The following is a 43,520-nucleotide window of genomic DNA, read 5'->3' as shown; positions in this document are numbered from 1 at the left end:
CACGCACGCTCGCCGCGTTGTCGGGCTCATCCCGGTACGCCCGGTACCGGGATGAGCCTCCGCCTTGCGATCGCACGCACCAGACGCCGCGAGGCGGCCCTCCGGGCGAACGACGCGAGTTTGACGACAGGGCCTAGGGAGCGGCGGTGCGCTGTCGGCCCACGCCCGCGCCTGCCGCGTCACCCGCCACGCTCGACTCGCGCACGACGAGCTCGGGTGCGAGCCGTATCGCGCGTTGCGGTCCGTCCTCGCCGGCCGCGAGGCGCCGGGCGAGGAGCCGTGCCGCCTCGGCGGCCAGCTCGGTCACCGGCTGGCGGACCGTGGTGACGCCCGGTGCGGAGAGCGCCGCCATCGGGATGTCGTCGAAACCGGTGACGGCGACCTCGCCGGGCACGTCGGCGCCGAGCTGCTGCAGGCGCTGCAGGGCCCCGATGGCGATCAAGTCGTTGGCGCAGACGAGGGCGTCGGGCCGGGCGGGCCACACCTCGTCGACGGCGGCCCGGCCCCACTCCACGGAGAAGTCGCCGAGGGCCACCCGGTCCGGCGCCCCGGGATCGAGCGCACCGGCCCCGGCCTCGTACGCCGCACGTCGTTCGGCGGCGGCGGACGCCGACCCCGTCGCGCCGAGGAAGCAGACGCGGCGGCGGCCCGTGGCGGCCAGATGATCGAGGACGAGGGCCATGCCCGCCGTGTTGTCGACCGCCACGGAGTCCGCGACGGCGGGCCCGCAGCCCCGGTCCATCAGGACGAGCGGCACCCGGGCGGCCGCCGCGCGCACCGCTTCCCTGCTGCGCTCCTCGTGCGCCGGGATCACCAGGAGCGCGTCGACCTGCCGGCTCAGCAGGTCGGCGATGTACTCCGCCTCGGCCGCCGGGTCGTCGTCGCAGTCGGCAAGGAGCACGGCCCGCCCCTCGGCGTGCAGGGCATGGGTCAACTCCCGCACCAGCGTGGGATAGAAGGGGTTCGTGATCTGCGGCAGGACGAGCCCGACCGTGCCGGTGGAGCGGCTGCGCAGGGCCCGGGCCGCGTGGTTGGGCCGGTAGCCGAGCGCGTCGGCGGCCTCGCGGACACGGCGGGCGGTCTCGGCGCCGACGGGGCGCGTGCCGGCCAGGACCCGGGAGACCGTGGCGACGGAGCAGCCGGAGGCCCGGGCCACATCTCTCAGCGTTACGTCGGCCACGCCGCGCCCACCCTTCGCTGTATTTCGGCAAACGTTATCAGCGGGCTTCCGGCGTCACCAGACCCAATGCCAGCCCCAATATTCGGGGTGAAATGTCCCTATTGGTGAGAGTCTGCATCGAATCGAAGCCGTCCCGAACTGTGTCCGTTCCGGGCGAATTTGCCGTGATGTGTCGTTGACCATTGACATAATTCGCGTCGGTGCACACAGTCTTCGGAGAACGTTTTCCCGAGCCGTCGCCGCGCAGCGTCAGCTCAGCCGAACAAAGAGGTTCCGCGATGCCCCGAAAGATCATCCTGGACTGCGACCCCGGGCACGACGACGCGATCGCCATGCTCCTGGCGCACGGCAACCCGGATGTCGAGCTGGTCGCCGTCACCACCGTGGTGGGCAACCAGACCCTGGAGAAGGTCACCCGCAACGCCCTTTCGGTGGCCCGCATCGCGAACATCACCGGCGTACCCTTCGCCGCGGGCTGCCCCCGCCCCCTCGTACGCGACGTCGAGAACGCCCCGGACATCCACGGCGAGAGCGGCATCGACGGTCCCGTCATGCCCGAGCCGACCCTGACCCTGGACGAGCGGCACGCCGTCGACCTCATCATCGACACGGTCATGGCGCACGAGCCCGGCGAGATCACCATCGTGCCCACCGCGGGCCTGACCAACATCGCCCTGGCCGCCCGCAAGGAGCCGCGCATCGTCGAGCGCGTCCGCGAGGTCGTCCTCATGGGCGGCGGCTACCACACGGGCAACTGGAGCCCCGTCGCCGAGTTCAACATCAAGATCGACCCCGAGGCCGCGCACATCGTCTTCAACGAGAGCTGGCCGGTCACCATGGTCGGCCTCGACCTGACGCACCAGGCCCTCGCCACCCCCGAGGTCATCGAGCGCATCGGCAAGGTCGGCACCGCCCCGGCCCTCTTCGTGAACGAGCTCCTCGACTTCTTCGGCGCCATGTACCTGGAGGCCCAGGGCTTCGACGCGCCGCCGGTCCACGACCCGTGCGCCGTCGCGTACGTCATCGACCCCAGCGTCATGACGGTCCGCAAGGCGCCCGTGGACATCGAGCTCACCGGCACGCTCACGCTCGGCATGACCGTGACGGACTTCCGGGCGCCCGCCCCCGACGACTGCCACACCCAGGTCGCCGTCGACCTGGACCACCAGCGCTTCTGGGACCTGATCGTGGACGCGCTCGAGCGGATCGGCGACGTGCGCGCATGAACGCCTCCCTCACCGAACCCGCCGCCGCTCCCGGCGGCGCCCGCGGCTCCCGCCCGGTGCGCGTCGGGGTCCTGGTCGCCGCGCTCCTCGCGGCCTGCTTCGCCTTCCAGCTCAACGCGAGCATGCTCAGCCCCGCCCTGAAGAACATCGAGGACTCCCTCGGGGCGACCTCGGCCGAGGTCGGCCTGACCCAGACGGCGTTCTTCACCTCGGCCGCGCTCTTCTCGCTCTTCCTGCCGCGCCTCGGCGACCTCGTCGGCCGCCGCAAGGTGCTCGCCGGAATGCTGGCGCTCATGGTCGTCGGCTGTGTGGTCGCCGCGCTCGCCGAGAGCGTGCCGATGCTCTTCGTGGGCCGCGTCATCCAGGGCATCTCCGGGCCCACCGTGCCGCTCTGCCTGATCATGCTGCGCAACGAGGTCCACGAGCCGAAGAAGTACGGCACCCTCCTCGGCGTCATCACCGCCGTCAACGGCGGCATCGCGGGTCTCGACTCCCTCGGTGGCGGCTTCCTCGCCGACCACTACGGCTTCCAGTCGGTGTTCTGGGCCATGGCCGGCGTGGCGGCGATCGCCGCACTCCTGGTCGCCACGCTCACCCCCGAGTCGAAGGCCGCCGACACCGCCGACACCCGCATGGACTGGCCGGGCGTGACCCTCCTTGTCATCTCGGTCGGCGCGGCCCTGATCGCCCTGAACGAGGCGGGCAAGCTCGGCGCCGCGAACTGGGTGCTCGTCGGCGCCCTGTTCGTCGTCACCGCCGTCGCCTTCGCCCTGTTCTGGCGCACCGAGGACCGCAGCAGCCACCCCCTGGTCGCCACCCGCCATCTGCGCCAGCGCTCCACCTGGGCGCTGTTGCTGACCACGGTCCTCACCATGACCGGCGTGTTCGCCGTGATGAACGGCATGATCCCCGCCTTCGCCCAGGACGCCCAGGCCGGCTTCGGCATGGGCGCGGAGCAGTCCGCCTGGTGGACCCTGACGCCGTACGCCCTCGCGGGCCTGGCCATGGGCCCTCTCGCGGGCCGCCTCGCCGCCACGTACGGCTACGGGCGCATCCTGCGCCTCGGCCTCATCGGCTCGGCCGTGACGGTCGCCCTGATGCTGTTGACGCTGCACGCCGACTCGCGGCTGCTGCTCCTGCTCGCCTCGGTCCTCATCGGCGTCACCTACGCGGGCGTGGGCAACATCGTCCTGAACGGCCTCGGCATCGTGCTCTCCCCTAAGGAGAACCCGGGCTTCCTGCCGGGCCTGAACGCGGGCGCCTTCAACCTCGGCGCGGGACTCAGCTTCGCCGTCCTGTACGCCGTGCAGACCGCCGCGGCACCGGCCGACGAGACGTCGCCCGCCGGCTACACGGCGGGCATGATCGCCGGAGTCGCGCTCATCGCGGCGGCCTTCGCGACGTCCTTCCTCATCCCCAAGCCGGTGGAGGCGGAAGCCACGGAGTGAGCGCGCGGCGCCGTGCAAAGACAGGCTCTCAAGCGCGCACGCGGGGCAGCCCCGTCACGGACATCACCAGGGAGTAGAGGGAGCTGGTGGCCGTGATGAAGAGCCGGTTGTTCTTCGGCCCGCCGAAGGCGATGTTGGACACCGGCTCCGGCACCCTGAGCCGTCCGATGAGGGTGCCGTCGGGGTCGTAGCAGTGCACCCCTCCCTCGATGGCGGCGGCCCACAAGCGGCCGCCGTCGTCGAACCGGATGTTGTCGAACCGGCTGACGTCGTCCTTCGCCTCGGCGAAGACCTCGCCGTCGGACAGCGTGCCGTCCTCGCGCACGTCGAAGACCCGGATGCATCCGCCCCGCGTGTCGGACACGTACAACTGCCGCTCGTCGGGCGAGAAGACGAGACCGTTCGGCGCCCCGAAGCCGTCCGCGACCAGGCGGACCTCGCCCGTCGACGGATCGATCCGGTACACGTTGAGACCGTCGATCTCCGGCTCCGCGCGATAGCCCTCGTAGTCGCTGGTGATGCCGAAGTCCGGGTCGGAGAACCACACCGATCCGTCGGAGCGGACCACCGCGTCGTTGGGGCTGTTCAGCCGCTTGCCCTCGTACCGGTCGGCGAGCACGGTGATCCGCCCGTCGGGCTCGGTGCGGGTGACCCGGCGATTGCCCTGCTCGCAGCTGACCAGCCGGCCCTCGCGGTCGATGGTGTTGCCGTTGATGTGCCCGGCGGGCGACCGGAAGACGGCGACGCCGCCGGTCGTCTCGTCCCAGCGCAGCAGGCGGTCGTTGGGGATGTCGCTCCAGACCAGCTGGCGCCAGGCGGGCAGGTAGAGCGGACCTTCGGCCCACCGGCATCCGCCGTACAACCGCTCCAGCCGGTCGTCCCCGTTGGCACACCGTCCGGTACGGAACCGCTCGTCCAGGATCTCGTACGGAGAGGTGCTGTCATTGCCGGACATGAATACTCCTTGGCGACTGATGGCTGAATGACATTCTGTCGATCATGACTATGTCAGAACGTTGTATGGTTGCGCCATGGTGACCGTGGATGACATCGACCGTCGGCTGATCGCCCTGCTCCAGGAGGACGCGACCATCTCGTACGCCGCGCTCGGCAAGGGGGCCGGACTCTCCGCGGGCGCCGCCCACGAGCGGGTGCGCAAGCTGCGCGAGCGCGGAGTCATCCGGCGTACGACCGTCGAGGTGGACCCCGCGACGCTCGACCGCGGGGTCCTTGCCTTCGTGATGGTCGACTCGACGGTGTGGATGGGGGAGTCCGCGGCCGCGTTCGAGGCGATACCGGAGATCCAGGAGGCGCACGTCATCGCGGGCAGTGCGTCGGTCCTGGTCAAGGTCCGCACCGCGACCACCGAGCAACTGCAGGACGTGCTGCGCCGGTTGTACGCGATCGACGGGGTCAGCGGCACGCAGGCGACCGTCTCCCTGGAGACGTTCTTCGAGCGGCCGGTGTCACCTCTTCCCCACTGACCCACCCTGTGCCCGACGTCTCAGACGCTGCCCCCGCCGTCGACACTCAGCACGGTGCCGGTGATGAAGTCGGCGTCGGGCCCGGCGAGGAAGGCCACCGCGGCGGCTATGTCCTCGGGCGTGCCGATCCTGCCCAGTGGCCGGTCGGCGGCCTCGGCGAGGAACTCGGCGTCGGACTGGCCGAGTTGACGCGCCTCCCGGGCGAGCATCGGCGTGCGGGTGTCGCCCGGGGCGACGCAGTTGACCCGGATGCCCGCGGGGCTGTGGTCCAGCGCCATGGCCTGCGTCAGCATCACCACGCCGGCCTTGGCCGCGCAGTACGCGGCGGCCTTCTCCCCGGCGCGCAGCCCCCAGCCGGAGGCCACGGTGATGATGCGGCCGTGCCCCGCCCGCTCCATGAGCGGCAGCACCGCCCGGCACACCAGGAAGACGGAATCCACGTTGTCCGCGAACGACCTGTGCCAGTCCGCCAGGGACAGCTCCGGCACCGTGCCGCGCCGGATGCTGCCCGCGACACAGCACACGTCAGTGATGGTGCCGAGCCGGTCGGCGACCTTCTTGACCAGGGCCGACACCTCGCCCTCCGCAGACACGTCGCACAGGAACGACTCGGCGCGCCCGCCCGCCACGCGGATGCGCCCGGCCACCGCCTCGGCCTCGTGGTCCCGGTCGACGACCGCGACGTGCGCGCCCTCGTCCGCGAGCCGCCGGGCGACGGCGCCGCCGATGCCCCCGCCGCCCCCGGTGACCAGCGCCACCCGCGCGCCGGACCCTGCCGCCGTCATCGCGGGCCCCCCTGGAGCGTGCCGTCGAACAACTGGGTGAGCAGGGCCTTCTGGGTGTGGAGTCGGTTCTCGGCCTGTTGGAAGATCTTCGACCACGGGCCGTCCTTCACCTCGGCGTCGACCTCCTCGCCCCGGTTGGTGGGCATGCAGTCGAGGAACACCGCCCCGTCACCGGCCCGCCGCATCAGCGGTGCGGTGATCCGCCACCGGTCCGCGAGCCGGGTCCTCGCCTGGATCTCCTCCTGGCCGACGAGCGTCGGGGACTTCCAGCTCACGGTGTACACCGCCGCGCAGTCCTGGACGGCCCCCTCCAGATCGTGCGTGAGCTCGATGCTCGCGCCGGTGCGGGCGGCGACGGACCGGGCGGCCCGGGTCACGCGCTCCTCCGGCGCGAAGCCCGGCGGATGCGCGACGGTGATGCGGTGCCCGAGCACGGCCGCGGCCATCATCGAGGAGTGCAGGACTCCGGGGGTCTTCTGCCGCGGCGAGTAGGACCAGGCGTACACGACCCGTTTGGCCGGCACCTGCGCCCCGTACAGCTCGCGCAGCGTCATGAGGTCGGCGAGCACCTGGCAGGGGTGCTCCTCGTCGTCCAGCGCGTTGATGACGGGGATCGTCGCGCGCTCGGCCATCGCGCGCAGGCGGCGGTGGCCCGCGCCGTACTCGTCCATGTCGTACCAGCGGACCACGAGCGCGTCGAGATAGCGGTTGAGTACGCCGATGGTGTCCTCGATCGACTCACGGTTGGCGAGTCGGAGCTCCTCCACCCCGTACGGGTAGCTGTCCGCGCCGAGCTGGGAGGCGGCGACCTGGAAGGAGACCCTGGTTCTGGTGGAGGGCACGTTGAAGAGCAGGCCGATGCAACGGCCCGCCAGGTGGGCACGTGTGTCGTCGCCGCGTTTCATCGCTTCGGCGAGGTCGAGCAGGGCGCACATTTCCTTGGCGGAGAGGTCCTGTATTCGCAGGATGTGTCGCGCGCTCACGTGAGGACTCCTGTCTCGGTGGGTGGGGTGACGCGCTTGCGCAGCCACCGCTCCGCGATGACGGAGAGCAGCAGCATCGCCAGCGCGATGACGAGACTGACGCCGAAGAACGGCAGCACGGCGAGGGTGGCCACGATGACCGCCAGATTCAGCCGGGCGGTGCCGCCCCTGGGCAGCAGTCTGGCCGCGGAGAGAAAGGCCATCAGGAAGATGAGCAGGTAGGTGGCCGACGACGCCTTGATGAGGGTGGTCTCACTGGAGTCGGTGACGAGCAGGAGCACGACCGACACCGCGTAGCCCGGCAGGAGCGCGAGAACGGCGCGCCCCGGGATCCTGCCCCGGGCGGAGAGCTTGCTCAGCCGGGCGGGCAGGAGGCCGTCGCGGGCGAGGGCGAAGACGACGCGCGAGGTGCCAAGGCACCAGGCGTTGGTGGTGAGCAGCAGCAGAATCCCGGCGACGAGAAATCCGCTGCTCTGCAGCCCGGCCCCGGTGGCCACTTCGAGGAGCCGCACGAACGCCGTCAGATCCGACTGTCCCGACCCGCCGGACTGTCCCGCGGCCGATTCGGGCAGCGCCACCGAGACGGTGAAAGCCATCGCGAAGTACAGGAGCCCCACACAGCTGACGGCATAGAGAATCCCTTGAGGAAAGGTGCGTTCGGGATCCCGCACCTCCTCGGCCACCGGCGCGGCGTTCTCCCAGCCGATGAATCCGAAGAAACAGATGAGCAGCGTACTGCCGAGAGCGCTCCAGCCGTGCGGCGCGAACGGCGTGAGGCGCGTGTAGTCCCCCTCGGGCAGCGCGAGGCAGATGACGACGGCCAGCAACAGCACCACGGCGCCGAGCACCACCATCTGGGCGCGCGTACTCACCTTGATTCCCCAGAGGTTGAGCGCCACGCAGAACACGATGACGGCGGCGCCCGCGAGCAGCGCCGCCCGGTTCGAGGCGCCGGGATCGACGGCCGAGAGCAGATAGCGGCCCGCGGCGAGTCCCAGCACGGGATTGCCGGCGAGCAGGGTGACGAGCAGGAACACGGCGGCGATTCGGCCCGCCCGGGCGCCGAAGGCCGCTTCCACGAACTGGGCGACGCCCTTGCTCGTGGGATGCCGTACGGACAACTTCGCGAAGATCAGGGCGAAGGGGTAGCTGTAGAGGATCAGCAGCCCCCACGCGACCAGGGACAGCGGTCCCGCCTCGGCCCAGGCGAGCGCGGGAATCAGCAGAACTCCCGCGCCCATCACGGAGGTGATGTAGTGGACGACGAGTCCCGATGTGGTCAACTGCCGCGGCAGTTGAGGGGGCTCGGAAGCCGTTGCGGGAGCCCCCTCGACAGACGTCATACGGTCTGTCCCGCCTGTTCTTCGCGCGAGCCGCGCCAGAGCCCGTCCATGGTCTCGTGGCTGATCTGTTTGTGCAGGTCGGCATGGGAGGCGTAGCCCATGTTGATGATGAGCCGACGGCCGCGGCTCAGTGGATAGACGCGGTGCAGGGTGGTATCGGTGCGCATCAAGTAGAGGTCGCCCGGGCGTAGTTCGAAGGAGTGGATGGGCTGCCTCAGGAACTGCCGGTGCACTTGAGGGTCCTGCTTGTTCCAGTACGTGCGGGGCACGCACTGGACAAAACCGCCGTGCTCCGCGGGCGGGCAGTCGACGACCCAGACGAGCGCGAAGCTGTAATCGTCCCAGTGCCAGCCGTGCGTGTCACCGGACCGCTCCAGCTCGGTGATCACGTACCGCTCCGGCTCATAGGGGCACAGGAGCACCGGCTCACCGGCGATCGTGCCCAGAGTTCTGAGGAGATCCGGGGAGGAATACACCTCCGGAATGACGGATCCGTGGTCGCTGATTTCCTGGTGGCGGACATTGCGCATGTGCCGGGGCGTATGTCCGGTCTCTCTGAAGCTGATTGCACGGCGTACGCCGTGTTCCGCTACGAGGTTTTCGATTTCGTCCGCAATCGCTGATTTGACACGGTCGGGCGCGAGGAAGGGCAATGTGGTGAATCCGCACTGGAGGAAATCGCGTCGCGCGCCCTCCAGGCGGTGTTCCTCGACATTCTTGACCAGGTGTTCCGAGAGGGACTGAACGAGGCCCCCGATCCGCTCGTCCGGTCGCATGACCAGCTCCCCACGTCGTCGGCAGGAGGTGTGCTCACTTCGGCCTATTTCGAAGACGGAAGCCTACCCGGTCACTCTGTGAACGCCAAAGAAAGGGATGTATTCCAGCCAGCCGACGGGGAAGGCGGGCGCACTACGCTGTACAGACCGCACGGGATATTACGATCCGCTTTGCATGATTCAGCAGGATTGTTGCGACATTGTTTTTGACGCAACGATTCTTTCTGTCACGCTGGGCGGTCCGGTTAATCCGGCCGCCCGTTCGGCCGGTGCGCCCGAGGCGTCCGTCGCGTATCAGCCGGCCGACCGGTCGCCGACCCGCACCGAAAGGCCGTAGTCCAATTCGGCACCGTCGACGAGCAACGCCTCGACGGAACGGGTCGCCGGATCGATGTCCGCCTCCATGCCGTCCCCCGCGTACCGCGGATAGCCGGAGGCGCCGGTCTCGCCGGTGGCCACCACCACCGCGGAACGCAGGGCGCCGACGGTGCCGTCCGGACCCGCCCCGCCCTCGGTGAACTCGGGCACAAGCAGCAGCTCGAAACTCTGCGGTTCAGTCGTCATGCCAGTGACGCTAGAGCAGGAGTCGCGCGCGCCGCACGTCCGCAACGCCGCGCGTGCGCCTGCTTCCGCCGCGCCCGGCACCGCCCCGCGGGGGCGCCTCACCGGTCCAGGGCCCGCCCGGCCGCGGCCACCACCGCCTCCGCCAGCGCGGCGAGCGCGGGCGAGTCGAGCTTCCACTGCTGCCAGAACAGCGGTACGTCCACGACCCGTTCGGCATCGAGAAGGGTCAGTGTGCCGGCGCGCAGCAACGGCTCGGCCTGGATCTGCGGCACCACGCCCCAGCCGAGGCCCGCCTCGATGGCCTCGACGAACCCGCGTGACGAGGGCACGTAATGCCGCAGAGGACCGGCGCCGCGCCCGCCCGTCACCTTGCGCGCGAAATCGTCCTGCAGACAGTCGCGGCGGTCGAAGCACATCACGGGGGCGTCCGCGAGGACCTCTCCCAGCGGCACCCGAGGCCAGCCACCGAGCCGCCGCGCCGCGAACGCGGGCGACGCCACGGGCAGATACCGCATCCGGCCGAGCCGCTGAACGGTGCAGCCCGCCACCGCGTCCGGCGACGACGTCACCGCGGCCATCACCGAGCCCTCGCGCAGCAGTGACGTCGTGTGCTCCTCGTCCTCGCGGCGCAGCTCGAAACAGATCCGCAGCTCGTCGGGGATCCGGGCCAGCGCGGACAGGAACCAGGTCGCGAGCGAATCGGCGTTCACCGCCACCGGCAGCGCGGCGGGCTCGCCCGTGTCGCTGATGCCCAGCTCGACGCGCGCGTCCCGCTCCAGGCGCGCCAGCTGCCGGGCGAACCGCACGACGACCTGCCCCGAATCGGTGGGCCGCACCGGCTTCGTACGCATCAGCAGGACCCGGCCCGTACGGCGCTCGAGGGCCTTGACGCGCTGACTGACCGCGGACGGCGTGACGTGCAGGGCGGCCGCCGCGGCGTCGAAGGTGCCCTCGTCGACGACGGCGAGGAGGGTCCGCACATGCTCCAGCGGCAACTCCGACACGGCCCCCGACAGCGCCCCCGCTCCCCTTTCCGCGTCCGGCACCGGTCTGCCTCCTGTCCTCATCATTAAGATTCCTTAAGCTACATGAGAATCCTTACCTGTACTTATAGCGTCAAGGATCCTTAACGTCGGTGTCCATGGGAACAGCACTGACCGCCACAGCAGCCGGATTCGGCACCGGACTCTCGCTCATCGTCGCCATCGGCTCGCAGAACGCCTTCGTGCTGCGCCAGGGCATCCGTCGTCAGGCGGTGTTCAGCGTGGTGGCCATCTGTGCGGTGTCCGACATGGTGCTGATCGCCGCGGGCGTCGCCGGGATCGGCTCCGTGGTGACGGCATGGCCCCCGGCGCTGACCCTCGTCGGCCTGATAGGCGGAGGCTTCCTCCTCTCGTACGCCGTGCTCGCCGCACGCAGGGCGCTGCGCCCCACATCGATGACCGCCACCGGCGCGACGGCCGGGTCACGGCGCGCGGCGCTCCTCGCCTGCCTGGCCATGACCTGGCTCAACCCACACGTCTACCTCGACACGGTGCTGCTTCTCGGCTCCGTCGCCGCCGGTCACGACGGACTGCGCTGGGCCTTCGGGGCGGGCGCGATGCTCGGCAGCATCTGCTGGTTCGCGGCGCTGGGCTACGGCGCCCGCCTGCTCAGCGGCTTCTTCGAGCGCCCCGCGTCCTGGCGGGCCCTGGATGCCCTGATCGCCGTGACGATGGCGGTCATGGGCGTGACGCTGGTCGCCGGGGTGCTCTGACCCGCACGGATGAGGCCGACCCGTACGGGTGTGTCCGCGCCCGGGGGGAGGCTTACGCCTGCGGCCCGTCCTCCCACACTTGGCTCCGGTGGCCCGCGACCAGCGAGCCGATGCGGGACAGGGCCTCGGCGGTCGGCATCGGATCCAGGCGCCGCCCGTCCCGCAGCCGCAGCGCGACCAGATCGTCGGCGTCCTCGCGCGCGCCGATGACGGCCTGATAAGGCACGAGACGGGCGGTCCGGACGCGAGCACCCAGGCTCCCCTGCTCGGGCGGCGCGAGCTCGGCCCGCAGTCCGAGCTCGGCGCACCGTCGCAGGAGGCGCTCGGCGCCCGGCAACTGGGCCTCGGACACCGGCAGGACCACCAGCTGAGTGGGGGAGAGCCAGGCAGGGAACGCCCCGCCGTGCTGCTCGATGAGATGGGCCACGGCCCGCTCCACGCTCCCGATGATGCTGCGATGGATCATCACCGGACGGTGCTTGGCGCCGTCCGCGCCGACGTAGTGCAGAGCGAACCGCTCGGGCTGGTGGAAGTCGACCTGCACGGTGGAGAGGGTCGACTCGCGCCCCGATCCGTCGACGACCTGCACGTCTATCTTCGGTCCGTAGAACGCGGCCTCGCCCTCCTCGGACTCGTAGGGCAGCCCGGAACGGTCGAGCACTTCGGTCAGCAGGGCGGTGGAGCGCCGCCACTTCCCGGGGTCGGCGACGTACTTGCCGCCGGGCCCCGGAAGGGAGAGGCGCAGGCGGGCCGGACGGATGCCGAGGGCGTCGTACGCACGGTGGATCATCTCCAGCGCGGCCCGCGCCTCGTCGGCGACCTGGTCCAGGGTGCAGAAAATGTGGGCATCGTTGAGGTGGATGGCCCGGACGCGGCTCAGCCCGCCCAGCACGCCGGACAGTTCGGCCCGGTACATGCCGCCGAGTTCGGCCATGCGCAGCGGAAGTTCCCGGTAACTGTGGGAGCGGGAGCGGTAGATGACCGCGTGGTGCGGGCACAGGCTCGGCCGCAGTACGACCTGTTCGCCGCCCAGATCCATCGGCGGGAACATGTCGTCGCTGTAGTGCGACCAGTGACCGGAGATTTCGTAGAGCTCCCGTTTGCCGAGCACGGGCGAGTACACGTGCTGGTAGCCCGCCCGTCGTTCGGCGTCGCGGATGTACTCCTCCAGGGCGTGCCGCACGGCCGCTCCGTCCGGCAGCCAGTACGGCAGTCCCGCGCCGATCAGCGGGTCGGTGCCGAACAGACCGAGTTCACGGCCGAGTCTGCGGTGGTCGTTCGGGTTCTGGGAGTGCAGGGAGCGCCGAGGGTCATGAGAGCGCTGAGGATTGTGAGAGCACTGAGGGTCCTGAGAGGTGTGAAGGTCGTGGTCGTGCATGGGGTCGGGTCTCCTCGCGGGTACCGGGCGAGTGACCGCAGGACGAAACCCCGGGGCACTCGCCCCGGGGCTTCGGACTCGGACATCGGTCAGCGCACCGGGACACTCTCCGGCGTCGTCGTCATCGCGGTGCGCTTCTCCATGTCGCGACCGTAACAGGGCGGAGCCCGTCACGGGATCGAATTTCCGGGCAGGCCCGGCGCCGCCCGCGGGTACCCGGACGGCGCCATCCCTCAAGCGTGAGGCGCTCCCGCGTTCGCGCCCCCTAGGTGATCCTTCGGGGTAAACCCCCACCCGTAGCGACCAGTTGGGAGGATGTGGCCACCAGGGGAGACCGACGAAGCTCATCCGCATGACGAAGAACAAGCGCACCGCCGTCCTGCTCGCCACCTCCGCCGCCGTCCTGACCCTCACCACACCACTCGCCGCAACGGCATCAGCATCGTCGACAGCTGCGAAGACGGCGCCCCGAGAGTCTCCGGCGCTCGACTGGACCCCCTGCGCGGGCCACGGCCCCGACTCCCGGCAGGAGTGCGCGACCCTCGACGTCCCGATGGACTACGCCCACCCCGGCGGAGAGCAGATCGAGATCGCCATCTCCCGCATCCGCAGCGAGAAGCCCTCCGCCCGCCGCGGCGCGCTCCTGCTCATCCCCGGCGGACCCGGCGGCTCCAGCATCGACGAACCGTCCGGCAAGGGACAGAAGCTGCCCCAGAGCGTGCGGGACACCCACGACCTCATCGGTTTCGACCCCCGCGGCCTCGGCCGTTCCACCCCCGTCACCTGTGGCTTCGAGCACGCCGACCTCGCCCCCTCCAGGCTCCGCCCCTGGCCCGCCCCCGACGGCTCGGTCACCGAGAACATGGCCGCCGCGCAACGGACAGCCGAGGCCTGCGCGCGCAACGGCGGCGAACTCCTCCGCCACATCAGCACCGCCGACAACGCCCGTGACATAGACCGCATCCGTGTGGCGCTCGGCGAGGAGAAACTCTCCGCGTGGGCGGTCTCGTACGGCACGTACGTCGGCGCCGTCTACAGCCGGCTGTTCCCGCACCGCACCGACCGCATCGTCCTGGACAGCAACGACGACCCCGACCCCGCCCGCGTCGGCCGCGGCTGGCTCGCCGCCCACGAGCGGGGCGTCGAGGACACCTTCCCGGCGTTCGCCGCGTGGGCCGCGGCGCCCGGCAACAAGTACCGCCTGGCCAGGACGGCGGCCGAGGTGCGCCCGCTCTTCCTCCGCCTAGCCGCCCGCCTGGACCGCGAACCGATCCCCTGGGAGGGCGCCAATCCGGCGGAACTCAACGGCAACGTACTGCGGCAGACCATGCTCGACACCATGGGCGACCCCGACGACTTCCCCGCCCTCGCCCGGCTGATCCTCGGCGCCCGGCAGGGCAGCCTGCCGTCCGCACCTCCCGCGCCTCCCGAGAACGCGGTCCAGAACTCCGTCGCCGTAGGTTCCGCGACCCTCTGCAACGACGTCGCGTGGCCCAGGTCGACGGCCGCGTACCGGAAGGGCGCCGCCGAGAGCCGCACCGCCTTCCCGCTCACCGCGGGCATGCCCAGGAACGCGATGCTCTGCGCCGCCTGGCCGTTCGAGCCGAAGGAGGCCCCGGTACGCATCACCGACCGGGGCCCGTCCAACATCCTGCTCGTCCAGAACGAGCGCGACCCGTACAGCCCGCTGGCCGGTGCACTGAAGCTGCGCGACGCCCTCGGCCGCCGGGCCACCATGGTGACCGTCGACGCCACCGGCCACGACTCGTACCTCGCCAACGGAAACGCCTGCGGGGACCGGACCGTCTCCCGCTTCCTGGCGACGGGTGAGCGGCCGGACCACGACACCTACTGCTCCTGACCCACCGGTCCCGAGCCGGTCGAGGCGTGTGAAAGACATCACAAGCGGCCGTCTCATGATCGGGGTCGGGTGCCATCGACGCACCGAGTTCGCGTAAGGTCGCGGGTCGGCCGCACACGGCCGACCCGAGCAACGCAGTCACCGAACAAGGAGCCGCAGGTCATGCCGGCCAATGACGCCACCCAGGCGCCGATCTATCACACACTCGTCCAGGAACACGGCGACGTCGTCGCCACGGCCCGCAAGGCCGCGGAGGACACTCAGCAGACGGCCGAGGACCTCCTGGACTTCAGCGCGCCCACCCGGTCCGACGCGCCCGCCGGTCCCGCGTCCTAGCGGGAGCGGCGTGGTCCGATCCGCCGTACCGCGCCCCCCCCCGGCACCCGGGGCGCCCGGAGGGGCCTGGTGATCGCCGCTCTCGCACCGCCTCGCGTCCAGGGCGGTCGATCGGCCAAGATGGCGTGATGGACTACCAGTTCTGGAAAGACATCCACGCCCGCGGCGGCATCCCCGCGGTCAGGAGCGCACTGGAGGACCTGCCCGGCGACCTCCCGCCGCAGGAAGCGGACGCCGCGACCGAGCTGGCCCTGAAGGTCATCGAGGACGACATCGCCCGCATCAACGCCCGCGCGGATCAGGCCGAGGCGCGGGCCCGCCAGCTGGCCGAGCAGGCGCGTGAGGTGAATCAGCAGCTCACCGAGCACGCGACGCGGGAGGCGGGCGGCGCAGGCGGCGGGTCGGAGAGGTCTGAGGGGTGACGCGGCCCATGGCGTGGCGCGGCAGGTGGGGCGACGCGGTCGGTGGCGTGACGCGACCGGCGGTGGGACCTTGTACCGGCACCGAATAGGTGCTGCTCTGTGTTCCGCCCGGCGGCTCCCTCACGCTCGCGTACGAGCACGTACGCGCACGCTCACGTACGAGCCATCAGCCGCACCATCGCCATGTCGTACCGCGCCTGCAGCCCCGCGTCCGCCGACACCCGCAGCAGCGCCCCGAGCGCGCGGACCGCGCCGTCGTCGTAGCCGCAGGCCTCCGCCTCACGCGCCGCGGCCTCCAGCCGCCGGATGCCCTCGGCCTCGTCGCCCATTCCCAGGAGCGCCTCCCCGATCACGGTGCGCAGCAGCACCCTGGCCGCGGTCGAGGCCTCCGAAGGGCTGTCGAGGTCGAGCGCTGCGACCGCCGTCTCGAACGCCGGCTGCCATTCGCCCGCGTCCAGCCGGTGCCGGGCGAGGTGGTACAGCGCCAAGCGCTCGGTGTTCCGGTCGCCGACGCTGTGCGCCAGCTCCGCCGCGAGCGCGCACCCCTCGGCGGCCTCCTCGGGGCTGCCGAGTTCCGACTGTGCCAGCGACAGGTTGATCAGCGCGGTCGCCTCGCCGCGCGTGTCATCGGCCCGCGCGGCGAGCACGGGCGCGGCTTCCAGATGGACCAGGGCCTCCCCGGTGCGCCCCTCCTCCGTCAGCACCCACCCGAGCAGGGCGAGGACCCGCGACTCGGCGCGCGCGTCACCGTCGGCCCGCGCCGCCTCAAGTGCCGTCCGCAGCAGGGGAGTCCAGTCGTCCCGCACCCGCCACACGATCTGCGGCCACTGCGCAAGGACGATGCGCCACGTCCTGGCGTGCAGCCCGGCGGCGTGCGCGGCGGCCGCGGCCAGCGTCAGGTCGTCCCGCTCGGCCGCGTACCAGTCCATGGCCTGCTCGCGGTCGGTGAACTCCCTTGTCGCCTGCGGCTGATGGAAGTCCGGGGGCAGTGAGAAACACGACTCGTCGCCGGGTTCGGCCGCGTCCGCCGCGGCGAGCGCCGTCGCGACGCTGTGGTCGAGCCCCCGTGCCAGGGTGTCGGGATGGGCGTCCAGGCCGCGCGCGTACAGCCGTACGAGGTCGTGCAGGGTCCAGCGGTCCGGCGCGGTCCGGATGACCAGGTGCGCCGCGGCGAGCTTGTCGAGGGCGGCCTCGGCCGACTCCGGATCAGTGCCCGCGAGGGCCGCTGCCGCGTACCGGTCGACATGCGTGCCCGGGTGCTGTCCGAGGTGGGCGAAGTGGTGCGCGGCGTCATCGGGCAGCCGTCGCACCGTCAGCCGCAGCGCGGCCCGTACACCCGTGTCCTCCACGTCCAGGAGGCTCAACCGGCGTGACTCGTCGGACAGTTCGTCGCTCATCGCTTTCAGGGACCAGTCCGGCTGGTCCGCGAGGCGGGCGGCGGCCACCCGCAGCGCGAGCGGCAGCCCGCCGCACAACTCCGCGAGGCGCCGGGCGGCCACCTCCTCCGCCAGTACCCGCTCCTTGCCGAGCACCGCGGCGAGCAGCGCGGTGCTGTCCTCCGCTTCGAGTACGTCCACGGGGACAGGACGGGCGGCGTCGGACGCGATGAGACCGCGCAGCCGGTTCCGGCTCGTGACCACGGTGACGCACTGCGCACCACCCGGCAGCAACTCTCTGACCTGCTCGGACGCGCGGGCGTTGTCGAGTACGACGAGGAGCTCGCGCTCGGCGCACAGGGAACGGAAGAGCGCGGAGGCGCCGCCGGCCGACTCCGGGATCCGGCGCGGCGCGACCCCCAGCGCCAGCAGGAACTCCCGCAGCACTTCGAGGTGGGCGGGCTCGCCCGTGTCGCTGAACCCGCGGAGATCGGCGTAGAGCAGCCCGCCGGGGAACTGGTCGCGGTTGCGGTGGGCCCAGTGCGCCACCAGGGCGGTCTTGCCCACGCCCGCGGGCCCGGTGACCAGGCAGACGGGCGCTTCGCCGGCGGCGGCGCGGGACAGGGCGGTGAGTTCCCCGGAGCGCCCGTGGAACCCGCGCGGCATGCGCGGCAGGAGGTCGGTCAACCCCGGGGGAGGGGAGACGGGAAGGCCGGGGACCGGGGAGGCGGAGAGGGCGGGGACGGGGGCAGGTATCGGAACTGGCGCCGCGCCCGGCGCCGAAACCACGACGGGGGAGGGAGGAGCGGGAACACCAGGAGCCGGAACACCAGAAGCAGGAACACCAGATGCGGGTACAGCACCAGCGGGAGCGGCAGCAGCGGGGACGGCAGAAGCAGACGCGAGGGCCGTGGGTGAAGCCGGTGACGGGTGCGACGGCAGGTGCGACGGCGAGTGCGAGGCCGATCCCGGTCTTCGCATCGCGTCGTCTCTGTCGTCCTCCCCACGCAGCACGACCGCGTAGGCGTCGGCCAGTTCCCGGCCGGGATCGACCCCCAACTCGTCGGCGAGCAGCCGTCGCGTGCGGTGGAACCAGTCGAGCGCCTCCGAGCGGCGTCCGGCCCGCTGGAGTTCCCGTACGAGCGCGGCGGACAGCGATTCGCGCAGCGGGTGGACGCTCGCCTCCGCCCGCAGCACGGCCGCGGCCCGTGGGTGTTCGCCCATCGCCGAGTACGCGGTGGCCAGCGACTCCACAGAGGCCAGGCGCAGTTCCTCCAGGGCCTGGGCGGCCGCCTGTAGGGGCTGACTGGGATACGCGCCGGTCAGCGCGGGCCCCTGCCACAGGGACAGCGCCTCCTGGTACATCGCCACGGCGTCGGCGGGCGCGCGCTGGCTGCGGGCCAGCGTCACGAGTTCCTCGAAACGGTGGGCGTCAAGCAGCGATTCCGGCATCCGCAGGACGTACGCCGTGCCCTGCGTGAGCAGTTCGACGCCGAACATGTCGGCCTCCGCGGCGGCGAGCAGGACCCTGAGCCGCGACACATGGCCCTGGATGACACCGCGGGCCCGCGCCGGCGGCTCGTGGTCCCACAGCGCGTCCGTCAACTGGTCCACCGGCACCGGGTGGTTGGGCCTGAGCAACAGGGCGGCGAGCAGGCTGCGCCGCTTGGCGGGACCGAGCGGCAGCACCCCCGCCTCAGTGGCGACGGAAACCGCTCCAAGCAGCCGGAACTCCACTGATGCAACTCCTCCGCGGGAAAAGATCCAGATTACCGGAGATGTGGCCCCGGCCCGAGTACGGTTTACGCGGATCCGGCGAGAAGGGGCGAGGGGGCAGGGTGGACGGGTGGGAGTGGGACGAGACGCTGTTCGCGGGGGCCGCCCCCTATTACGCGCGCGGAAGGCTGCCGTACGCCCCCGGCCTCGCGGACGTTCTCGCAGAGGCGCTGAACCTCGACGGGCGCGGGCGCCTCATTGACGTCGGCTGCGGTCCGGGCACCCTCGCGCTGACCCTGGCCCCGCTGTTCGGCGAGGTGGTGGGCCTGGACCCGGACCCCGAAATGATCGCCGAGGCGGGGCGCGGGGCCGTCGAGCGGGGTGTGGCCGCGCGGGCCCGATGGGTGCGGGCCCGCGCGGAGGAGCTGCCCGCCGGGCTCGGCACGTTCACCGTCGCGGTGTTCGCCCAGTCCTTCCACTGGATGGACCGCGACTTGGTGGCCACGACCGTGAAGGGCATGCTCTGCCCCGGCGGGGCCCTGGTGCACGTCTCGGACCTGAAGACGGAGGACCGGACTACGGAGGACCGGCCTGTGGACATGCCTGCGGACCGGATCGCGGACCGGACCGTGGGCCGGGCCATGGCCACGGGCGGGCTCCCGCATCCGCCGCCGCCCCATGAGGCCGTGGCGGACCTGGTCAGGCACTACTTGGGGTCGGTCCGCAGGGCCGGCCAAGGGGTGCTGCCGCAGGGCACCCCCGGCGGCGAGGCAGCGGTGTACGCCCGGGCGGGCTTCACGGGACCGCACCGCTATGTCGTCCCCGGCGGACAGCCCTTGGTGCGCTCGGCCGACGACATCGTCGCGGGGGTCTTCTCCCTGTCGAGCTCAGCCCCGCACCTGTTCGGCACCCACCGCGACCGCTTCGAGGCCGACCTGCGCGGGCTGCTGCGGGATGCCTCCACGTCGGGCCGCTTCTCTGAACGCGTCCCGAGCACCGAGGTCTTCGTCTGGCGGAACGGCACCGCGACGGTCTGATCGAGCGCGGCCGGGCGGACGCCCGCCCCGGCGCACCCTCAGCGCATCCCGGAGCACCCCGGGAGCATCCTCTGATCACCCCCATGATGCATCACAGTCAACACGCATGCGATATCCGCGAGTGATGTGCGAATAGCGCTGTCCCATTGGATAGGCTGAGGCCATGGGGATGTCTTCCGTCGAGCGGCTGCGCGTGGCGGTGGCCGCGCTGATGCAGGTCACCGGTGACACGCAGGCAGGTCTCGCCGCCGTACTTGGCGTCGACCAGACACAGGTGTCGCGCCGTCAGTCAGGCACCGCCGCCTGGGGTCTGGACGACTGCGACGCGATCGCCGCGCACTACGGCATCGATGTGCTCGACCTGCTGGCCGGCCCCACCCGAGCCTGCGAGGCGCTGCCCGCCGACCGCCGTCGTACGGTCCCGAGGCGCCGTACCGCGACCGTTTCATCAAATTCACCGACTTCACCGACTTCACCGACTTCACCGACTTCACCGGATTCGCCGGATTTGCCGAAGGGAGCCCGGCGGTGAGCGACTTCGACGCGATCGACGCACTGCTGGCCGCCTCCGGCCCGGAGGTGGAGCTGCCGCCAGCCGAGGAACGCCGCAGGCTGCGCGAGGCCCTGAATCTGTCGCAGGCGCAGGTGGCGCGAGCGATCGGGGTGAGCCCGAACACCGTGGGCGGCTGGGAGTCGGGCCGCGAACCCACCGGCGGCATTCGCGAGAAGTACGCGTACTTCCTCGACTCGGCTCGCACCAGGCTCGCCCCGCAGCCCGAGCCCGCGCCCGTGGCCGACCCCGCGAGCGAGGCCGCACCGACGACGCCGGAGGGCCCGGATAACAATGCGGCCGACAGCACGGCCGACAGCACGGCCGAGCGCTTGGCCCGCCCCGAACCGTGCGTCCTGTGCGGCCGACCCGCCACTCACCAGGTCGAGGGCTTCCCGCAGCACTTGGACCCCGCCGAATGCGGCACCGGCGCCACGACGGACACTCCTGCAGCCCCGCCCCTCGCAATCCGGACCCCCGCAGCCCCCACCGCCCCCACCGCTCCCGCCCGCCCGGCGGACGGGGTGAAGCTCCTCCCCGCAGGGCGCAGGGCGCAGACCGCCGCCGAGGCCCCCGACGCGATCGGGCAGGCCGTGAAGGAGGCGCTCGCCGCGCACGAGGGCGACGTGGACGCCGCCACCGCCGCCCTGGTCAAGCGCGCCATCCCGGACGCGATGGCCCTGCTGGACGAGACCCGCAAGGGCGGCCGCTACGACATCGTGGCGCACCCCTGGATCCCGGACATCCTGCGCAAGCAGACCTCGCGCGGCGCGGACCAGATCTGGGAGGCCCGCCCCAAGTGGACCCGGCCCGAACTCCCGCCCGGCGCCCACGAGGTGACGGCCCTCGACGTCAACGGCGCCTACCTCTCCGCGCTCAAGACGCACCTCCCGATCGGCCAGCTGGAGCACTCCACCGGCTTCGACCACGACCGCCGCCGCGCCGGCGTCCACCTCGTCACTCCGCCCGCCTGGGACCACGAGGGCGTCCTGCCGAACCCGATCGGCAACCGCGACGAACCGGGCCCTCTCTGGATCACCGAACCCACCCTGCGCCTGCTCCTGCGCCTCTCGTCGCCGAAGTACGGGCTGTGCGACCCGCCACGGATCCACGAGTCGTACACCTCCGGCGCGACCGAGGGACTCCTCGAAAAGTTCCGCGTCGCCCTCAAGGACGCCCGCGACCGGGCGATCGCCGAGGACGACGAGGTGACGCTGGAGTACGTGAAGGCGATGTACTCCAAGTTCGTTTCCACGATGGGGGAGTCGAACTACAACCGTGAGCTCAACCGCCCGGACTGGATGCACCTCATCCGCTCGCAGGCCTTCGCCAACCTCTGGATGAAGGCTTACAAGGCGTACGAGGAAGGCCTCACCGTCGTCCGCGCGATGGGCACAGACGAGCTCCATGTGATCGGCGACTGGCGCAGCGTCTTCCCTGAGGGGCGATCGGTCACCGAGGTGAAGGTCAAGGACGAGTACAGCCTCGGCCGGGACTGAGCCGGGAGACCGGTACCGGTGCAGGGTGATCCAACTTGGCCCAGTGGTGCGGTCGTCGATCGGTGTGATCACTGACGTCGGGGTCTTGATGGCGCATCGCCGACGCTCGGCGTAGCCGTGAAAATCGATGGGCTGCCCGACTTGTCTCGGGCATGATCGACTCGTGAAGACCTACCTGGAGACCGAGCGCCTGACCCTGCGGCACTTCACCGCCGATGACGCGGGCCTGCTGATCGAGCTGGACAGTGACCCGGCGGTCATGCGCTACCTGTCCGGCGGCAGTCCGACCGCGCCGGAACTCATCCGCGAGCGCGACCTGCCGAGCATCCTCTCCGGCTACGAGAGGTGGGGCGGCGACCTCGGAGTTTTCGCCGCGCACGAGAAGGACGGCGGAGCGTTCATCGGCTGGTTCATCCTCCGTCCCGAGCCGGAGGGCCCACTGGACGAGGTCGAGCTGGGCTACCGGCTGCGCCAGGCGGCCTGGGGCAGGGGTTACGCCACGGAGGGCTCGCAGGCCTTGCTGGACAAGGCATTCACCGAGCTCGGTGTGCGCATGGTCTGGGCTACGACGATGTCCGTGAACCGCGGCTCGCGCCACGTCATGGAGAAGCTCGGAATGACGCTCGCGGACACCGTCTCCACCCCTCCCGACATGGAGATGATCGAGGGCGCCGAATTCGGAGGCGTACGGTACGAGATCGCCAAGGAGCGGTGGAAGCGGCAGTAGCCGCTGTGCGAGCGGCCGCCCTGGACCCGGAATCGGCGACGTGCGAGCCACGTCCGGCGGAAGGCCGGAGCGCCTGGTCGACGGCGTAGCCGGGCGGCGCCGTCGACCAGGAGGCATCGGCGGCTCAGAGCAGGGTGTGCGGGTACTGTTCGGCGCGGTGCTGGAAGGCTAGGACCGCAGGGTTCTGGACGGTGCCCCCGCGGATTTCGATCGCTCGTTGAATCGTGCGGTCACCGTCCCAGCCGGCCGGTCCTTGCAGGACCGGGCGCAGGAAGGGGAGCAGTGCCTGGCTGTTCTCCCAGGTGGCGGCATCCCACAGGTAGGAAGGGCTGTGGTCCACGGCGTAGTAGTGGACGTGGTCGCCGACGGTGAACATCGGCTCGTTGAACGTGGTGGGCCGAGCCCAGGCGAAGCCCATGCCCTGGTCACACGAGACGTCGATCACGAGGGTCCCGGGCGCGAGCTTCGGCAGATCCTCCTCTATCAGGAACATCAGCGGCGCCGCGGTGTCCTGGAGCACGCAGTTGACGATGATGTCGTGCCCGGCGAGGAACTCGGCCAGCGGCTCCGGGCCGTCCTCCGTGAGCGCGATGCTGCGCCGCGGGTCGAGGGTGTCGTCGGCCGTGTCGTGGTCGAAGTGCACGATTCGCGCCGAGTGGATCGGTGAGCTGACGGCAGCTATCCCGCGGGCGGTCAACACGTCCACGTCGTGGACGCCCAGCGCGCTGAGCGCGGTGACCGCGCCACGGGCGGTGGCGCCGAAGCCGATCACCACCGCACGCCGCCGACGCCCGTAGTCACCGGTCGTCCCGGTCAGCTGCATGGCATGCAGCACCGACGAGTAGCCGGCCAACTCATTGTTCTTGTGGAAAACGTGCAGGCTGAACGAACCCGTCCGGGTCCAGTGGTTCATCGCCTCGAAGGCGATCACCGTGAGCTTGCGGTCGATGGCGGCCTGCGTGACCTTCTCGTCCTGCACGCAGTGCGGCCACCCCCACAGCACCTGCCCCTCCCGCAGCTCCGCGAGGTCCTCGTGCAACGGTTTGGCCAGCAGGATGACGTCACACTCCGCGATCAGCTCCTCGCGTGAGCGGAAACCGGCGACCCACGGTGCAAGCTGATGGTCTGGCACACCGAAGTGCTCTCCGTAACCGGTCTGCAGATAGATGCTGCGCTGAAGGTCGGCGTCGATGCGTTCGAAGTGCGCCGGGTGGATCGGCAGACGACGCTCGTTCTCTTTGCGGGTCTGCGACATGATTCCGAGCTTGAGCTGCTGCAAAATACCCCTTTGGTTACTACCTGTCTAACACACCCCGGGGCCAGAGGACTTGGCGGACAGTGCTCATCCGGTCCGGGCTGCCGTCTGCGCCGCCCTCCGCGACCGGTGGCCGGACGCTGTCCCGGCACAGTCGCGCTCGGTCAACGCGCCGACCCATTCGGCGCCGGGGAGGGTAGGGGGCGCGTCCGGTGAAGCGTCCCTGGCCGGGATCGTAGGTGCGGGCGCGCGAAGCCGCGGCCGCGCAGCCCGTCGCAAGGCCGGGCGATCTGAAGTCGACGGGCGCGCGAGGCGGTCGGCCGACCGGGAGACTTGGGGCATTTCGCTGAGAATGGTGGGCGATGTCGTTACCGTCGCACGCAGGGATGGTGGCCGGGGGTGGGCGCGTGCGGACGAAGGCGTGGGTGTGGACGGCGGCCGTGGTGGCGGGGACCACGCTCAGTGCCGCACTGGCGCTGCTGCTCGCGCTGGCGGGCGCCCCCGCGACGGCCGCGCCCCGTTGGCCCGGGTACCTGGATGAGCTGCGGCAGCATCCGTGGGCGTACACGGTCGTCCTCGGCGCGCTGGGCATCGCGGCGGCCGGTGTCATGGCATGGCTCCAGTCCCGTCCGCCTGCGGTCGCGAATGATCCGCCGCCCCCGTCGGCGCCGACACTGCCGGAGTGGTTCATCGACCGGGCCGAGGCCCATGCCACCGTAACGGCGGTATGCCGCGGCGACCGCGCCGTGGGCCTCACCACCGCCCTGGCGGGAGCTGGCGGCTTCGGCAAGACGATGCTGGCGGAGGCGGTGTGCGCGAACGGGCAGGTACGCAGGCGCTTCCGTTCCCGCATCTACCTGGTCACCATCGGCAGGGACGTCCGCGGGCGGGCGGATGTGACGGCCAAGGTCGCCGAAGTCACCCGGTTCGTCACGGGTGATACGACGGAGTTCGACGACCCCGCACTCGCCGGCAGCCACCTCGGCCGTCTCCTGGACCAGCGGCCGCGCACGCTGCTCGTCCTCGACGACGTGTGGGAGCACGAGCAGTTGGCCCCTTTCCTGAGGGGTGGCCGCCGCTGCGTACGTCTCATCACCACCCGCAAGCCCGAGCTGGTGCCCGCCGAAGCCCGCATCCCGGTCGACCAGATGTCCCGCGCCCAGGCCCAGGCCGTGCTGACCTGGCACCTACCCCCGCTGCCCGGGCCCCTGGTCGACGCCCTGTTGCAGGCAACCGGCCGATGGGCCCTGCTGTTGCGGCTGACCAACCGCCTGATCGCCGAGCAGCACGCCACCGGCGCCGATGCCGCTTCCGCCGGTGAGCGCATCCTTCACCGGCTGCGCGGCAGCGGGCCCGCCGCCGTGGACAGCCCGACCGCCGCCTGGGACCTCGACGACCCAGGCCTGCGCAATCAGCGGGTCCGGGCATCAATCGAGGCCGCCACCACGCTGCTGCCGGCCGACAGTCGGCAGCGCTTGGCCGAGCTCGGCATCTTCGCCGCGGGCGAGTCCCTTCCCCTTTCGGTAGTCACCTTGCTGTGGCAGGGCACCGGCGGACTGGACGAGGAGCAGTGCCGCACGCTCTGCCGGGACCTGGAACGACTGTCCCTGCTCACCCTCGACCAGTCGGACGGCGGCTGGATCAGCCTCCATGACGTCATTCACGACTACCTGCGCGGTGAGCTCGGCGCGGACGGCCTGGTCCGCGTCAACTACGCCCTGACCGGCGCCATCGCCACCAACCTGCCCACGGCCCGCCCTCTGGCCCCCGACCAGGTTGCCCCTGGGCACGCCTGGTGGCAACTGACCGACGACTACCTCCTGGACCACCTCATCGTCCACCTCCTCGCGGCCGGTCGGACCTCCCAGGCCGAGGCCGTGGCCGGGGACATCCGATGGGTGGAGACCCGCCTCAGCCACCGCGGACCCACCGCCCCCTGGAGCGACCTCGTCCGTACGGACACACCCCACACCCGCCTGCTGGCACACACCCTCTCCCAGGCCGCACACCTCCTCAGCCCCACGGACCCGCCCCACCTCCTCACCGGCGTCCTTCACACCCTCCTCGACACACATACCTACTGGCGCCCCCAAGTCGCCGCCCGGCGCAACGACCTGGCGCAACGCCCCTGTCTCGAACCCCTGTGGCCCCTGCCCGACGCCCCCGCTTCCGCGCTCCGGCGGACCCTCACCGGACACGTCGCCGGGGTGTGGGCGGTGGCCGTCGCGCCGGACGGCACGTGGCTCGCCACCAGCGATGGGAGAGTGCGTGTTTGGGAAGGTGACGACTCCGGCGACGACGGGACGGTGCGGATCTGGGACCGGGCATCCGGCACCTGCACGGCCACGCTCACCGGCCATCGCGGCCGGGTGGGATCGATAGCCATCAGCCCGGACGGGACGTGGCTCGCCACCACGGGCGGCAGCGACTACGCGTTCGAAGGCGACGGGACGGTGCGGATCTGGGACCGGGCCTCCGGCACCTGTACCGCCACACTCACCGGCAACGACAGCAACGTGAAGTCCGTGGTGGTCGCCCCGGACGGCACGTGGCTCGCCACCACCGGCCATGACGACGAGGCAGTGTGGATCTGGGACCCCTCCACCGGTGTCTGCACCGCCACTCTCACCGGCCGGGCCGGTGCGGTGCGTTCGATGGCGATCGCTCCGGACGGCAGATGGCTCGCCACCATCAGCTTCCGGGACGGAGCGGTCCGGATCTGGGACCGGGCCACCGGGACGTGCACCGCCACCCTCACGGCACAGGCGGGCTGGCTGGGGTCGGTGCAGATCGCTCCGGACGGCAGGTGGCTCGCCACCACCTGCGCCGCCGACAAGGCGGTGCAGCTCTGGGACGTGGCCACCGGTACCTGCACCACCACCGTCCCCGACCAACCCCACAGGGTGCGTGCGATGGCGATAGCCCCGGACAGCACCTGGCTCGCCACCGTCGACGGCCACGGGTCGGTACGGATCTGGGACCGGGCGTCCGGCACGTGCACGGCGACCCTCACCGGCCACCGCGGCCGGGTGGCATCGATCGCCATCGCCCCGGACAGCACCTGGCTCGCCACCGGCGGCGAGGCGGACGGGACCGTACGCATCTGGGACCGGGCCGCCGGTAGCTGCACGGCGACCCTCACCGGACACCGCGGCAGCGTGGGGTCGATCGCCATCGCCCCGGACGGAGCCTGGCTCGCCGCAGGCAGCGACGGTGACAAGTCGGTGCGGATCTGGGACCGGTCCCTCGCCGTCCAGACGCCACCGGACTCCGTCCACCGCAACGGAGTGGCCGCGGTGGCGATCAGCCCGGACGGCACGTGGCTCGCCACCGGCGACGGCGACGACTACGGCGACGGAAAGGCGCGGATCTGGGACCGGGCTACCGGCACCTGTACGGCGACCCTCACCGGACACCGCCGCCGGGTGGCGGCGGTCGCCATCAGCCCGGACGGCACGTGGCTCGCCACCGGCGACGGCCTCGGGAAGGTGCGGATCTGGGACCGGGCGTCCGGTGCCTGCACCGCCACCCTCACCGGCAACGGCAGCGAAGTGAAGGCGCTGGCGATCGCCCCGGACGGCACCTGGCTTGCCGCCGGCGGCGAGCTCGACGAGGCCCTGCGGATCTGGGACCTGGCTACCGCGACCTGCAAGTCCACCTTCGAGGGCCACTATCGCACCGTGGAGTCGGTGGCGATCGCCCCGGACGGCACGTGGCTCGCCACCAGCGACAACCTCGGGGATGTACGGATCTGGGACCGGACGACCGGAACCTGCACGGCCGCCGCCACCGACCGCGAATTCCACTCGGTGGACACGCTGGCGATCAGCCCGGACAGCACGTGGCTCGCCGCCGCGGGTGGCAGGTATGACGGCTACGACGACGGAATCGTACGCATAGGGGACCGGGCGTCCGGCACCTGGACGCACACCCTGACCGGCCACCGCGGCCGAGTGGGGGCAATCGCGATCAGCCCGGACGGCATGTGGCTAGCCAGCGTCGGGGGCAGCAAGTACGGCGACGGCGGCGATGGAACGCTGCGCATCTGGAACACCACCACGCGCAGCCTCGCGGCCGTCGCCCGAGCCGAATCGGCGCTCTTCTCTTGCGCCTGGGGGCCTGAGCACGTCCTGGCAGTCGGTGGACGGCGGGGGCTGTATCTCTTTCAACTGCGGGTCTGACCAGGCAACTTGCGTCCCCGGGGGGGACCTCTCAAGGAACAGCCGCCGGGCCCGCTCCGGAACGGCGGCGGAGGGCCGCCCGTTCCGTGTCAGTGCGGGCTGGGGCGCGGCCCAGGCCCAGGTCGATGCGGCCGGGGGCAAGGGCGTCCAGCATGCCGAACTGTTCGGCGACGACCAGTGGCGGATGGATGCGCAGCATGATGCCGCCCACGCCGAGCCGCAGCCTGCTGGTCGCCGCGGTGAGCCGGGAGAGCAGGACGGGCGGGCGTGAGGTGGAGACGCCGGGCATGGCGTGGTGCTCGTTCGTCCAGTAGCGGGTGAATCCGCGCCGGTCGGCGAGCCGGGCGAGTTCGATGCTGCCGGCCAGGCCTGTGCGGCGCTCTGGCCGGTGCCGGTCATGGCGGAGTCCAGTACGGACAGGGCGGCGGGGGCGGAGCCGTGGCGGGTACCGCGGATGGGGTCGGGCATGATCGTGCGGTCCTTCGGTGGCGCGGGGCTGGCGAGGCCGGGCGCCGGCCGACAGCCGCGGCGGGTCTGTGTCGGCCGGCGCCCGGCCGTGTCCGGCGTACGGGCCGACGTATATGGGGTCAGCCGCGGACGCCGAAGTCGACGCGGTCGGTGAGACCGGCGGCGGCAAAGGCGGCGACGAGCTCGTCGCGGCCCTCGGTGAAGTGGCCCCAGCTGTCGTAGTGGACGGGGATGACGCGGCCGGCGTCGAGGATCTTCGCGGCCTGGGCGGCCTGGGCGCTGTCCAGGACGATCAGCTTGCCGTCGAAGAGGTCGGGGAAGCGGGGCGCTCCCGCGAAGAGCAGGGCCGTGTCCACCGGCGCGAAGCGCTCGGCGATGTCCTTGACCGCGTCGAGGGAGGCGTTGTCGCCGCTGACGTAGACGGTGGGCAGGCCCTCGCCGGTCAGGACGAATCCGACGACCTCACCGCAGATCGGCTCGACCTCCTCGCGCGGGCCGGGGCCGTGGATGGCGGGCACGCCGGTCACGGTGACCGTGCCGGGCCCGCCGTCCCGGCGCTCAAGCTCGATCGACTGCCAGTCGGCGAGGCCGGTGGCCGCCTCTCCGAGACGCTCCCCGCCGCCGGGGGTGGTGAGCGTCAGCGGGACGTCGGCGAGCAGGGCCCGGCCGGAGGTGTCGAGGTTGTCGGCGTGCTCGTCGTGCGAGAGCAGGACCACGTCGACGCGGCCGAGATCGGTGGGGCTGCCGTCAGCGGCCGCCGTCTTGGTCAGCACGACGGCCGGTGCCGGGTGGTCGCCGGGGCCGTCGAAGGTCGGGTCGGTGAGAAAGCGCAGGCCGCCGTACTCGAAGAGGGCGGTAGGGCCGCCGAAGACCCGGACGGGGAACGGGGCGGTCTGCAAGGTCGGGGAAGGCATGGGAGCAGTTCCTCACGGATAGATTGCTTGTTAACCGTGAGTCGGACTGTACGCATGTCTCACGGATGGATGCAACCCGTACCATGAGGAGCGTGGAAGAGTTCGTGAGGGAAGAAGCCGCCCTGCCGTCGGCGCCCGGCGAGGCGGAGCACCCCGCCCTGGCCTTGGCCAACAGCGCCGTCGCACTGCCCGGCGGCCACACGGCCGACCTCCTGGGTACCCCGGCGAGGGCCGAGCAGTGGCTGGCGCGGCGCGACCTCGCCCCGGTCGGCGCCGGCCTGGCGGAGGTATGCGCCACACAGCTGCGGTCGCTGCGCGAACAGGTCAGGTCGCTCCTGGCCTCCCGTGTCGCCGACCAGCCCGCCCTGCCCGCCGCCGTCACGGCGATCAACAACGCGATGACCCGCGTCCCCACCGCACCCCTGCTCTTGTGGGACGAGAAGACCGGCCCCTACCGCGCCACACCTCACCCCACCACCGCGATCGTCGAGCACGCCCTGGCAGTCATCGCCGCCGACGCCGCCGACCTGCTCACCTCCCCCGAGGCCACCCGCCTGACCGCCTGCGCCTCCCCACCCTGCAACCGCTTCCTGGTCAAACACGGCCGCCGCCAGTGGTGCTCCACCCGCTGCGGCGACCGCGCCCGCGCCGCCCGCGCCTACGCCCGCCGCACCCCGATGGACTGACGCCGCCGCACCACCGGCCCGGGACGACACGCCAGCGCCCTCCCCGGCCCAGCCAGGCCTGCGCACCCCCGACGCGCCTACTTTGCGGCGAAGTGGCCGCGGGCGAATGCTGCTGCGGGGGTTGCTGTCTGCCGGTCGGCGTTGTGGGCGGAGACGTCCGCGAGGGCGGGTCGATCTGGGAGCTCGTGCTGCCCGCCCCTCCAGCGCCCCGGTCGGCCGGGGACTTCCGTGATTCGGCTGACCCTGTCTGCCCCGTCTGCCCCGCCGGACACGACGTCTTCCAGGTGACGGTCGCCTACGTCAGGCGGCGGACCTGGTCGTTGGCGGCAAGGGCTGGGCATCCACTTCGACAACGTCCCCGTGGTGTCGAGCAGGGTCTGGTGGTGAACACGATCGCCCGCGCGGGCCTGTGCAGATGCCCCTCGGAGATGGCATGCCTCTCGGAGATGGCGTGCGCTGCGCATGAGGCTCAATTGGCCGATGTGCACCCTTGGCTGATTCTGCATCACGCCATGAAAACTACTCAAACGGTAGAGGATGCCTCCGCGGAGCGGAGGAGGAGCATGGGGCGCCCGGCGTGGTCACCGAGATGAAAGGTTCGCGCATGTCTGGGTTATCCGACGACAGGTCGCCGAAGGCCATCGAGAGACAGAAGATCGTGTGGATCGAGCGGGGGCTTTCCAAGCCTGACGCGGAAGCGAAGAAGCGGACTCCGCGCTTCGTCACGCGCGGTGAATGGGGAGCCGAGGAACCGGTCCGGGAAAGTACCGAGTTCTTCCCGCAGAATGGCGGCATCGCGATCCACCACGAAGGTGGCGGCCACAAGATGAGGGGCCATCACTCGCTGTTCGACTGGCCCAACCTCCCGAACTTCGCCGACAACTGCTACACGCAGGTGTTGCAGATTCAGCACAAGCACATGCACCCACTGCCATGGATCGGAGGGGAGCGCTACTGGGACATCGCCTACAACTACCTTGTGTGCCACCACGGTTACACGTTCGTGGGCAGGGGCATCGGCATTCAACCCGGCGCGAACGGCACGCACTGGGCGAACGTGAACCTCTATGCCATCTGTGGCCTCATAGGCGCCGACGACGAACCGACGTCTGAGATGCTCGACGAGATCGAGACCGTCTGTGACTGGGTGCGCGACAACGACGACGCCGGCGCCAATCTGCCCGGCCGAAAGGTCGTCGGTCACAAGGACCTCATCCCCGGAAAGACCGACTGCCCCGGTAATCTCTACCCGTACGTAGAAAATGGACGCTTCGAGTGACGAATTCCCAAGGCGCCCGATAAGGGCAGGGGACTCCTTCCGGCTGGGCCCCATGCCCCGGCCGCCGGGGGCGGGGCATCGGCAGATGCGCGATGCGCACGCCGATGCTGAGCGCGACGACGGCCAGGGCGGGTAGCCGCCCCCGGTACGGTCGAGGGCCGTCCGGTCGGACCACGGCGGCACGGTGCCGGTCCGGCAACTGGCGGCATGGTGCAGGTCCGGCAACTACCCGCAGCTCCGGTGCCGAAGATAGTTGCCGGATCCGTAAGTTACGGGTCTGCTGCCGCGGATCAGGTGCCGGACTTGCGGCCGTAGACGAAGACGTCGTCGCCCTTGCGCAGCATGTTCCAGTACTTCACGGCGTCCTTCTTCGTCATGTTGACGCAGCCGTGCGAGCCCGGCGGGGACCATACGCTGATGCCGACCGAGTGGAAGGCCTGGCCGCCGTCGAAGAACTGGCTGTACGGCATCGGCACGTGGTACAGGCTCGAGACGTGGTCGATGTCCCGCCAGTAGACCTTCTTCAGGCCCGTGCGGGTCTCGTGGCCGTTGCGGCCGGTGCGTACCGGCACCGGGCCGTACTTGAGGTTCTTGCCGTCCTGGATCCAGCTGAGCTGGAGCGTCAGGTCGACACAGGCGATGCGCCCCTTGTCGGTCGGGCACTTGCCCGCCTTGTTGGGGTTGTTGCCCACCGCCTGCTGCTTGTTCATGAGGTCCATGACACCCCAGGTGACGCTGCCCGCGTACCCGGCGTTCGGGGTGATCTTGTGCTTGGTCTGGAAGGCCTTGATGGCCTTGCAGTCGGCTGCCGACTGCTTGCCGTCCACCGGGCGACCGAGGAACTTCTCGACCTGCTTCTGGTACGGCCCGGTCTGCGTCGAGCACGACGCGGCCTGCGCGCTGCCGGTGCCGAGCGCCATCGTGAGTGGAGCCACCAGCATGGTGATCCCCAGCGCCACGGCTCCTCGTCTGCGTATGTCCCCCACTGTCGCCTTCTCCTGTCGTCATTCGTCCGCGGGTCGGATTCCAATGGAATCCACCTGCTAGACAGCCCGGACCCGGGGTCCGTTGCAGCACGAGATGACACAGGTGTGTAACAAGGGGTGGTTTGTCGGGCCGAGTCCGGCCGTTCGGCCGTTCGACAGGGCTCGACGGTCAGCCTGTCGGCTCTGCGCTGGATGCGCCGGATGCGCCCCGAACCTAACGCCTGCTCGTACTCCGCGTGCCGAGCGGCTCAGCCGACCGTGTGGCGGAGAGCAGGACGACGCCCCAGATCACCAGGATCGCGCCCGCCACCTGCGGCGCGATCCACCAGCCGACGCGCAGCCGGTCATGGTTGAGCGCGATGCCGAGGGCCAGGCTGGCGGCGGCCTCACCGAGGGTGAGGGCAGGCTGGGAGGCGATCAGGGGACCGGACTCCATGGCGTTGGCGAGCAGGAACAGCGCGCATGCGCCCGCCGCCACGCACCCGTAGGTCTGCCAGGTGGCGGCCAGCGCGCGGGCCCCGGAGTCGGTGAAGGTGCCGATGGCGGCGTTCATCAGCGTGGCGGTGAGTGCGTAGGCGAGCGCGGACGCTGTACCGAACAAGGCGGCACGTGCCTTGCCCCGTGGGCGGGTCAGGGCGATCGCGGTGCATACACCCGCACCCAGGCCCACGGCCAGGAGAGCGGCAGTCCACTCGACACCGGAGACAGCGTGCCCGCCCTCGGCAGGCGCTGCCGCGCCGAGGAGGACGGCCAGGCCCGCGGTGGTGAGGAAGCACGCGCTCCAGCCGCCCGCCGGCATCGGCGTCCGGGTGAAGAGCTGGGCGATGACCAGGGCGAAGGGCAGTTCGAGGACCAGGAGGGGCTGCACCAGCGAGAGCGGGCCGAAGGCCAGGGCCAGCGCCTGCAGCGCCGCCGCCGCGACGATGACGGCGATGCCCGCCAGCCAGGCGCGATGGCGCACCAGATACCGGACAAGGCGCGGGCTGAAGGCGTCACCGGGCGGCACCGTGCGGGCGGCCACCCGCTGCAGGACGGTGCCGGCGGCGTTGGCCAGGGCGGTCAGCACCGCGCACAGGGCGGACAGCACGGACGCGTCCACGCCGGCTCCTCACACGGCCCGGTCGGGAGGCAGGTCCGGAGACAGCGGGGAGCCGGGCGGCACGGACTGGCCGTCTGGTGCCCTGCGCCCGGCCCCGCCGCGCAAGCCCCGACCCGCGGGCGGGTGCCCGGCGGCGGCCGCGGCCCCGGGCTGCGCCGCCCAAGCGCTGCACGCGAGCATCGCCAGCCACGCCCCCACCAGCAGCACGTGACACCGCTGGGCGAGGCCGTGCCATCCGCCGTATCCGAACAATGGCCCCACAGTGCACAGCGACGAGATCAGGGCCGCCCCGCCGAGGGACGGTCCCCAACGGGCGATGAGCTCGGGACATCCGCGCTGCCGCGCCCGCCAGATGATCAAGGTCATGGAGGCGAAGAGGCAGAAGTGCACCGAAGCGCTGGTGAGCGTATGGGCGGGGTGTACGGCGCGGCAGTCGGGCTCCAACGAGGGCGCGCACGTCATCGGCATCAGCACATCGGCCACTGACGAGACGCCGACTCCGGCCAGCGCCCACCATCCCGTCCGGACCATCCGGCTCCCGGCCGCCGCCATGCCACCGGCCGTGGCACCCGCCACGACGAGAACGGCGCAGCTCAGCTCCAGCCCACCGAACAGCCACCGGTACGGGCTGCCTTCCGCGTACAGCTCGCTCACGTAGGAATGCCGTGCGTCCAGCCCCGCCGGGACGACGGCCTGAAGGAGCCAGGCGTTGTACAAGAGTGCGGCCAACCCCAGCGGTACGGCCACCGTCCAAGGATGTCCGCGCGGCCCGTGTGTACGGCGACTGTGCGTCATCGTGCTGATCATGAAGCCTTGTTAGCGGCTTTCGACGTCTCACGGGGGAGTAGCCCGGCCCAAGTCACCCGTGCGGGGGTGCTCCCATGCGCTTCACCGCCCGGCACCCATCCACCCTTTCCCCTAGTCACCCCTCTTCCCTCAGCCATCCACCCGTGCGGCCTTGTTGTCAGTGCTCTGTGCCATCATTCGGACGCGTCCCAGGGGAGTGGGCCGCAATCTGCCGTTGAGTCAGAGGGTTGGGGATGGGTGCGGGTACGGAGCCGGACGGCTCGTCCAGGTCGGACGCGGAGTGGGAGCGGTTTCTGCGTGAGTCGGTGGCGGGTGCCGCCGACGCGCCCAAGGAGCCGTCGGCGCGGGCCCGCGAGGTGTCGAAGCGGCTGCGTGCGGAGCCCGGCGGCGGCCCGGAGGGCTGGCGCGCTTACGCGCCCGCGCGGCGCAAGCGGCGCACGGGCTGGTACGCGCTCGGGCTGCTGGCCTCGCTGGTGCTGCTGGTGGTGGCGCTCGCGCCGGGCCGGATAGGGGACCTGTTCGCCGACGACGACGCCGACTCGCCGCTGGGGGCGGAAAGCGCCCGGCCGACCCAGGCGCCCCCGGCAGGGGCGGCCGGGCGCCCCACCGAGGAGCAGCCGTTCCACGGCTCGCCCGCGGCGAAGTGGGCCGACGGGGCGGCGGGGATCACTGTGCCGAAGGCCAGGGCGGTCGGCTGGATGAGTGCGGCAGAGGTCGAGCGGGCCCTTACCCGCAGCCGGGACTTCCTCGTCGACGCGGGCCTGGACCGCGGGGTGCTGCGGGGCGAGCGCCCCAAGGACGCGATTGCGCTGATCAGTCCGCACCAGGAGGACGTCCAGGCCCTTCTGAAGACCGCTTTCCGCACGCCGAGCGAGAAGAACGACCCGCTCCTCCTCTTCAGCCGCTTCCGGCCCTCCCGCACCCACCTGGTCGGTGACGTCGTGAAGACCCGGGGCAGGCTCACCTACCGGGAGGGCCGGCGCGGCGCGCTCCAGGTGACCGCCGACGTCACCTTCGTCTACCCGGTCACCCCCGCCGACGCGAAGGGCGACGACGAGATCGTACGTACGATCGTCCGGCGCGAGCTGGTCCTGAGCTGGGACAATCCCGACAAGGTGATCACCGAGCCGGGCACGTTCTCGATCGTCTCGTACAAGTACGACATGACCAACGGTGGCTGCGGCGCCCCCACGGGCTACTTCACCCCGCCTTTCGGCACAGACCCTGACCGTCGGACGGACGAAGCCAGTACCGAAATCGACCCCTACGACCGCAGTACACCGGTCGGGCAGGGCAAGTCCTCCAAAGACGAGTGCAGGAAGGCCACGCGGTCCTAAGCGTGTCCCCAAAGTCCCGTCGTCCGCCCGGAGGACGGGCCCCGCGAAAGGCGAGGACGGCGCTCCGGAGGACGTAACGTGCACGTGAGACGGCGACCCTGTAGAAATGCGAAGCGGAAGGAGGGATCCTCATGCCGGAACGCACCATCGAGTTCGGCAAGTTCGGCGCGCACGGCATCAAGGGTCACGAAGCTGTCGCCCGTCGGCTCGACCAGCTCGCGGGAGGCATCGCCACCCCCATCACCGCCCGCCGTGGCCTGATGGCCCGCCTGAACTACCTGACGCGCACCGACCACGCCCTCAAGGCGGCGCGCGCGGCCGGTCTGACCGCGACCGCGCGCACCATCAAGGCCTGGCGCGAGGGTCGGCAGGCCCCCAGCCGCAAGAGTCTCCAGCAGATCGAGACCGCTTACCGCACCGTGCGCCGCGCCAATGTCGCCCGGCATCTGCTCGGTCGTCTCAACCGAGCCGGCCGTGGCACGCGCGTGGAGATCCACCCGCTCAATCAGTCGCAGGTGGCCCGCCCCCTGCAGCGTGTCGTGGAGTACCGCACGCTCAACATCCGCCACTGGGATCGCATCGTCGGCGCCTGGGTCACCGGCGACGACGCCGGTCTCGACGCGGCCTGGGTCGACCAGATCGTGGATCTCGGCAGCCAGTGGGGGCAGTACGAGTACGTCTCCAACATCGGCTTCGCCGCCTGAAGAGGCGTGTAGCAGAGTTCGGGCCGGGCGCCGCAGAGTGCGCCCGGGGCGGTAGTTGTCGTGTTTCGCCGCGGGTCCGAAACGTGCCGTTCCCCGCTGGCCCGCACCCTTGACACATGCGTACGGCTTCGCGACCTTTGAGCCTCGCAGGGCAGCGACGGGGAGCGAGGGAGGGGTCAGCCATGAGTTCCGGCAGAGCCCGGTCGAGAACCGTCACATCCACCGAGGCCGCGGAAGCACGGTCGGCCTGAGATGGACATCACCATCCACGGGCTCGACGGGCTGGACGCCTCGCTGCGCGGGGCCTGGCACCGGACGATGGAGGCGTCACCCCAGTACGCGAATCCGTTCCTGGCACCGGAGTTCGCGGCAGGGATCGCCAGGCACCGAGGCGGGGCGCAGGTGGCGGTCCTGCGCGAACGGGGCGAGCCCGTCGGCTTCTTCCCCTACGAACGCAACGCCTTCGGGGTCGGCCGGGCCATCGGTCTCGGGCTCTCCGACTGCCAGGCCCTCGTGCACCGCCCCGGAGTCACCTGGAACACCCAGGAACTGCTGCGGGCCTGCGGTCTCTCCGTTTTCGAGTTCGACCATCTCGTCGATGAGCAGAAGCCGTTCGACGGTTTCGTGACGGGGACGTTCGCCTCCCCCGTCCTCGACCTCGAGGCGGGGGAGGAGAGCTACGCGGAGTGGCTGCGCGGCGCCTACCCGGGCCTGGCCAAGACGGCACTGAAGAAAGAGCGCCGGCTGAGCCGCGACGTGGGCGAGATGCGGTTCGTCTACGACGAGCGCGACCCGAAGGTGCTGCGCACGCTCATGCGCTGGAAGTCGGCGCAGTACCGCAGGACGGGCCGCATGGACCGGTTCGCACGAGCGTGGATCGTCGACCTGGTGGACGACCTGTTCCAGGTCCGCGAGGAGCACTTCGCCGGTGTGCTGTCCGTGGTGTACGCGGGTGACCGGCCGGTGGCCGCACACTTCGGCCCGACGTCGAGCACGGTGTTCGCCGCCTGGTTCACCGCGTACGACCCCGAACTCAGCTACTACTCGCCCGGGCTGATGATGCATCTGCGGATGGCCGAGTCCGCGGCCAGGGACGGGGTGCGGCTCATGGACATGGGCCGTGGCGACAAGGAGTACAAGGACTGGCTCAAGACGCGTGAGCTGCGCGTGGGCGAGGGGTTCGCGACGCGCCCGCACCCGGTGGCGACGGCCCACCGGCTGTGGCGCAGACCGGTGCGCGGGCTGCGCAACACGGTCCTCGCCCACCCCGGGCTGCGGGAGCCCGCCGACCGGCTGCTCAAGACCGTCGGAACACTCCGTACACGGAAGGGGTGAGGATGCCGTACGGATCGCGGCTCTCCACGGTGATGACGCGGCGCCTGGGACGCGCATGCGTCTACACGCCCTCGGCGCGGCTGGCGCTGTATCTGGCGCTGCGACACTGGTGCAGGCCGGGCGCACGCGTGCTGATGTCGCCGGTGAACGACGACGTGATCCTCTTCGTGGTCCTCGCGGCCGGGCTGCGTCCGGTGCAGGCCCCGGTCTCCGTATGGGACGGCAACATCGACCCGGCCGCCGTGCCGGAAGAGACATGGCGGAACGTGGACGCCGTCCTGACCACGAACCTTTACGGGATACCCGACCGCGTCGTCGAACTGCGCCGCCGCTGCGACCAGTTGGGGATACCGCTCTTCGAGGACGCCGCCCACGCGATCGGCACCCACGTCGACGGCCGGCCGGTCGGGACCTTCGGGCGGGCCGCGGCGTTCAGCCTGTCCAAGCACGTGGCGGCGGCAGCGGGCGGATTCCTCGCCGTCGAGGACGCACGCACCCGCCGCGAACTGGAAGAGCTGCGCGACGAACTCCTGACGCCGGGCGGTCTCCGCAACGACCTGGCCACCACGCTGCGCCCACTGGCACGTTCGGCCGTACGCGGCCTCCATCTGGTCCGGCCCGTATGGCGGACGCTGCAGCGCCTCGGGATGCTGGAGCGCGACGACTTCCGCATGGACCTGCACGCGTCCCGCCTCGCCCGCTGTGCGACCCGGGCGCCGAGCCTCACCGCGTACGAACCGTGGATACGCGTCGACCTGCACGGCTTCCGGTCCCGCCACGGCGCCCTGGTCCGCGGGCAGTTGGAGCTGCGCGTGGCCCGGCTGGACGAGGACCTCACCCGGCGCAGGACCGGCACCTCCCTCCTGTCGGGCACCGCCTTGGCCTCCCCGGCGGTGCTCCGTGACCGCCCGCCGGGCGACGCCCCGCCGCCCCTGTTCCGGGTGCCGCTCCTCGTACAGGACCGGAACGCCTTGGTGGACCTTCTGGTGCGGCACGGTGTCGTCACCGGATACCTCTACGATCCGCCGCTCGACGACTACGCGGGCGCGGAGTTCGTCGAGCCGTCCCCCGATCCGCGGGCCGCCCGCTGGTTCGCCGCGCACGTGCTGCCGGCCGACCCGCTCCTGGCGCGCAGGAGCACCAAGGCGCTGACGAAGGAACGGGCGGCGCCGGCGCGCCCACCGCTCGCCTGCCTCGACGGTCGAGCGCTTCCCGTCTGAGCTACTGACGGGTAGGGTCAAGGGCCGAGGAACGGAGCATTCCCCATGACCCGCACGTTCACTGTGTCCCGCAGCACCGTGGTCCAGGCGCCGCCGTCGGCGGTGTACGAGCAGGTCAGCCGGCCCGCACAGATGGGTCGCTGGAGCCCGGAGAACCTCGGCGCGACCGTGCCGGGGGCGGACGAACCGGCCAGGGTGGGCCTGGTCTTCGACGGTCACAACAAGCGCGGAGCCTTCCGCTGGACCACTCGCTGCACGGTGACCGCCGCGGACCCGGGCAGGCGCTTCGCCTTCCGCGTGCACGCGATCGGCCTGAAGCGTCCGCGTCTGCGCGCCCCCATCGCTACATGGGAGTACCGCTTCGAGGAGGAGCACACGGACGACGTGGCGGGGGGAGTGGCGACGCGGGTGACCGAGACCTGGACGGACGACCGCCGCGCCTGGCCGGATTTCGTGGCGGGCGCCTTCGACCGGATCGCCACGAGGGGGCACACCTTCGCGGTGTTCCAGGTGGGGAACATCGACAGGACGCTGAGCAATCTGAAGCGGGAACTGGACGGGGCCTCCAGCCGCTGATTCACGGCTGATGACTGATCGTCCAACGGCCGGCGGCGCAGGTCCCCAGACGTGGACGCTTCAGACCACCGACGAGGGCGAACTGGCGGTGCTGACGGGCACCGGCGGCCTCGGTGTGCTGCACACCCTCAGCCGGACGGCACAGGCTCCGAGCGCGCAGCCGGGGGAGTAAGGGCCGGACCTAACCTGCAGGGGTGACCACCGACTTGACCCTGCTGCCGCATGTCGCCTTTCGCGGACAGGAGGTCACCGCGCCGCGCCTCCGCGGCCTCCTCGCGCTGCTCGCCGGTGACGTGCGCACCGGATGCGGCACCGAGCGGCTGGTGGCGGGGCTGTGGCCGGATGAACTGCCGGAGCGGCCGGGAAAGGCTCTGCAGGTCCTCGTGTCCAGGGCGCGGGCACAGCTCGGCGCCGACGTCATCGCCAGTACGCCGTCCGGCTACCGGCTCGCCCTCACCGAGGCCCAGGTCGACAGTTCCGCACTGCTGCTGCACGCCGCCGCGAGCGCGGAGCGGGCCAGAGCCGGGGACCCCGCGGCATCGCTGGCGGCGGCCGAGGCCGGACTCGCCCTCTGGGAGGGGACCCCTGAAGGTGCGGGCGCCGACGACCCCGTAGCCGCGTTGCGCGCCCGGCGCGCCCCCGTGCACGGCGACCTCGTCCGCGCACGGGCGCTCGCGCTCGCCCGTCTCGGACGGCACGCGGAGGCGGCCGGGCCGCTGACCGTCGCCGCCGCCGAACACCCGCGCGACGAGGAGGTGCTCGCCGCACTGTTGCGCGGCGAGGCGGCGACAGCCGGCCCCTCCGCCGCGCTGACCCGGTACGAGGCCTACCGCCGTGAACTGCGCGACGAGCTCGGCGCCGAGCCGGGGGCCGGACTCAAGGCCGTACAACAGGAGTTGCTGCACGACCAGGCGCCCGTGACCAGGCACGGCGTCCCGCACGAACCCAACCGGCTGCTGGGCAGGGACGCGGACATCGCAGCGGTGGAGCGGTTGTTGCGCGCCTCCCGCGCCGTCACCGTCGTCGGCCCCGGCGGTCTCGGCAAGACCCGGCTCGCACACGCCATCAGCCGCCGGGCCGAGCGGCGCCTGGTCCACTTCGTGCCGCTGGCCGGCGTCACCGCGGACGAGGACGTGGCCACAGAGGTGGCCTCCGTGCTCGGCGCGGGCGACGGACGCCACGGCCTCGTCAACGGCCCTGCCCCCACCGACCCGGTCGCCGGCATCCTCGGCGTGCTCGGCCCCGGCCCCGCTCTGCTGGTCCTCGACAACTGCGAGCAGGTGATCCGGGGCGCCGCCGCCCTCGTACGGTCCCTGGTCTCATCCTCGTCCTCGAAGGAGCTGCGGGTGCTCGCCACCAGCAGAGCCCCGCTGGACCTCACGTCGGAGGCGGTGTACGCGCTGCCCGAGCTCGGGCTCGACGCCTCGGTCGAGCTGTTCACCCAGCGGGCCCGTGCCGCCAGGAACGGCGTGGAGCTACCGCCGGACGCGGTGACCGGACTCTGCCGCCGCCTCGACGGGCTGCCGCTCGCCGTGGAGCTGGCAGCGGCGCGCGTGCGGGTCCTCTCGGTGCCCCAGATCGCCCGTCGGCTCGGCGACCGTTTCACGCTGCTGCGCGGCGGCGCACGCGACACCCCTCAGCGCCACCGCACGCTCCACGCGGTCGTGGAGTGGAGCTGGAACCTCCTCTCCGAGGAGGCCAGGGCCGCGCTGCGCACCCTGTCCGTCTTCCCCGGCGGCTTCTCCGTCGAAGCGGCGGACCACGTACTGGGCGAGGACGCGCTGTCGCTGCTGGAGGAGGCGGCCGAGCAGTCGCTGCTCACCGTCGCCGACACGCCGACCGGTGCCCGCTTCCGGATGCTGGAGACCGTACGGGAGTTCGGCGCGGCCCGACGAGCGGAGGCGGGCGAGGACGAGGAGGCCGTCGGCCGGCTGCTCGTCTGGGCGCGGGACTTCGGGCTCACCCACCACGACTGGGTCTTCGGCCCGGACCCGCGGACCGCCGGGGAGCGGGTCAGGGCGGAGCAGGACAACCTCGTGGTGGCCCTGCGGCACGCCATGGCCCGCGCGGACGGCCCCACCACCGCCGCCCTCACCGCCGTCCTCGCCGCCCTGTGGTCGACCGACTCCAACTACCCCCGTCTCGCCGCGCTCGCCGCCGATACCGGCCCGCCCCTGTCGCACTACCGCCCAGAACCGGAGTACGTCGAAGTCACCCGCGCCGCCGCCGTGTTGTGCACCGCAATCCTGTTCATGGACTACGGCCCCCACACCGGTGTCGTACGACAGCTCGTCACCCTCCGGCGGCTGCCCCCGGCCCCGCCGGACACCCTGCTGCGCGCCGCCGCGGTCGTCCTGAGCGCGATCCCCGAGATGCTGCCTCCCGGCTACGAAGCGCTGCACGAGCTCTGCGCCGACGAGCGGCCGCTGGTGGCCGGCCTCGCCGAGTGCGTCGCCACCTACGTAGGGGAGTACGAGCACGACATCGACCGCGCGCTCGCCTCGGCCCGCCGTATGGTCGCCGCACTGGCACCGGTGGCCGCCCCGTCCCTGGAGGTCATGGGCCACTCCCGGCTGAGTGAGCTGTACCTGAAGACGGGGCGGGGGGAAGCCGCGTACGGGCATCTCACGGCCGCCCTCGCCGCGCTGCCTCGACTCGGCGAGGCACACGACTACATCGGCATCCGCAGAGGCCTCGCCCTCGCCTGCCTGCAGCGCGGCGATCCCGACGAGGCCGAGGGCTGGCTGCGGGAGGCGGTGGGCGGCAACATCCCGCAGCACGACGACTTCTACAGCCCCGACCTCGGCGTACGCGCCGAGATCGCGCTCGCCCGCGGGCTGACGGAGCCAGGCCTCCGCCTGTGGCGCAGCGCTGTCGAACGGATGCCCGCGGCAGGCGCGATGCTCCCGGGCCGTGACCCCTGGCTCGACCCGTGGGCACTGCAGATCCAGGCGGCAGCGGTGACGGCACACGCTCATGCCGACAGTCTCGAACGCGTCGCCGAGCCCCTCGCACGCCTGCGGCGCCTGCTGCGCACGCTGCTCCTGAGCCCGCCCCGCACCCCCACGGAACTACCGGTGCTCGGAACGGTGCTGCACGCCCTCGGCATGGCGGGACTGGCGTCCGGCGACGCGTGTGCCGTCCGGATGATCGCTTTGGCCGAACGCCTGCGGGTGCTGCGCGAGTTCCAGCCGACCATGTCGGAAGCCCGCGCCCGACAGGCCGCGGAGCACCTCGACAAGGCGGCGTACGCCGACGCGGTGTCGGTGTACGCCGCCCTGGACAGGGGTGAACTGCGGGAGGCAGTTCGAGCGCTCATCTCGGATCGCGGTGGAACAGGGAGGTGGACCAGCGGTAGCCGACTGCGGCCAGGCCCAGGCACCAGGCGAGGGTGAGCCATCCGTTGTGGCCGATCTCGCTGCCGAGCAGCAGGCCGCGGAGCGTCTCGATGGCCGGGGTGAACGGCTGGTACGCGGCGATCGGCCGGAACCAGCCCGGCATCGCGTCCACGGGGACGAAGGCGCTCGACACCAGCGGGAGAAGCATCAGCGGCATCGCGTTGTTGCTGGCTGCCTCGGGGTTCGGGCTCGCCAGGCCCATGCCGACCGCGATCCAGGTGAACGCGATGGCGACGAGCGTGAGCAGCCCGAACGCCGCCAGCCACTCCAGGACCGTGGCGTCCGTGGACCGGAATCCGACGGCCACGGCCACGGCGCCGACGAGCGCCACACTGAGGATCGACTGCAGCACACTGCCGACGACGTGCCCGACGAGCACGGAACCGCGGTGGATGGCCATCGTGCGGAAGCGGGCGATGATGCCCTCGGTCATGTCCATGGCCACGGACACCGCGGTCCCCGCCGGGGTGGCGCCGATGGTCATCAGCAGGATGCCCGGGACGAGATAGGCGATGTAGTCGGAACGGTCCGCGCCGCCGCCACCGATGCCCGCGCTCATCACGTCACCGAAGACGTAGACGAAAAGCAGCAGCAGAACGATGGGCGTCAGCAGGATGTTCAGGGTGAGGGAGGGGTAGCGGCGGGCGTGCAGGAGGTTGCGGCGCAGCATGGTGGAGGAGTCGCGGACGGCGAGGGTGACGTCGCCCAGCGCGCGGGCGGCGGTGCGGTAGGTGTCGGGGTCGGTGAAGCGCAGCCGTACGTGCCCGCCGGGGATGAGCTGTTTGAGTTCTTCCGGGCTGCCGTGGGCGGCGATCTTTCCGTCGTTGA

38 protein-coding genes are annotated in these 43,520 nt (G+C 71.3%); 21 read left to right on the top strand and 17 right to left on the bottom strand.

Features of this window, described 5'->3' with window-relative positions; translation table 11 throughout:
• Positions 1 to 133: 133 nt before the first annotated feature.
• A complete protein-coding gene (locus tag ACFVYL_RS36235; protein WP_389724028.1) occupies positions 134 to 1,180 on the bottom strand; it encodes a LacI family DNA-binding transcriptional regulator in 1,047 nt (348 codons plus the stop codon).
• 278 nt (positions 1,181 to 1,458) lie between these two features.
• Here ACFVYL_RS36235 and ACFVYL_RS36230 point away from each other — a divergent pair, with 278 nt between their 5' ends.
• A complete protein-coding gene (locus ACFVYL_RS36230) occupies positions 1,459 to 2,406 on the top strand; it encodes a nucleoside hydrolase (protein WP_389724025.1) in 948 nt (315 codons plus the stop codon).
• Positions 2,403 to 3,854 carry an MFS transporter gene (locus ACFVYL_RS36225; RefSeq protein WP_389724022.1) on the top strand — a complete coding sequence of 484 codons (1,452 nt, stop codon included), beginning with the start codon at positions 2,403 to 2,405 and terminating at the stop codon, positions 3,852 to 3,854. The genes ACFVYL_RS36230 and ACFVYL_RS36225 overlap by 4 nt, the downstream gene beginning before the upstream one ends.
• 28 nt (positions 3,855 to 3,882) lie before the next feature.
• Here ACFVYL_RS36225 and ACFVYL_RS36220 read toward each other — a convergent pair whose 3' ends face one another.
• The gene (locus ACFVYL_RS36220; RefSeq protein ID WP_389724019.1) at positions 3,883 to 4,809 is read right to left on the bottom strand and encodes an SMP-30/gluconolactonase/LRE family protein; all 927 of its coding nucleotides are present in this window, start codon (positions 4,807 to 4,809) and stop codon (positions 3,883 to 3,885) included.
• A gap of 85 nt (positions 4,810 to 4,894) precedes the next feature.
• On the opposite strand from ACFVYL_RS36220, the gene ACFVYL_RS36215 reads away from it, so the two are divergent.
• Positions 4,895 to 5,338, top strand: a complete 444-nt coding sequence (locus tag ACFVYL_RS36215) for an Lrp/AsnC family transcriptional regulator (protein WP_389724034.1) — start codon at positions 4,895 to 4,897, stop codon at positions 5,336 to 5,338.
• 20 nt (positions 5,339 to 5,358) lie between these two features.
• On the opposite strand, the gene ACFVYL_RS36210 is transcribed toward ACFVYL_RS36215, so the two are convergent.
• The 6 genes from ACFVYL_RS36210 to ACFVYL_RS36185 all read right to left on the bottom strand — a co-directional run bounded on the left by ACFVYL_RS36210 (position 5,359) and on the right by ACFVYL_RS36185 (position 10,835).
• A complete protein-coding gene (locus tag ACFVYL_RS36210) occupies positions 5,359 to 6,123 on the bottom strand; it encodes an SDR family NAD(P)-dependent oxidoreductase (RefSeq protein WP_389724016.1) in 765 nt (254 codons plus the stop codon).
• The gene (locus ACFVYL_RS36205) at positions 6,120 to 7,106 is read right to left on the bottom strand and encodes an ornithine carbamoyltransferase (RefSeq protein ID WP_389724014.1); all 987 of its coding nucleotides are present in this window, start codon (positions 7,104 to 7,106) and stop codon (positions 6,120 to 6,122) included. Before ACFVYL_RS36205 ends, ACFVYL_RS36210 begins: the two co-directional genes overlap by 4 nt.
• A complete protein-coding gene (locus ACFVYL_RS36200; RefSeq protein ID WP_389724011.1) occupies positions 7,103 to 8,449 on the bottom strand; it encodes an APC family permease in 1,347 nt (448 codons plus the stop codon). The genes ACFVYL_RS36205 and ACFVYL_RS36200 overlap by 4 nt, the downstream gene beginning before the upstream one ends.
• Positions 8,446 to 9,225 (bottom strand): ArpA protein, encoded by a 780-nt coding sequence (locus tag ACFVYL_RS36195; protein WP_389724008.1) that lies wholly within the window; start codon positions 9,223 to 9,225, stop codon positions 8,446 to 8,448. Before ACFVYL_RS36195 ends, ACFVYL_RS36200 begins: the two co-directional genes overlap by 4 nt.
• A 294-nt stretch (positions 9,226 to 9,519) precedes the next feature.
• Positions 9,520 to 9,789 (bottom strand): hypothetical protein, encoded by a 270-nt coding sequence (locus ACFVYL_RS36190; RefSeq protein ID WP_389724006.1) that lies wholly within the window; start codon positions 9,787 to 9,789, stop codon positions 9,520 to 9,522.
• Positions 9,790 to 9,887: 98 nt separating this feature from the next.
• Positions 9,888 to 10,835, bottom strand: a complete 948-nt coding sequence (locus ACFVYL_RS36185) for a LysR family transcriptional regulator ArgP (RefSeq protein WP_389724004.1) — start codon at positions 10,833 to 10,835, stop codon at positions 9,888 to 9,890.
• Between the two features lie 95 nt (positions 10,836 to 10,930).
• On the opposite strand from ACFVYL_RS36185, the gene ACFVYL_RS36180 reads away from it, so the two are divergent.
• Positions 10,931 to 11,545, top strand: coding sequence for a LysE/ArgO family amino acid transporter (locus tag ACFVYL_RS36180; RefSeq protein WP_389724001.1), 615 nt, complete (start codon positions 10,931 to 10,933; stop codon positions 11,543 to 11,545).
• 52 nt (positions 11,546 to 11,597) lie between these two features.
• Here the strand turns inward: ACFVYL_RS36180 and thrS are convergent, their stop codons facing one another.
• Positions 11,598 to 12,923, bottom strand: a complete 1,326-nt coding sequence (thrS, locus tag ACFVYL_RS36175; RefSeq protein ID WP_389723998.1) for a threonine--tRNA ligase — start codon at positions 12,921 to 12,923, stop codon at positions 11,598 to 11,600.
• 352 nt (positions 12,924 to 13,275) lie between these two features.
• On the opposite strand from thrS, the gene ACFVYL_RS36170 reads away from it, so the two are divergent.
• The 3 genes from ACFVYL_RS36170 (at position 13,276) to ACFVYL_RS36160 (ending at position 15,542) form a co-directional block, all read left to right on the top strand.
• Positions 13,276 to 14,784, top strand: coding sequence for an alpha/beta hydrolase (locus ACFVYL_RS36170; protein WP_389723995.1), 1,509 nt, complete (start codon positions 13,276 to 13,278; stop codon positions 14,782 to 14,784).
• A gap of 162 nt (positions 14,785 to 14,946) precedes the next feature.
• On the top strand, positions 14,947 to 15,120 hold the full coding sequence (locus tag ACFVYL_RS36165) for a hypothetical protein (RefSeq protein WP_389723992.1): 174 nt from the start codon (positions 14,947 to 14,949) through the stop codon (positions 15,118 to 15,120).
• A gap of 128 nt (positions 15,121 to 15,248) precedes the next feature.
• The gene (locus tag ACFVYL_RS36160) at positions 15,249 to 15,542 is read left to right on the top strand and encodes a hypothetical protein (RefSeq protein WP_389723989.1); all 294 of its coding nucleotides are present in this window, start codon (positions 15,249 to 15,251) and stop codon (positions 15,540 to 15,542) included.
• 152 nt (positions 15,543 to 15,694) lie between these two features.
• On the opposite strand, the gene ACFVYL_RS36155 is transcribed toward ACFVYL_RS36160, so the two are convergent.
• A complete protein-coding gene (locus ACFVYL_RS36155; RefSeq protein ID WP_389723986.1) occupies positions 15,695 to 18,655 on the bottom strand; it encodes a BTAD domain-containing putative transcriptional regulator in 2,961 nt (986 codons plus the stop codon).
• Between the two features lie 41 nt (positions 18,656 to 18,696).
• Here ACFVYL_RS36155 and ACFVYL_RS36150 point away from each other — a divergent pair, with 41 nt between their 5' ends.
• The 4 genes from ACFVYL_RS36150 to ACFVYL_RS36135 all read left to right on the top strand — a co-directional run bounded on the left by ACFVYL_RS36150 (position 18,697) and on the right by ACFVYL_RS36135 (position 22,447).
• Positions 18,697 to 19,671 (top strand): class I SAM-dependent methyltransferase, encoded by a 975-nt coding sequence (locus ACFVYL_RS36150; RefSeq protein ID WP_389723983.1) that lies wholly within the window; start codon positions 18,697 to 18,699, stop codon positions 19,669 to 19,671.
• 163 nt (positions 19,672 to 19,834) lie between these two features.
• The gene (locus ACFVYL_RS36145) at positions 19,835 to 20,203 is read left to right on the top strand and encodes a helix-turn-helix domain-containing protein (protein ID WP_389723980.1); all 369 of its coding nucleotides are present in this window, start codon (positions 19,835 to 19,837) and stop codon (positions 20,201 to 20,203) included.
• A complete protein-coding gene (locus ACFVYL_RS36140; RefSeq protein ID WP_389723977.1) occupies positions 20,200 to 21,720 on the top strand; it encodes a helix-turn-helix domain-containing protein in 1,521 nt (506 codons plus the stop codon). The genes ACFVYL_RS36145 and ACFVYL_RS36140 overlap by 4 nt, the downstream gene beginning before the upstream one ends.
• A 163-nt stretch (positions 21,721 to 21,883) precedes the next feature.
• On the top strand, positions 21,884 to 22,447 hold the full coding sequence (locus ACFVYL_RS36135; RefSeq protein ID WP_389723975.1) for a GNAT family N-acetyltransferase: 564 nt from the start codon (positions 21,884 to 21,886) through the stop codon (positions 22,445 to 22,447).
• Positions 22,448 to 22,571: 124 nt separating this feature from the next.
• Here the strand turns inward: ACFVYL_RS36135 and ACFVYL_RS36130 are convergent, their stop codons facing one another.
• Positions 22,572 to 23,726 (bottom strand): N(5)-(carboxyethyl)ornithine synthase, encoded by a 1,155-nt coding sequence (locus ACFVYL_RS36130; RefSeq protein WP_389723972.1) that lies wholly within the window; start codon positions 23,724 to 23,726, stop codon positions 22,572 to 22,574.
• 383 nt (positions 23,727 to 24,109) lie between these two features.
• Here ACFVYL_RS36130 and ACFVYL_RS36125 point away from each other — a divergent pair, with 383 nt between their 5' ends.
• Positions 24,110 to 27,883 (top strand): NB-ARC domain-containing protein, encoded by a 3,774-nt coding sequence (locus ACFVYL_RS36125; protein ID WP_389723969.1) that lies wholly within the window; start codon positions 24,110 to 24,112, stop codon positions 27,881 to 27,883.
• A gap of 31 nt (positions 27,884 to 27,914) precedes the next feature.
• Here ACFVYL_RS36125 and ACFVYL_RS36120 read toward each other — a convergent pair whose 3' ends face one another.
• Entirely contained in the window at positions 27,915 to 28,520 is a 606-nt protein-coding gene (locus ACFVYL_RS36120; protein ID WP_389723967.1) for an LLM class flavin-dependent oxidoreductase, read from the bottom strand.
• Complete coding sequence (locus ACFVYL_RS36115) at positions 28,471 to 29,265, bottom strand: MBL fold metallo-hydrolase (protein WP_389723964.1); 795 nt, start codon at positions 29,263 to 29,265, stop codon at positions 28,471 to 28,473. Before ACFVYL_RS36115 ends, ACFVYL_RS36120 begins: the two co-directional genes overlap by 50 nt.
• An 83-nt stretch (positions 29,266 to 29,348) precedes the next feature.
• On the opposite strand from ACFVYL_RS36115, the gene ACFVYL_RS36110 reads away from it, so the two are divergent.
• On the top strand, positions 29,349 to 29,951 hold the full coding sequence (locus ACFVYL_RS36110; RefSeq protein WP_389723961.1) for a CGNR zinc finger domain-containing protein: 603 nt from the start codon (positions 29,349 to 29,351) through the stop codon (positions 29,949 to 29,951).
• Positions 29,952 to 30,528: 577 nt separating this feature from the next.
• Positions 30,529 to 31,230: a hypothetical protein gene (locus ACFVYL_RS36105; RefSeq protein WP_389723958.1), complete on the top strand. Its 702-nt coding sequence runs from the start codon at positions 30,529 to 30,531 to the stop codon at positions 31,228 to 31,230.
• Positions 31,231 to 31,520: 290 nt separating this feature from the next.
• On the opposite strand, the gene ACFVYL_RS36100 is transcribed toward ACFVYL_RS36105, so the two are convergent.
• The 3 genes from ACFVYL_RS36100 to ACFVYL_RS36090 all read right to left on the bottom strand — a co-directional run bounded on the left by ACFVYL_RS36100 (position 31,521) and on the right by ACFVYL_RS36090 (position 34,062).
• Complete coding sequence (locus tag ACFVYL_RS36100) at positions 31,521 to 32,216, bottom strand: L,D-transpeptidase family protein (RefSeq protein ID WP_389723955.1); 696 nt, start codon at positions 32,214 to 32,216, stop codon at positions 31,521 to 31,523.
• A 214-nt stretch (positions 32,217 to 32,430) separates the two neighbouring features.
• Positions 32,431 to 33,315 (bottom strand): DMT family transporter, encoded by an 885-nt coding sequence (locus ACFVYL_RS36095; RefSeq protein WP_389723952.1) that lies wholly within the window; start codon positions 33,313 to 33,315, stop codon positions 32,431 to 32,433.
• 9 nt (positions 33,316 to 33,324) lie between these two features.
• Positions 33,325 to 34,062 carry a DUF998 domain-containing protein gene (locus tag ACFVYL_RS36090; RefSeq protein ID WP_389723950.1) on the bottom strand — a complete coding sequence of 246 codons (738 nt, stop codon included), beginning with the start codon at positions 34,060 to 34,062 and terminating at the stop codon, positions 33,325 to 33,327.
• Between the two features lie 293 nt (positions 34,063 to 34,355).
• Here ACFVYL_RS36090 and ACFVYL_RS36085 point away from each other — a divergent pair, with 293 nt between their 5' ends.
• From ACFVYL_RS36085 to ACFVYL_RS36055, 7 genes are all read left to right on the top strand, one after another.
• Complete coding sequence (locus ACFVYL_RS36085; RefSeq protein WP_389723949.1) at positions 34,356 to 35,459, top strand: hypothetical protein; 1,104 nt, start codon at positions 34,356 to 34,358, stop codon at positions 35,457 to 35,459.
• Between the two features lie 131 nt (positions 35,460 to 35,590).
• Complete coding sequence (locus ACFVYL_RS36080; protein WP_389723946.1) at positions 35,591 to 36,163, top strand: transcriptional regulator; 573 nt, start codon at positions 35,591 to 35,593, stop codon at positions 36,161 to 36,163.
• Positions 36,164 to 36,415: 252 nt separating this feature from the next.
• Positions 36,416 to 37,498, top strand: a complete 1,083-nt coding sequence (locus ACFVYL_RS36075) for a GNAT family N-acetyltransferase (protein WP_389723944.1) — start codon at positions 36,416 to 36,418, stop codon at positions 37,496 to 37,498.
• A 2-nt stretch (positions 37,499 to 37,500) separates the two neighbouring features.
• Positions 37,501 to 38,718, top strand: coding sequence for a DegT/DnrJ/EryC1/StrS family aminotransferase (locus ACFVYL_RS36070; protein WP_389723941.1), 1,218 nt, complete (start codon positions 37,501 to 37,503; stop codon positions 38,716 to 38,718).
• Positions 38,719 to 38,763: 45 nt separating this feature from the next.
• Positions 38,764 to 39,294: an SRPBCC family protein gene (locus ACFVYL_RS36065; protein ID WP_389723940.1), complete on the top strand. Its 531-nt coding sequence runs from the start codon at positions 38,764 to 38,766 to the stop codon at positions 39,292 to 39,294.
• A 10-nt stretch (positions 39,295 to 39,304) separates the two neighbouring features.
• Complete coding sequence (locus tag ACFVYL_RS36060; RefSeq protein WP_389723937.1) at positions 39,305 to 39,466, top strand: hypothetical protein; 162 nt, start codon at positions 39,305 to 39,307, stop codon at positions 39,464 to 39,466.
• Between the two features lie 22 nt (positions 39,467 to 39,488).
• A complete protein-coding gene (locus ACFVYL_RS36055; RefSeq protein WP_389723935.1) occupies positions 39,489 to 42,689 on the top strand; it encodes an ATP-binding protein in 3,201 nt (1,066 codons plus the stop codon).
• Here the strand turns inward: ACFVYL_RS36055 and ACFVYL_RS36050 are convergent.
• The gene (locus ACFVYL_RS36050; RefSeq protein ID WP_389724031.1) at positions 42,610 to 43,362 is read right to left on the bottom strand and encodes an ABC transporter permease; all 753 of its coding nucleotides are present in this window, start codon (positions 43,360 to 43,362) and stop codon (positions 42,610 to 42,612) included. The two genes, ACFVYL_RS36055 and ACFVYL_RS36050, sit on opposite strands and share 80 nt — an antisense overlap.
• Positions 43,363 to 43,520: the final 158 nt, after the last annotated feature.

This window comes from Streptomyces sp. NPDC058308 (assembly GCF_042880275.1).
In the GTDB taxonomy this organism is placed as follows: domain Bacteria; phylum Actinomycetota; class Actinomycetes; order Streptomycetales; family Streptomycetaceae; genus Streptomyces.
The sequence above is the reverse complement of the archived record's forward strand: the minus strand, read 5'-3'. Positions and strand labels throughout refer to the sequence as shown.

Excerpts from the sequence above, each read along its gene's own strand:
- ACFVYL_RS36230 (WP_389724025.1), top strand. The coding sequence starts at position 1,459 with ATGCCCCGAAAGATCATCCTGGACTGCGACCCCGGGCACGACGACGCG.
- ACFVYL_RS36225 (WP_389724022.1), top strand. The coding sequence starts at position 2,403 with ATGAACGCCTCCCTCACCGAACCCGCCGCCGCTCCCGGCGGCGCCCGC.
- ACFVYL_RS36220 (WP_389724019.1), bottom strand. The coding sequence starts at position 4,809 with ATGTCCGGCAATGACAGCACCTCTCCGTACGAGATCCTGGACGAGCGG.
- ACFVYL_RS36210 (WP_389724016.1), bottom strand. The coding sequence starts at position 6,123 with ATGACGGCGGCAGGGTCCGGCGCGCGGGTGGCGCTGGTCACCGGGGGC.
- ACFVYL_RS36200 (WP_389724011.1), bottom strand. The coding sequence starts at position 8,449 with ATGACGTCTGTCGAGGGGGCTCCCGCAACGGCTTCCGAGCCCCCTCAA.
- ACFVYL_RS36195 (WP_389724008.1), bottom strand. The coding sequence starts at position 9,225 with ATGCGACCGGACGAGCGGATCGGGGGCCTCGTTCAGTCCCTCTCGGAA.
- ACFVYL_RS36190 (WP_389724006.1), bottom strand. The coding sequence starts at position 9,789 with ATGACGACTGAACCGCAGAGTTTCGAGCTGCTGCTTGTGCCCGAGTTC.
- ACFVYL_RS36180 (WP_389724001.1), top strand. The coding sequence starts at position 10,931 with ATGGGAACAGCACTGACCGCCACAGCAGCCGGATTCGGCACCGGACTC.
- thrS (WP_389723998.1), bottom strand. The coding sequence starts at position 12,923 with ATGCACGACCACGACCTTCACACCTCTCAGGACCCTCAGTGCTCTCAC.
- ACFVYL_RS36170 (WP_389723995.1), top strand. The coding sequence starts at position 13,276 with ATGACGAAGAACAAGCGCACCGCCGTCCTGCTCGCCACCTCCGCCGCC.
- ACFVYL_RS36165 (WP_389723992.1), top strand. The coding sequence starts at position 14,947 with ATGCCGGCCAATGACGCCACCCAGGCGCCGATCTATCACACACTCGTC.
- ACFVYL_RS36160 (WP_389723989.1), top strand. The coding sequence starts at position 15,249 with ATGGACTACCAGTTCTGGAAAGACATCCACGCCCGCGGCGGCATCCCC.
- ACFVYL_RS36150 (WP_389723983.1), top strand. The coding sequence starts at position 18,697 with ATGTGGCCCCGGCCCGAGTACGGTTTACGCGGATCCGGCGAGAAGGGG.
- ACFVYL_RS36145 (WP_389723980.1), top strand. The coding sequence starts at position 19,835 with ATGGGGATGTCTTCCGTCGAGCGGCTGCGCGTGGCGGTGGCCGCGCTG.
- ACFVYL_RS36115 (WP_389723964.1), bottom strand. The coding sequence starts at position 29,265 with ATGCCTTCCCCGACCTTGCAGACCGCCCCGTTCCCCGTCCGGGTCTTC.
- ACFVYL_RS36110 (WP_389723961.1), top strand. The coding sequence starts at position 29,349 with ATGAGGAGCGTGGAAGAGTTCGTGAGGGAAGAAGCCGCCCTGCCGTCG.
- ACFVYL_RS36085 (WP_389723949.1), top strand. The coding sequence starts at position 34,356 with ATGGGTGCGGGTACGGAGCCGGACGGCTCGTCCAGGTCGGACGCGGAG.
- ACFVYL_RS36080 (WP_389723946.1), top strand. The coding sequence starts at position 35,591 with ATGCCGGAACGCACCATCGAGTTCGGCAAGTTCGGCGCGCACGGCATC.
- ACFVYL_RS36075 (WP_389723944.1), top strand. The coding sequence starts at position 36,416 with ATGGACATCACCATCCACGGGCTCGACGGGCTGGACGCCTCGCTGCGC.
- ACFVYL_RS36070 (WP_389723941.1), top strand. The coding sequence starts at position 37,501 with ATGCCGTACGGATCGCGGCTCTCCACGGTGATGACGCGGCGCCTGGGA.
- ACFVYL_RS36065 (WP_389723940.1), top strand. The coding sequence starts at position 38,764 with ATGACCCGCACGTTCACTGTGTCCCGCAGCACCGTGGTCCAGGCGCCG.
- ACFVYL_RS36060 (WP_389723937.1), top strand. The coding sequence starts at position 39,305 with ATGACTGATCGTCCAACGGCCGGCGGCGCAGGTCCCCAGACGTGGACG.
- ACFVYL_RS36050 (WP_389724031.1), bottom strand. The coding sequence starts at position 43,362 with ATGCTGCGCCGCAACCTCCTGCACGCCCGCCGCTACCCCTCCCTCACC.